Below are 57,433 nucleotides of genomic sequence, written 5' to 3'. Positions count from 1 at the left end.
GCGCTCTACATCGCCGCCCGCCACGGAGCCGCCCCCGCATACCCGCACCCCGACCTCGAACCCGTACTCCGCGACACCTACGGGGTGACGATCTGGCACGAGCAGATCATCGACATCCTCGCGGTCATGACCGGCTGCGACCGCGCACTGGCCGAAGTCGCCCGCCGCACGCTCGGCGACGCCGACCGGATCCCGAAACTCGAAGCATGGTTCCGCGACAAGGCCGGCGCCCGCGGCTACCGCCCCGAGGTCCTCGACGAGGTGTGGGACATCGTCGCCTCGTTCGGGGCCTACGGATTCTGCCGCGCGCACGCCGTCGCGTTCGCCGTCCCCGCCCTGCAGTCCGCATGGCTGAAAGCCCATCACCCCGCAGCGCTGTACGCGGGCCTGCTGGAACACGACCCCGGCATGTGGCCCAGCCGGGTGATCGTCGCCGACGCCCGCCGCCACAACGTCCCCATCCTCCCCGTCGACATCAACTGCTCCCGCCCCCAGTACACGGTGGAGGAAACCGACTCGGGCTGGGGAGTACGGCTCTCCCTGTCCTCGGTGAAAGGCATCTCACAGGAACAGGTGACACGGATCGCGGACGGACAGCCCTACAACTGCCTCCAGGACTTCTGCCAGCGGGCCCGCCCGGCCCTGCCCATCACCGAACGCCTCATCCAGATCGGCGCCCTCAACCCCGTGAAGGGAAACCTGACCCGCCGCGACCTGCTCCTGCAAGCCACCGAACTCCACCGGCACACCCACACCAGGCCCGGCCCAGGACAACTGCCCCTCGACGACACACCCCTGACCACCGGGCCGAGCGGACTCAAGGAGATGACCAGCCGCGACATCCTCGACGCCGAACTCGGCGTCCTGAAGATCGACGTCAGCCAGCACCTGATGGAACACCACCACCGGCTGCTGCGCGAGATCGGCGCCACCGACGCCCAGCACCTGCGCTCCATGCACCCAGGACAGCAGGTCCTCGTCGCGGGCGTCCGCGCCTCCACCCAGACCCCGCCGATCGCCTCGGGGAAACGGATCATCTTCGTCACCCTCGAAGACGGCTTCGGCCTGGTCGACATCGCGTTCTTCGAGGACTCCCACGAGGCATGCGCACACACGGTCTTCCACCACGGCCTCCTCCTCGTCCGGGGAACCGTGGAGGCCCGCGGACCGCGACGCACGGTGGTCGGCCAGATGGCATGGGATCTGGAAGAGCTCGCCGCCGCCCGCCGCGACCACGGCCCACAGGCCGTCCTCGACCTCCTCGGCCACACCACCCCCGCCCCCACCCCGGCCCAACCCGGCCCCGGCCGCACACTCGTCAACGGCACCGCAGGCGCACAACTGCACCCCTACGCCGACCTCCAGCCCGCAGGCACCCGCGCCGCCGACCTCACCCGCCTCGGCCACACCAGCCCCGGGAGCGCCGGATGACCTCACCGACCCGGCACCGCACCATCCTGCGGATCCACTTCCACCCCGCCAACCCCAGCCCGGAACTGTACGACCAGCTCCTCGCCGTACTCGAAGGCATCACCCCGCGCGTCGAAGCACACCCCGCGGACTGGTCGACAGACGCCGACCTCACCGGCGCCCTGCGCTACTGGCAGCAGGACCCCGCCGGACTCGTCGGCGTCATCAGGCTCCGCACTCTCGCCCTCACAGGAGTCCAGTCGAGCGCGGGCGCCGGCCCGAACCGGATGATCGCAGCCATGGCCGCAGCCCTCACACCGCCCGGCGCCGCCACGATCGTCGGCACCAGCCCCTACGACATCGCGGCCTTCCTCAGCCCCCAACACGCAGCCATGCTGCCCGGCATCGGCCCCGCGACCGCCAAGATCCTCGCCCGCTACGGCATCCGCACCGTAAGAGACATCGCCGACACCCCACTCGCCACCCTCCAGCGGATCCTCGGCACCGCCGCCGGCCGCCAGGCCCACGACCGCGCCCACGGAATCGACGACCGGCCCGTCATCCCCGCCGCCGCACCCAAATCGATCAGCGCCTCCCACCCGTTCGACCGCGACGAACTCGACACGGACCAGCACCAGCGGACCGTCCTCGCCCTTGCCGAGCAGCTCGGCGCCCAGCTCCGCGACCAGAACGACATCGCCCAGGCCCTCACACTCACACTCACCTACGCAGACCGGACCACCACCACCAGGACCCGCACACTCACCGAACCCACCGCCCACACACCAGCCCTCGCCGCCACCGCCCGCGACCTCCTCACCCGCCTCGGCCTCCAACGAGCCCGCGTCCGCGCCATCTCCCTGCGCGCCGAACGCCTTCTCCCGGCCTCCCAGACCGCACACCAGCTCACCCTCGACACCCGCGACGACAAAGCCCGCGACCTGGAAGCAGCCCTCGACCGGGCCCGCACCCGCTACGGCACCGGCATCGCCGGCGCCGCGAGCGCCTACCGGAGGGCCAGATGAACCAGGACGAGTCCACGATGAAGACCAAGCACGTCGCCCGGCTGCGGTTCGAGTCCGACGGCCCCGTCGTGGAAGGCGAATGGGCACTGCCCAAGACCGCTGAGGATCAGTACAGGAAATGGGTCGGGCTCTACAGCAAGAACCCGAACGTCGTCGTCTGCCTCATCGAAAAGACCAACGACCGCGAACGGCTACTTCGTACGTGGACGGAGCAGGGGGAGACCACCCAGACCTACAACCCCAGGACAAGAGCGGGGCGCCGTGCTGAGGCCGGCTGAGTGCATCTGCACCGGGCAATACGTGCGGCAGCCGGCAGGCGCTGGCGGAGCACCGGCATTGCGCACACTTCTATGGCCTTCTCGACCTTGACGGACTTGCGCATGCGGCCGATGTCGCAATCACCTGCGATCTCGACGCCCATGGCATCCGGCCAGTGGCCGAACGAGGCGCCGCCAGCCTGGGGGTAAGCGGCCGAAGACCGCGGTGAACGAGCCCTGGACGGATGCGCTGACGAACAGCGTGTCCGTGGCGTGCGGGAGCCTTGGGGCGGACCCCCTCAGTGACCTCGGCAGTTGGCCGACCACCTCGCTGGCCTCACGGTGCGGCCAGTTCACGATGATGTCCTCGCCCGCGGGCGCGGGTACGTCGGAGGCGGGTCTGTCGCGGAAAGCCCGGTGCCGCAGCAACCCGGCACGGCCCTTGCGCAGGGTAAGCCGGACGCCCGTGGGCAGGAACTCAACCTCGGACTCACCGAATGAGGTGACCTCCTCGAGTGTCAGCCCGAGCACCGGCGTCTGTGGGTGATGCCACGGGTCACGGTGCGCCTGATCATGCTCACCCGCCTCGATCGCCACCGCGGTGGGCAGCGGCATCTCGTCGAGCATTTCATCGGTGACCGGGACGATCTAGCGGAGCTTCAACTGCTCACCAGTGACCTCGTCAACAACCGCCCGGACCGTGGTCGCATGAGCGATCCATCCCGGACAGCACCGGACCGGCACCAGCCACAGCGCCTGCCGCTCATCCGTACGAAGACTCACTTGATCAGGTGAATATGTGAAGCTTTTCCACCTTGGACGGCAGGTAAGGAGATGCCGGATTTCCCAGTGGGAGCGCCAAATTTTCCAATGAACAGGCGGGCATCGATGCGGTTTCCTGTCGGGAGCCACCGGATTTCAGGTCTCTCCTGTCGGAAAAGTTGGGCCGAGTTGAAGGAAAACGGGGCCCCGAGATGAGGATCCCTCGCTGCCTGCTACCTGCATCAGCGCTGGTCAGCGCACATCCACCCCTGTTCCTGTGTCGCTGAGTTACGCCGCAGAACGAAGCATGAATAAACCACAGAAAAAAGTTCAGAAAATCGCTGACGAAACCACATGGAAAAATTGAGCCGCGCACCGAACTTTCGGATAGCCGCAGGTGGCAGGGGAATTTGCGCGCTCAGTAGGTACCGGGAGAAGGTGCTGCTCGTGAGGGCACAAGAAATGTTGAGCCACCCCGGACAGGGGGTGGCCCAACCCTGTGCGCCACAGATCAAGGACTTCTTCGACCGGACTCAATAGTCCGCGAGCGCACAGGAGATGATGCTCATGGTTGCACACCTGACGATTACTGCCCGCAGGGCTGCACCTGGTGCCGACGATACAGCGGGGTGCCTGGACTGCGCAGGGCGCGCCACGCAGCACGCGCGGCGACGTCAGCACCTACGCGCCTGCGGCCAGGGCGCTGCAGCAGTGTTTGCGGTCGTCGCTATTGGCGGTGCGCTGGTCATGTTGACTATCGGGCTCCCGCTCTACGCCGGCGCGCTCGCGGCACTTGCTGCTGCTGGTATCTCTGCTGGCGTCGCCATGCGCGGTTCGGAGCGACAGGCCTGAACTTCACGGCCCGTCCGCTATCCCAGTGGACGGGCCGTCCCACGCGTGCTGCCCGCGGGCGGGCGAACTACTTCCTCGGTCTCCCGGCCCAGGGTGAATCACAGGCCGATGGCGACGGTTGCCCTGGTCGTGGCCTGCTCGTACAGCGCGTCCTAGGGAGTGCTGTCGTCGAAGCCGGCCGCCGGGGCATGGCTGATGAGCATGCCCCAGATCCTTCCAGACCGGACGGGCACCGTTCGGTGTCAGTGGTTTCTGATAGACCCGACGACGATGAATGACGGATGTGTCTTCTTTGATACTGACCTTCCCTTTCCGCAGCAGAGGGGCAGCCTGAGCGCAGAAGCCTTTGTCGCTCAACGGCGCGCCGCTGCCGACTGGCTCCACGGCCAGGAACAGGCATTGAGCGAGGTGTTCCTGGCCGAGGGCCGGGACGAGTTACCAGTGGACGACTACCTGCGATGGCGCCAGCAGCAGCAACGCCGGTTGGGACAGGCCCGAAAGGGCTGGACGGACGCCTTGGCCGAGGCTGGCTGGAGCATGGACAGCTCTTGGGCTTACCTGCGTCCTGATCTGCTGACCGAATACGACGCGGGGCACCCGGAGAACCGGCCCGAGCGGCCCTTCGAAGAGAAGGTGACGTCCACGATGAGCGTCTGGTGGCGCTGCATCCGCGACGAGAATCACCAGTGGAGAACCTCAGTCAACAACCGGCATGCCATCGGCACGGGGTGCCCCCGGTGCGCCAAGAGAGGAGTCTCCCGAAGAGAACAGGACGTCTTCACGGCTCTGCGCGAGAGGCGTCCGGAACTGGAGAGCCCGGCCTCGGTCCCGCGCGTCAGAACCGCCAGCGGTGCGCGGCGCATGCGTGCCTGGCGAGTCGACATGCTTCTGCCCGGCACGCCCGCGGTGGTGGTGGAGTACGACGGCGCGTATTGGCACAAGGACCGGCTCCAGAAGGACCGGGACAAGACCGCCGACTTGTCGGCCGCGGGCTGTGTAGTGATCCGGGTGCGTGAGGACCCTCTGCCCGCCGTCACGTCCAACGACATCATGTGCGCACAGGACTTGCCGGCCCATGAGGTGGCGGAACTGGTCCATCGCAGGATCGACGAGCTCGCCCGGGGCGGCCGAACACACGAGAGCGCCTCCACACAGCTGACGGAGCAACCGCCGGAGCAGCTGGACCTGTTCTCCGAGAGCGTCGCCCCGGACAGCAGCTCAACGGCGTCGCGGGGACCTGTTCCGGCCGCACTCGGGGCCCACACGAAAGCCGTCGTCGCGATACTGGTCCACGAAGGATTGCTCGCGGTGCACGAGGCGGAGGTCCGTGGGGATTGCGCGCTCGGTACGCAACAGCCGATTCTCCAGATGATCCCTCAGGCGTTTCATGAACAGAAGTGCGGCCTGGTCAGGTTTGAAGCCCTGGCCAAGGCTGCGGTCCGGGTGATGGCCAGCGAGAAACTGCCGCCGAGGTGATCCCGCACTCCCAGCGATCACCCGGGCCCGCGGCCCTGGAACAGCAGATGACCACCCGGACGCTTCCAGCCGGCGCCGGCGGGTGGGTGAGTGGAGATGTGGGTGCTGCAGATCGGGTGAGAGCGGTTGTGGTGCCGGAGGGCCGGTGACGGCCCCACGCCGAACCCGAGCAGGTGGGCACAGACGCCGTATGGCCACGCAGACTGCCGGACCGAGGGGCACGAGCCGGCTGTGTCTGCCGCTCCCTGCCCCCGCCACCGCCGGTACCGGCACGCCTGGCACAGTCAGCGTTCCCGCTCGGGAAGCGGACCGGTTCGCCGACCAAAGGCACAGATATGCCACTGGCATATCCCTTTTGCGGGGATTCGGTTCCTTGGCTCGTGGGGCGTGCGTAGCATCGGCGGTGTCGTCGTAAGACGCAGGAACGGGGCCGCCCCTGAAGGACGGCCCCGCGGAGCGGTCGCCGGGCTACGACGGGAGCCGACTGAGTAAGTCGAGCAGCAACTCGACTGCACTCAGGTAGAAGCTCCACGCCGCGTAGTCCGGCGCATCGTCCCACTTCATGATCTGCCTCCTCGACAAGGCCGGGAGAGGCACTTCCTCCCTCCGGCCAGCTGGTCCGGGGGGATCCCACGAAGAGGGACACCGCGCGATCGCACTCTAAGCGCCGTGGCACGACCGCCCTCCGGCATGAGCGAAAGTGCACGTTCGGTCCCCCTTTCTGACCGATCACGAAACCGCCGCGAAGGCCGGGCCGGAAAACCGACAGCACGCTGAAGCCGTGACCAGCGCGCCGATCACCGTGCACCAGGCATCCAGCACGGCAGGCCGCCGCGTCACCGCGCGCACCCACAGCCACGATGAAATCCTCGGCACCGCCCACCCCGACCACGACCTACGGGATGTGGGCGCACCTGGCACCAGGAAAGCTCGCGGGGGTACCGGCCTCCCAGAGCGGAAAGGAGAACGTCGTGGCACGCCAGGCCCTGACGGCACTGCAATCCTGCTCCTCCCTCGGCACCGGGTTCCCGAGCCGGCGCGACGTGCCAAGCCCCGACCACCCGCGGCACATGGCGGTTCCCTGGCACACCCGGACCGCCTCGGAACCAGACGAGGCGGCGCGCAACTGTATGCGAACATGCAGCAGTTCTACGCAGTGGCGACGTGACGGAGGTGCCCATGCAACTCGGAGGCCCATACCCGGAGCTGTCCAAGGTGGCCGTGACCGTCTACCAAGTGGTGCGCTGGGTGGGCAAGGAAGGCCGACCGTTCGACGCACACGGCCTGCGCCTTGCCGACGTACTGTCTCTGGGCTTCGAGCTCAGCGACTGGGAGCCAGACAGCCACGCGCCCGGAGTCCGCCGCACGCCGCTCACCGTCAGCGAGATGATCGACATCGCAGTCCACGCCGGACTGCTGCGCCACGAGCCGGAGCGGCTGCTCCCGGTCGACGAGCAGCCTCTTCCCAAGCTCACGACCGAGAAGATCCGACAGATGCTGGTGCCGTACGTCCACGGCGCGGCCTCGGAACTTCTGGTCCCCGTCGCGGAGCTCGAACACCTGGGCGGCGAAGTCGTGAACGCGATGTGGCAAGAACTGGCGCCTGCGCCTGGGCCGACGGCCGTTGAGGACCTCGTGACCCGTCTGTGGTGGAACGAGATCGACCATCACATGAAGCCTGAGCACCTCTACCCGAACCCTCCTATGCGGACACACCCAGACCTTCTGGGGGACTTCCGAAATCGCGTTCTGGCGGTCCTGACGGCCTACGCATGGGTGGGCCTGGCCACCCTCGATGGCGAGTACGCACTGGTCACGCTGACCCCACTTGGCCGTGAGGCGGTGCAGCACCTCCCGCCACACCACATGCCACCGCGCCGATTCCTGGGACGTCTGCACGAACGGCTGCGCCGACGCTCGCACACGGCGCTCCCCAAGTGCGGTGCCAGAACACAGAACTGAGAGCGGATGCTCCTGGCTTTCGGAACCGATCCCAGGGGCAGAGGCGGGCCCGGGCACCCATGGACGTCTACCGCCGCCCCCTCAACCCCGATGAGCCCAGGGCCCTGGAGGAATGGGGCGGCTTCGCCTATGTCCCCGCCGGGCCGCCGAGAACCTTCCCGCCGCGCAGGCGCGGGCGAACGGCACTGGCCCCGGCTTTTTGCCGATGAACAGTAGGATCGACTGGACGGGCCCGGCGGCCGGGTTCTGCGTCCGGCCGATGCTGCCGCCGCCGGGCCCCTCCCCCCTTACTGCGCAACGCGCAGCACGAGTCCGGCCCGAGCACAGTGGCGGAGACGTGCCTGGCCGCCAGTCGGCACCAGCGGGTTCGACGACCCCAGGCTGGTGCTCTACACCGGGATCAGCCGCCTGCCCCACCTGACCGCGGGCTGGGCACTGTTCGGGGTCCACTCGAAACGTCCCCCCGGCCACCCCCTTCCCGCACGCACTCCGGGAGACATGGGCCACCCGGCCCCGACGAGGCCACTGCTCCGCCCGCTCGCCGGAGAGGCTGCACAGCGCGTGCGTGAACACTCAGGCGTCCCGGCGTTCGTGCAGCCCGACCTCGGCGGAAGCGATGCCGGCCATGGTCACAGCTGCTTCGCTCACCGCCCAGACATGGTCCTGGGGCCGACGGCCAGCGGGGTCTGTCGGCCGCCTTCTGCGATACCGCAGAAGGCCGTACCGCTTGGCGACATGCTCGATGACCAACTGCGCCCAGCGGGCCGCGGCCGCCCTCCCGCCGATCTTCGTGACGAGGGCGACGTGATCGATGAGCACGTCACCTGCTCGGATCCGCCCGGCCTTCAAGAGCTCGATCAGCTGCCATGCCAGGGCGTCGCCCAGGGACGAGGGGCTCACCGGGCCGTCCAGCGGGACCAGCTCGGCCGGCGAGAGCTCGGCAGCCCCCGACGAGCGAGGAGACGGGATCAACGCGCGTGGCCGTGTTCCGGGCTGGATGCCGCCCGATCGAGGCTGATGGGTGAGCCGCAGGTCCTCGGGGAGGGTCTCCGTCAGATGCTGCCTCAGGCTTCTGCTGCAGCGGGCCGTCTCGGAGTCGGTGGGGTGCAGGAGTGTCTCGGTCTCCTGTTCACAGAGGTCTTCGCGGTCCCACAGCGGCTCGAAGCCATGCCCGACGTCATTGCCCTCCCATACCTCCCATGGCTTGGAGACCGTCCACTGGCTCCACATCTCGGCGCCGTACTCGTCGGTGTGCAGGACCAGGCACCCGTGCCCGTCCCACCGGCGTAGGACGAAGCGGTCCTCGTCGGCGAAGGCGAGCCGAAGTCCGGCAACCCCCGAGAGCTGGGGCGCACCGTTGGGCGGCACCTCCAGGTACGGCACCATCATGGCGAGGAGAAACGAGAACAGGGTGGGGTCCGGCCTGAGGTCCAGGTGGAGGCAGGCACGGCCCAGACGTATTCCGACCGGACCGGGATCCATGGTCCCGTCGTCCTCGGCGCACTCCAGCGCACCCAGGAGGTGTTCCTCAAGCTCCTGCTGGGCCAGACACCCTCCCAGGACGGGCAAGGTCGGCAACGGCGTTCGCATGAGCCGAGGTTAGTCCGTTGTCATTTCGTGGGCGTGCAGTTGCGGTGCGAGGGTGGCCGGGCATCCGCCTCGTCCGCGCCGGCATCGGCATCCGCGCCCCCCAGGACAACCGCTCTGGCCGATCATGTCCCCCACGTACAGTTCATCCGGATCAACCGGGCACTGAGCAAAGCGCTGAGGACATTGGCCGAAGGGCGGCAGACCAGCAGCGCGGTGCTTTCCAGAAGCGGGGCTGGGCACGGGGGTTGGTCCCGCAGGTCGCAGAAAACCGCTAAGCAGGGGACCGATGAGCGAAAACAATGAACTGGACTGGTGCGTCGCGGAAGTGAATCCAGAAGAGCGATTCCGTGCGGCACTCGATGCTGCCGGCAATCCAGTCGAGCTGCCCAGATGTTTCATCAACTGGCTGCGAACCTACTGGTTGGACAGCAGTGAGTTAGAAGCGTTCTCTCTCTGGGAGGAGACCGTCCGTGAATCCTGGTGGGACGCTGCCGAGTTCGTTCGATGCCTGGATGCGACTCTCCAGAACCCTACCGATGACTTCACCTCCCTCATCCGCGAGCACGGCGGAATGCTGCTGCAGCATGAATTGTCGAATGGGTATTACCAAGAGTTCAACAGGGCGGAGTACCTTGACTGGCTTAGCGGTGTAAGGGACAGATTCGCCGAAATTCTCAATACATCAGATCCGGGGGCAGTGCAATAATCCTCTCCCGGGCTGCCGGTGGGGCCGGGCCAGTCGGGAACCCGGCCCGGGCTCCGGCCCGGTGCCTGCGCGACTGGCTGGGGAGCTCCGCGACCAGGGTGTGATCGATGCGGGTACCGGCTGCCCAGTTCCAGCCGGTGTTGCCGCGCCCGGCCCGCTGCCGCTGTGACGCCGTCTCACCCTGGGCTCTGCGCCCGCTCGCCCTCCTCACGGCCCTGTACCTCGCCCACCAGCGCCCTCGTGCCGGGACCCTTCCGGCGCCGCTGGAGGCGTATGCCGACGCCGGGGTCCTCTGGCCCGCCCACCGTGTACCCCGATGGTGCGCCGCACCGTTGCCACCCTGACTCGACGTCGGGCGCTGCACGCCCGGCTGGTAACGGCGCCTGGCCAGGCCCGCCGGTGCGCCCCGCCCCTGCCTGCTCGGTGAGGAACGGCAAGTATCGGCCGGTGTCTCATTTCAGAGGATTGCAGGCATTCGGCCGCCGAGGCAGGCAGGGTGTGTACGGCACGTGACCCCGGGCTACGTACACCCCAGTCCAGGGGCAGAAGGGGCCGCGCCGGCCATTCCCGAGAGGCAAGGAGACCGCATGGAACTGCCCGTACGGAGCGCATCGGCCGGTGGTAACGGCGCCGCGGACCAGGAGCGGTGGCTCCACCTGGCGCCGCAGGAAGCCGTGTTCGACCAGGCGGAGTTCGTGGACCGCTACGCGGTGCTGCGGTGGGACACCGAGAGGGGCGGCCTCGCCCTGGTGCACTCGATGACCCACGGCAACGCGACCCCCAAGCTGGTCGCCGACACCCTGCGCCAGCACTACGGAGAACGCCTCACCCAGCGGTACGCCTGCGTGGTCGTCGCGCAGACCAGTACCCAGGTGACCCACCCGTACGTGCCCCAGCTCGACGTCTACGACATCGACGGGGCCGGGAAACCGTACGAGACCACGTGGGCCCGGCTCAAGGCGGTCCTGGGACAGCCGGCGCCGTACTGGTACCACTCGCTGCGCGACCGTGACGCGATCGCCGCCTGGCGCCCTGGCGTGGCGCCGGCCCTGGTGCCCGCGCACGACATCGCCACCCCGGTCACGGCGCTGGCCGAACTGGCCGCCGACGAACCGGACGGATCCCCGGCCGCCGCCCTGTGCCTCTAGCTTGCCCGCGAGGTCCGCCACCGCGGATACACCTCGACCACCCGCTACATCACCGAACTCCGCAAGAACGCGGCCGAGGACGGCGACGGCGCCCACCTCACCCTCGGTGCGCTGCCAGCCCCGCTCACCCGCCCCGCCCCCAAAGAACCGGACGAAACAATCCGCCGCGCCGGCTGGCTGGCCATCACCGAGCGCCGCGACGTCCTCGCGCACCGGGTCGCGGACTTCGCCCTGAGCTGGAACGGAGGCCGGGACTGGCACACCGGCGAGACGGCCGAAGCACGGCCGGGCGTCTGCGCCACCGCCCGCGAGTGGGCCGGACGCCTGGTCCCCGCCGAACCGGGCCTGCCGCCCACCGTCCTGGAGAAGACACTGCTGGACAACGGCTCCGGCACCGGCACCGACATCCTCCTGCACGACCCGGTCACCGGCGTCCCCGCACTGCACTGCGCCCCGGGCACCCGCAGCGCGTACCTGCGCACCCACACCCTGCAGCGCCTGCCCGCCCGCACGCCGCTGGCGGCCCTCATCCTCAGCAACGGGGCCTGCTGGATCCGCACCCAGGACGGACACCTGTGGCCGGCACCCGAAATGGAGGACTGGGGCATCGGCTTCGGCTACTCGGGCAACGGCTGCCTCGCACTCGCCCGCCTCGTCGACACCCTCCTCGACGACATCACCGCCCCCGCGGTCCGGGACAGCGACCCCGAGGCACCGCGCACCCTGTTCGAGCTCCTGCGCGACACTCCTTCGGACGGTGCGACCACCTACACCCGCGCCCAGCTCCTGGCCGTCCGCGCCGGCTGAACTCGCCGCGGCCGCGGCCTCGGTACGGCGGACCACGCCGGTCTCGTCCCGGCCGCCTACAGCCCGCAGCGTGGCAGCGGCCGCATGCCGCCCGGCCCGGACGGGGCTGACGCCGGGACTCCGTCCCGCGACGGTCGTGCACGTGAGGGCCGGGGGCAGCGCGGGTGGCACCACAACGCCCAAGGGCCGCACTCCGACCCGGTGCCGGAGTTTCCCTGCCCTGACCGTGTCAGGGCTCGCGACGCTGGTAGGGCCGGGGCGAGGTACGAACTCGCGGGCGGGCGCCGGTGTTGCGGGGTCGGCCGGGGCTTCTGCCGTACCCCGGGCCGGGATCCCGTAGGTGCGTGTGCAAGGCCCCTGGAAGGCCCCGAAGCGTTGCTGTCGGCTCGCCGCAGCACGAGTAGGACCGGCGGGCCGGGTTTCCCCAGGCCGGTGAAGCCGGCCCGGGGATGCTGCTGGTTGGCGCGGTTGGCGGTTGGGCTGGTGCCCGAGGCTGCCCGTTGGCGTTCTGGCCGGGCCTGGCCGTCGGCCGGTCCGATCCGGACACAGCCCTGGACGCGACCGGCCGGCCTGGCAACCGGCCTGCGGTTCGGGAGCGCTGGATGCGCTGCTGCGTCCGGTCTTGGCTGACGCCCGCCATCGGTCTCCTGGTCGACTGTGCGCTGCGCGCCACGTCGCGGCACCGGCGGGTTTGCCCGCGAGACGAGCGCGCCCCCAGGTTTCAGGAAGCAATGAGCCCCAGACTGGCGACCGGAGCACCACCGGTCTCTATCGCCCGTGCTGCATGGCCGCGCTGTTCGCGGCCGCCCCGCGGCTAGCGGCCGTGGGGCCGACGTCGACTTCGGGTGGGGCGGGCCTGGGTGAGAGAGGGGAGCGACAGGTAGTGCTCCCAGCCGGGCGCGTCCTCGGGGTAGTACTGCCCGGGCGGGCCGTCCAGTGGCCGGATGCCGACCAGAGGACTGCCGGATTCCTCGATCTGTGCGTCCTCCTGCGGATGGGTCCAGCGCAGTACCCGCAGGCGGTGCATCCACTTGTCCCCGAAATCGAAGAGGTAGCCCAGCTTGAAGCCCGGTGCGAGCATCGCGGCCAGCGCCGTCTGCTGGGTCGGGATCTCACCGGGGGAGAAGGGCATGGCCGCGGGTTCAGGCCGGGGGCGGTCGATGGTGATCCGTTCGAAGCTGGAGCCGCAGTAGAACCCGCCGTCGCCGGGCGGAAGGTCCCAGGTCAGGGACTGGATGAAGAACGCGGCAAGGTGGTCGTCGTCGCGGGCGAAGACGCGGTCGATGGCCTCCGCCAGGTGGATCCATGTGTGTGACGCGTGACAGGCGAGCGTGAAGGTGATCGGCGAGGGCGACGGCGATTCGCCGCTGACCATGAGGACCAGACCGCGGCCGGGGTCGGGCGATCCGGCGCGGTGGACGGCACGTCCGCGCGTGGACCGGCACAGCTCCTCGTCCCGCTGAAGCAGGACGTCGAGCGAGGGCTCCTTGCGGGCCCGGTCGTAGGAGGCCCGGTACGGCAAGGACGGCGGTACGTAGGGCATCAGCTCCTGGTACGGGTACACCCCCGTCACCTCGGCCAGGGCCAGCTGCAGGAACATCTCACCGGGCCGGTATCCGTGGTGGGCGTGCCACTGCTTCCACAGCCAGTCGCCCACCGGCTGCCCGTCGTGGACGGCCGAGCGGGGGACGGTCTGTCCATGTGCGGATGTCCAGCCACTGAGGCACTCGAACAGGGCCAGCCACTCCATCGCAGGCTGCGCGTCCAGGCCCCGGCGGGCAAGGTTCTCGCGTTCGCCGGAGCTCAGGTTCTGCCAGGACCGTCCCACCGCCATCACAGCCTGTCCCCACCCGATTTCCGGAGCGGGGCCCGGACGTCCGGGTTCGGGCTGCTGCCCCTGGGCGAGGAGCACGGTGAGGATCTCCGCATCGTGCTCCGGCGGGTATCCGGCGCAGAGCGCTGCGGGTTCCTGCCCGTCGTGTTCCGGAAGGATCTGCCCGGCAGGGGCCGGCACTGGGGTGGGGGAGTCCAGGGCGGAGGCGAGGACTTCGACGGCCTTCTGCCGTCCGGCGCGGTCCAACGGCCGGGGAAGCAGGCCTTGTTCGGCAGCGAGCCGGACGCGGCGCAGGGCTTCCTGGTAGCCGCAGGCGGTCTCTGCATGCAGGGCCTTGGCGATCTGCTGCTGATGGGTGGTGTTGCTGTGCTGGGTCACGTGCGCTCTTCCGCGCCTGGCACGACCCGGCCCACCCCGAACCTGCCTGGCGTAGCGGAGCGTCCCGGACCACGGCAGCACCATCGATCACGCGCCGTGTCCTGCGGTCGCCTGGTTCTCCAACTGCCGGCGGTGGGACCGGCCCTGGAACGTGCCACGACGCACGCTCGCGGGCAGCTTATCCGGGTACCGCGGGGCAAGAAGCCCATCCCAGCTATTGCGATAGTCGCAATTGGTTGCGACTATCGCAATATGCATCCGATCGTTGAACTCGCCGCCCTGATCCACCCGATACCCGAACCGGGCACCCCCGACCCGGACGACATCCTCGCTGATGTGCGCGAGGAAGTGGACCGCCTGCGCAAGGAGTACGCCGACAACCTCGAAGCCACCGCCTTCGGTACCGACACCGACCCGCTCATCGTGGCCCTTCAGAAGGCGCACACGGACAAGGAGGCGGCAGACCGGCGCATCCGCACCCTCCTGGCTTACGCCCGGGAGTTCCACCCCGCACGCCGTTACTCCCTCAACGAGCTCGGCGAAGCCTCCGGCTACACCATCTCCGGCGTACGCACCGCCTACGGCGACCCCGAAGTCGCCCTCGTACAGGACCAGATCGGCCGTACCCCGCGGCGCGCCGCCCAGGAGCAGGAGTCGCTGTGACCGTCCAGCCGGCGCCCAGCGCCCCGCCGCAGGCCCCGACAGCGCGTCACCTTGCGCGCCACCCCTCTCTGCCCCCCTATCTGGAGACGGCCGCCGATCTCCGTCAGCAGATCCACTCCGGCCACCTTCCGCCCGGCCACCTGCTGCCTCCCCTCCGCGTCATGGCCGTGCACTACAAGATCGCCATCGTGACCGCCCGGTCCGCCCTGCGGGTCCTCCAAGACGAAGGCCTGGTGTACACCAGGCAGGGCCGCGGATCGTTCGTCGCAGCGCCTCCGTATTCCGTGACGCCTACCGGAATCCCGCCCACCTGCGAATGCGCGCGGTTGGAGCGACGCATCGACGAACTCACCGCCGCTCTGCAAGACCTGCTGCAGCCGCCGCCTCAGAGCCGGCTCGGCCGAATGACAGCAGCTCAGAGCGGGTGACCGACAACCTGCGCAGAACAGCGGCGTGCGCGCGCCTTCTCCGGAAACGACGCGCTGCGCGAGCCGGACAGACTCGGCCTGCCGCACGCACTGCCGGACCACGCGGCACGACTACTACGCTCCGAACCGCAAGGGGGGACACCACCGATGCTCAAGGCGCTCCGCGACGTCACCGTCCGCATGTCCGGCCGAATCCCCGAACAGGACATCGACTTGCGCACCCTGTACAGCCTGCGCATGCCCAACGGCAACTACAACCCCGGCCGGATCCTCGAAACCCACCGCCTCTGGGAACGCCGCTGGAACGACACCACCCCCTATGTCTCCACCGAGACCAAGCCGTCCCGGACCGAACACCGTGTCGTCGGCCTCCTCGCGGTGGCCGACCACACCGAAGGCGCAGGCAGCCCCGACCACCTCGAAGCCCTGCTCCAGGTACCCCTGCTCGTCCTCGTCGATGACCCCGATCAGGCACGCCAGGGCTTGATTTCCTTCCAGGAGGAGATGTCCCGCCTCGGCCCGGAAGAGCGGGTCGGCGGCCTCGTCTTTCAGTCCCGCACCTTCATGCGGAACATCACCGTCGCCGACCCCCACCGCATCCGCCCCCTCGCCGTCTGACGAGCCGGGAGAAGGGAACGCCCTCCATGACCCTTACCGGGGATGACCACCGGGCCGCGATCGAGGCTGCCAAAGAGCAGATCCCGTCGGTGGAGCAGCTGTTCCTGGGGTGGCCGACGACCGGCCCCCAGATGGCCAACGCGGCCCACGCCGAAGCCGAACTGTACGAGACCAGCGGGTTCGACGACCCCAGGCTGGTGCTCTACACCGGGATCAGCCGCCTACCCCACCTGACCGTGGGCTGGGCGCTGTTCGGGTCCACCCGCAACGTCCAACCTGGCCACCCCTGCCTCCCGCACGCACTCCGGGAGGCACTGACGGATCCCGACGCCGCGCGCGCTCTGCAGTTCATGGCTGTGGACCACCAGGAGACCGATGAGGCGGCCGCCGAGACACTCTCGGATCACCGGACCGTCCGGACACTCGTTGGCCTCGCCTCGACCGCACATCTGGGGCACCAGGGGCAGCCACTTCGAGTCGACGTCGGCACGGAGATCTACGCGTACCACCCCGGCCCGTTCAGTCTGGGCTCCACCACCACCGACATCGTGTGCGTCGGCAGCCCGATCTGGATCGCCGGAGCCTGACAGCAAAGAGGGCCGCGCCCCGAACCGGGACACCCGGCCCCGGCGAGGTCACCGCGCAACGGCGACGCCGGGACCGGCCCTGGAACGTGCCACAACACACGCTCGCCAGCGGCCTATCCGGGCGCCGCGGCGCGGGAAGACCATCACCAGGTATTGGGGCAGCGCGGCTGCTCCCGGAGCGAGGGCCCCGAGACCGGCAGCCGGGCGGCAGCCCCAGGCCGTCTCGTCCCGACCAGAGGCTCAGGGCCCACTCGACGTGACGCAGGGCCCGAAAGGGCACGAACGGCGTGGCGGCCCCTTGGAACCGAGACCCGCCGCTACTGTGACGCCCTGCGGCACTGGTCTGCTGCTCCTCACGCGAACCTCGGCCCACTGGTTCAAGGCGGAGGCGAAGAAGCAAGGCTTCGATCCGTTCACCCCACCGACCTCCACACTGCGCCCAGTACCTGTTCCTCACGCTCCGCGGGCCGACGGAGCCGAGCGGAAGGTGCTTGAAGCCAATGTCGGCCAACCAGACCAGCAACCGGGCCCGGACGTACGCGCTGTACACCGGTGCTCCCCGCCAGCTCGCATGCGAGGTCGTCGCCGGCCTCCCCCGGCACGCCCCTCTCATCCCGGCACCCGCCCACCACGCGCAACTCCTTCTTGAGTCCGAGGCGTTCTACTGGATCCTCAGCTCCCAGAGGAACTTCTTCGAATTCCCCTTCGGCATCCGGTACGTGCAGCCCACCGAGAAGAGCATCCGGCTCCACCTGGAGAGCAACGCGAGCCTCGACAGCCTGCTGGCCGGGCTGCTGCCCGGCCGCGTGCCCGCAGGCACCGGCCGCGACGAGATCCACGGCCTCAACGGGCTGCGGATCGCCGCACGAAGCGAGCGCGGCATCGAGCTCCGCCGCCTCGGACAGCCGGCCGGCATCCAGCTCACCGGCCCCTCCCGACGCGCCTTCCACAAGGCCGAAGCCGCCCTCGCCGAGCAAATCCACGCCGACGGGGGTGAGGCCAGCTGGCTTGCCGGTGACACCTGGACCACCCACGAACGGCTGTGGGAAGACGAGCGCCAGCCGCTCGCCTACGAATCCACCTGGCGCGAAGCGGCCTGGCTCCCCAGCGGGCTGCTGCGCCGCCTCGGCCTCCTGCACACCGTCGCCGTCCCCCACCTCGTCACCGGCCACGAGTCCCGGCTGGGGGAGTGGTGGATCCTGGAGCTGGACCACGCCTCCGACACCAGCCTGCGCCAAGCCGAGCTGGTGCAAGCCCTCACCGACCCGGAACACGGTCTGCCGCTGGAACTGCGCGGGCACCGCGACCTGACCCCCGGCGAGAGCCTCGGCCTGGTCCTCCTGAAGTCCCCGGACAACACCGCCACCCTCCAACTGCGCTACGACCGCATCGACTACCTGGTCAAGGAGGAGCGGGCCGAGATGTTCGCAGCGATCCGGCAGCGGATCGGACGCGTGGAGAAGACCGCGGCGCAGGAGGCCCGCCGTCCCTCGGTACGTGCCTGACGGCCGATGCTGCCGCCCGCCGACCGGACTGCCCGGCATCGCCACCTCTCCCGACGCATCGGCAGCCATCCGGACGCTTCACCTGACCCCCATCGTCCATGGGCGAGGGTGCACCCGATGAGCGGGGACGATTCGGAACGGGATCTTCGGGCAACGTCCGGACCACGCACAGAAAACCTGTCGTAGTAACTGTGACAGGTTTTCTTGGAGGGAGATCCCATGCCGGATGTCATCGACGACCGCGCGACCCGCATCACGATCCAACGCCCCCCGCTCGCCCCCCTGCTCTACACCGACCCGGCTACCGCGCAGGCAGATCTGGACCGCTACGAGGACCTGCGTGGGCAGGATGTCGAAGTGGTGGCCGGCCCCACGCTCCTGCATCTCTGGTCGTTCAGCGGGGCGTCGGTCTGGTCGGACGGGCTGCTGAGCTCCGGGGAGGTCCGGACACCGATGTCCGTTCCTGCCGGCGAACCGGACCGCCAATGGCGCAAGGGTTTTTGCCGGTTCGAGGCCGCCGAAAGCCCCCTGGACATGATTCGCCGCGCGCGGAACGGGCGGGATATCGGGCCGGATGTGTGGATGCCATGGCTCGACGCGGTGGCCGCAGCCGAGGAGACCACGCACACGGAGAGGACCGAACGCGCCACCGCCCCCGATGCGACGGCGCGACGGACCCTGACTCTGATCCGCCACCGGGTGAGCTGTGCGGACGGAGTCGCCCGTGACCTGTGGCAGATCCTCGAACTGGTCGAGGCATCCAGCATCCGGACCCCGTCGGGCTGGGAAGAAGTGACCAGGCAGTCCATCGTCTACCCCGACGAGAGCGCGGCTCGCGCCGCCCTGACGGGCCTGGCCGACGGCCTGCCGCCCATGGTCACCGTGGCGGAACTGGCCCCCATCCTGGGTGGCTCCACGGATGCCGTACGTCAGGCGGTATCCCGGGCGACACGCAACCGGTTCGAGCACCGTGGCCGGCCCCTGCTGCCGCGCCCGACCGTGTTCCGCGGAAGCCGGGCGCACTGGTACGACCCCCGGGCAGTGAAGCGTTGGTGGGACGGGCGTCCCGGCCACGGTCCGGGACGCGGTCATACAAGCCAGTGACATTGCCACCCCGTGGCCGAGGGCTGGACCACTCGGTGTGCCACGCAGGGATGGAAGTTGCTTGACCGGCCCGGCGGTGTCAGTACCGCCCGGCACCATGAGTTGAAAAGACCGGGGAGGGTCTCTGCAGTGAACGAACAGACGACGGTACGGGTGGGCGTTCCGGCCGTCCCGGACGGTGCGGACGTGCATCGGTCGTGGAGGCAGGTTCTTACCGGCCTGGACGAGAGCGCCGAGGGCGCGAAGGCAGTGCAGGGGCCGGAGGTGGGGCACGGAGCGGTCGTCGAGACGGCACCCGGGGCGCTGCTCCTGGTCGTGGACGAGCACATCACCGGATGGGGGGAGGCGTACCGCACGGGGAAGGCGTACCCGCTGCTGGATGCTGCGGTGATGCTGTACCTGGTGCAGGCCGATGGTGCGCTCAAGGCGTTGTGGGCGCGGCACTTCCAGACGGCGAAGGGGGCGTTCGGCGCTGCGGGCCGCGGGCAGCTTCGCAAGCACCTGGCCGCGCGGCCGCCGGCGCCCGGCCTGCAGGTGAGCGTCGTTGACGCGGGCCCGGGGCGTCCGAACGTCAAGCCGGGGCCGTGCCGGTGGTGCGAGACGGTCCTGCGGAAGGACCAGGGCGTTCTCGTCGGGCGTGGCCAGGACGCCCAGGTAGAGCACCGCGGGGAGTGCCCGACGGAGCTGGCGAAGCCGGGGACGTATTGCGCGGTGTGCGGCGGGTCCGTCGCGCCCGGCACGGCGCGGATCGTCGTCGTCCGGGAGGGGGAGGGCCGCCGGGAGGTCCGGCATACCGGTTCGTGCGCAGAGCACCTCTCGTTCGAGGAGCACGAGGAGCGGGCCGCGCGCAGACGTGCCGACGAGGAGGAGCTGCGCGCCGCGGAGAAGGCCGCGGAGGCGAAGAAGGCACAGAGGCGTGCCGCAGCCGCCGAGAAGCGGCGGGCGGCCCGTGAGGCGAAGGAGAAAGCGGAGCGGGAAGAGGCCGAAGCGATGCGGGCCCGGGTCGAGTCGCTGTCCGTGGTCGAGGAGACGGGCCGGCAGGAACTGTTCAACAAGAAGTTGAATCCGTACGGGGAACGAATGCGGCTCGTCGAGGTGTCCGCGATCTTGACGGACGGCGAGCCGGCCCGCTGGTGGGATGTCGACGCGTACGGCGTGGACGCCGAGGACGACGACCGGGGCGGCCGGTACTTCCTGCCCGCCGACGCCCGGAGCGAGTACCAGCGGTACAGCTACGAGGAAGAGCGATACCGGCCGGCTCGAAGGCCGCGGACCGGGCCGGTTCCGTGCCCGCCCGGTGGAGCGAAGCACTGCGACAACTGCGGCACGACCGTGGCAGTAGGCGGCTGGATGGTCGCATCGCTCGGCCGGGCGTGTGGGGCCGACTGCTACGACGCCATGGCCGACGGCTACGGAGCGCATGCCACCCGATATCACGGCTGACACAGCCAACTGCGCCCCAGCACGCGGGCGGTTCGGTAAGGTGTGTCGTGTTCCCCGTATCAGCGGGGCTGGACCTGTTGCTGAAGTTCTCCGGCCGAAGGTCAAGAACGTTGTCCCCGCTGACGCGGGGTTGTTTCCGCCCGAGCCCATGCGGCCCATACGCGGTTCCTGCTCCCCGCTCACTGCGGGGATAGCCCCAATCCCTCCTTGAGGTCGGGCCGAACATGTCCATGCTCCCCACACATTCGTGGGCAGATCGGAAGGGGGCGCGGTGCCTCGCACGCTTCCCGCTCAACCTCACCCGCTGGCCGAGTATGCGGGGCGGATCGACCCGGCCAAGGTCTACACGCTCCGCCAGCTTGCCGAGCTGATGGAGCTCGCCCCCTCCGCTCTTGCAGGGATGGCTCGCCACGGCTGGTTTCCTGGGAGCCGTATGCAGCCGCACCGCCGTGGCGGACGCACCTACACCTGGACCGGTAAGCAGTTGGTACGCCTCGCCGCCCGCACGATCAGGGTGGAGTACGACCACGAGCGGTACTCGGCCGCAACCTTGTATCGCGTCGGCTGCCGGTGCCCGGCCTGCAAGAAGGCCCACAGTGCTGCCACCACGGAGCGGAAACGGGCACTGTCCGAAGCGGCGTTCACCGAGGAGCAACGAAACCGGGTGGTCGAACTCGTCAGCGGGCAGATGCCTGTGGCCGAGGCGGCGGCTGAAGTCGGGGTGACGCTGGGACAGGTCTATGGCCGGGCGGTCTGGGATGCCGACTTCGCGGACAGGCTGGACGAGGCCGCATGGTCCTTGTGTGTGCTGGGCGAGGACGACCCCTCGTGCAGCCTGCCCTCCGCATACCGCGGCAATCCGAGAGGGCCGTCTCCGCGGCCGGCCTGTCGGGGTACAGGATGCCGGGAATGGCGACGGGCCCAGGCTCGGCAAGAACGCGCCGCAGCCTGAAAACGGCCCATCTGGACCTGTACACGCGATCAAGGAGATGAGCACGTATGGAGACGCCCAGGCCGCAGGCGGTGCTCACCATAGTGCGATTGCCGGAGCGGTCACGTTCGCCGAGGTCGCGGCCGTGGGTGTCCCACACGCTGCACGGGATGCGGAAGTCGGTTGAGGACGGCCGGCGCCTGCGCGGAACGTGCGGACGCGGACTTGCTGCGCCGTACCGGCCGGCCAGGGCGCTGCGCCTGCTGGAAGAGGCACGTGCCCGGCTGGCGGCCGGCCCGGCCCGCCGCCCGGAAGAGCTGCCCGTTGTGTGTACCAGAGTTGGCGATGCCCGGTCCGCCGACGCCGTCGGCCATGGGCCCGCCCCTGCGGGAACCTGCCACCTGCGTCAGCGGTGTACGGCACAGTGGCGTACCGGAGTCGTCTTCGGTTCCGCCCCGCCACGAGCACGAGGTCAGTGATGGATCGCGACACCTATGCCAAGAGCTTCGCCAAGCGCCGAGAGGGCGAGCTCGCCGAGCAGTTCCGATGGCTGCCCAGGATGTACAGGGCCGCCGCGTCACGGCTGGAGAAGCTGGAACGGCAGGCCGAGCGGCAGTTCCCCGGCGCTTTCGACCGGCTGGACCAGGCGCGCGAAACCGCCGGCGGCAGCATCCCGACTTGGTGTTGGCTGCCTGTGGCCCACGTTCAGCAGGTACTCGCCGACCACTACCCCCACCGCACCACCCGGGCTCCCGGCGCGACCGGCCCGGGACTTGCCGTCATGGCCGCCGGCGACGCAGCCAGGCTGCAGGCGATCGGAGCGTGGCGAGCCGCTGGACGGCACATGGTCAACATCCACGACGACACGGTCCTTGAGCTGCAGGAGGCGGGCGACCGGATGCCCGCAGACCTGCCCCAGCGCTGGCCCCTCCACGGCCTCTACGTCGTCTCCGAGGCACCCAACGGGGCCCTGGGCGCCTTCCTCCACCTGGAGTGGAACGAACAAGAGCGGCGCGCCGAACTGCGTATCGCCCCGGATATCGCCCCCACTGCCGCACTCGACCGCATTCCCGTCCAGCCCCTGCATCTGGAAGGCGGCACCGTGACGGAGGCCGCCCGCCGAACCGTGCTGTCATTCCACGCGGGAGTCGACACGGTCCTCGGCACGGAAACGCTGCCGGACATCTCGCCGGGCAGCGCCGTCGATGAGGCGGCCCGGATGGTCGGCGCGAAGAACGCCTTCTGGGTGGCGGCGGCCGACTGGCTGGCCTCCGCTCGCACGACACCGTTCGACGCGGCTGTCGTGACCGGGGCCGAGCCCGCGGACCAGTGGCCACCGGCCAAGGTCCGCGGCACCGTGCGTGCCCCCATGCTGTGGCTGGCTGGTCCGGCTGGGTGACGCGACAACGGACGGACCCGCCACCAGGCCCTCACTGGACCGTCGTAGAGCACCCGCGTGCTGCCGTTCGCCAGCCCGGCTGTCTGTCGGCGTCCGTCCGTCGGATGACGTTGTCAGGCACGGCCGTTGTCCGTCACGGCGCCGCGCATCGCCGCTGGTAGAGGAGGGGTGCAGTTGGTATGTGGCTCAGACACTGCCCGCGCTGATCGATGCCCTCGTCCGGCTGCGCCTCGTTGAGCCCGCGGCCGCCAGCCGACGCCCGGCGAGCCCCGCCGCTCGCCCGCGCGCTGGAAGGAGGGTGTGACGGCCCGCCGCAGCACGAGTAGGACCGGCGGGCCGGGTTTCCCCAGGCCGGTGAAGCCGGCCCGGGGATGCTGCCGGTTGGCGCGGTTGGCGCGGTTGGCGGTTGGGCTGGTGCCCGAGGCTGCCCGTTGGCGTTCCGGCCGGGCCTAGCCGTCGGCCGGTCCGATCCGGACACAGCCCTGGACGCGACCGGCCGGCCTGGCAATCGGCCTGCGGTTCGGGAGCGCTGGCCCGAGACGTCGGTGGTGAGGTCAACGCGGACGCCGGGCCGGTCGCCGGCCGGTTCACAGTCGTCCAGGCACGGGCAGAAGGAGGGCGAGGCTGATCGCTGGCACACACAACTCCGTATTGCTCTGCGACCCACTGGCCGACGGCCTCGTACGGGCCCAGCGCCCGACGTGGCCCCGAGTGGCAGCGTCTCTTCCTTCCTGCGCAGGGTGGGGATCACGCGTTCTTCCCGCTCCTCTGGGCGGGCATTTCCACGTGTCCGCGGGCCTGAACTTGGCCAGGCACACCCCGCACAGCAGCGGACCCTGCCCGTAGAAGATACGGGGTGACCTACTGGCGACGGGGCGGGGTGCACTCCGGCTTCAGTGGCGCAGGACGCTGACGACCCGTTCCCTGCCCAGGATCGGGGCGTCCGCACATCCTTCGGGAGTGACGAGGTAGGGGCCGACCCACTTTCGGGAGTAGCCCGTCGGGTCGTCCTGATCGGGATAGGTGCGGCGGTGCGGCCGTACGAACCACTGGTGCCGGTAGATGCGACCGGCGGTGTCCCGGGCACCGCGGTCGTCGTCGGGCGCGGGGCGGATGGACTGGCGGAGCGTGATGTAGCGGACCGGGGCGTCGGGATGCTCGGCCCCGGCCCGACGCAGACGTTTGCGGGCCGCGGCGTCGGGCCGTACCTGTTCCGCCTGCCACAGTGCGCGGCGCGCGTCGGCGGGCTGGCGGATCAGCAGCAGGGTGCCCAGCAGGGTCCGGATGACCCGCAGTTGGTCCTCGTTGATGTCGTTGACCCGGTCGCTGCCCACGCCGTACAGGTCCTTCGCCGGGCGACCGTACTTGTCGACGGTCCAGGCGTGCTTCACCTCGTCCCACTCGGTCTCGGTGTTCAGCGGGATCGTCGCGCCGAAGCCGATGGCCAGATCACCGGCGAGCGAGCCTTGGATCTGACGGGCCCAGGTCGCATCGGCCCGGCTGCCGAGTTCCTCCAGGGTGCGCCGGTACGGACCGGCGTCGTCCAGGACCAGGACCCTCAGCGTCATCCCGGCCCGGCACCACAGCACGGCCCGTGGCCGCCCGAGGGTCTGGGTGTGAGCGCTCGGGTCGTCGGACCAGATCAGGAACCCGATCGGGTCCGGCAGGTCGTCCGCGTCAAACGCGCACACCGGCAGCTCCTCGCCTGTCGTACGCGCCAGCCACGTCATACGGTCGTTCACGAAGAACTGCTCCGCGCCCCGCACGGCCGACTGCATGAGGAAGGGATCGGTGAAGCCGTTGACCTGTACCGCGCCCGGGCCGCGCAGGCCGCGTACGACGTTGTCGTCGGCCCACTGAAGCAGGCCCTGGCGGACCTCGGGAACGTCGCAGGCCCGCAGATGAGTTGTCGCCATGCCCAGTTCAACGACGAAGGACGTCCTCGGTTCCGCCGAACGGGTCGGGCATCGATGTTTCATAGGTGGTCGCTCGTGAAAGGACCGGCAAGGGCAAGGTGGCCATCCAGTACCACACCGCCCGCTTCCGCCTCGTGCCTCAACTCGCCAAGGCCCTCCGCGTACCGCGGCAATCCGAGAGGGCTGTCTCCGCGGCAGGCCTGTCGGGGTACAGGGTGCCGGGAGTGGCGACGGGCCCAGGCTCGGCAGGAACGTGCCGCAGCCTGAGAGCGGGCCCATCTGGGCTTGTACACGAGATGAAGAAGACGAGCACGTATGGAGACGCCCGCCCCGCAGTCGCGTCGTGCTGCGCCGGGCCCCTGCTGCTGCAGCGGCAGGAAGGAAGAGCTGAAAGTGAGCATCGCGCTGAGGTGCGGCCGACACACACCGCAGTGTGAGCAGTCCCGATCAGCCATGCTCTCTGCCCGCAGGGACGTGCCGAAGCATTGGGTATGCGTGACAGCACCTGAATCATACCGAGGGCATCCACCAGGTTGAAGAAGTTCAGAGCATGCGCGAGAACATCTGCTCATCGGGCAGTGGTGCGGCGCCGACTTCGGTGTACGTGGAGCCGCCGGTGAGGATGACCGGCTCGCCCGGGGCGTGGATGGTGAACCCCCGGCGCCGGTAGAACCGGGCCAGGGCGGCGTCCCCGGCGAGGAACTGCCCGTACGCGAAGAACGCGCGGTGATCACGGTGGACGGCCAAGGTCCTGGCAAGGAGGGCGGAGGCGATGCCCTGCCCGCGGTGGTCCTCTGCCACGGCCAGGGCCCGCAGCTTGACGTAGGCCATGGCGGTGGCGCCGAGTGCGGTGGGGTCGGCTCCGTCGCGCTCCATGCCGGCGAGGACGGACAGGGGCGGGGTGCTGGACGAGATGCCGACGATGCGCCCGGTGGGCGTGTGTTCGGCGACCAGGAAAACGAACTGCCCGGCCTTGTACTGGCTGATGAACGGGCCGCCTTCGTCAATGGTCTCGCACATGGCCTCGCGGTCGTCGAAGTCGCCGTGGCCTTCCATGGCGAGTGCGGCGAGATCAGTGAACGCCTTGCCCTCTCCGGGACGGGTCTGTCTGATCTGGACGTGGTCCGGCAGTTCGTCGGGGCGTCGGCGTCGAACCTTGCCGGGCTTGTGTCGTCCCACGGGCGTCCTTACGGGTCGGGGCAGAACATGCGCCGCGCGGCCACTGAGGGCCATTCGGCAGCCGACGCGGAGGCATGGTTACCAGTAGGTCAAAAGGCCGTACCTGTTTGAGAGCAAAGGTGGTTATTGCGTCGCCGGAGGCGCGAAGGATGGCGCATTCCTTTCGCACCGAAGGGGCTCGGCAGACTCGTTCGAATCCCACAGGCGGGGACGGGCCCGGCCCTGCGGACGCAGCGGCCGCACTCGTCCACGTGCGTCCTGCCGCCGCTGAGCTGCCCGCGCTTCGCGTCGCCCAGGGGTGCGGGCGCGAGTGGTCCGTGCTCGTGTCCGGCGCTCGTCGTTCCGGGGCCGCGGTGGTCCGCAGTCCGGTGTTCCGGCCGGTTACGGGGCCACGGGGTCGGACGCGTAGTCCAGCAGCAGTTCGTCCTCTGCCCGGTCGGCGGCCAGTGCCGCCACCAGGGCGCCGGTCCGCCATCCGACATGCTGCCGAACGGCACTGTCCGGGGCCCGGCCGCCGAACTTCATCGCCTGCCCACCGTCCAGCAGGGTCACGTCCCGCACGGTCAGGCGGGCCAGCGCTTCGGCCTCCCACCCGGTGGTCCGCAGCAAGGCCTCCCTCGTCCGCGTCGCCAGCGCGATGGTGCGGTCCGACGCACGGACCGCTTCTGCGGAGCCGGCACGGTCCAGCACTCCGCGCTGCACCGCGTGCGCGTGCACGGCCCGGCTCGGCTCCTCCTTTCTGAGCACCTGGTTGCACATGTCGGCGCCGTCCATCAGGGCGTGTACGGACCGCAGTGCGGCGCGTGCCGCGGCCTCCTGGTCCGGCCGCAGCCGCTTCATGTCCCGCCGCAGGCGCTGCGCCCAGTCGGTGACGGCCAGCGGCGGCCAGGAGAATCCCGGGGCCAGGGACATGTCGACCATTTTGCGAGTGGTTCCGCCTTTGACGCAGTCGTCCACCCAGGCGGAGATACCGGCGAAGCGGCCCAGCAGGCAGCCCGGGGTGGTCCGGTCGAGGATCGGGTGGTCGCCCTGCGCGAGTGCCTCACGGACCGCGGCGACAGGCACCTGGTGTTCTTGGGCGAGCAGGTCCAGGCTCCACAACCCGGGGTCCTCCCGCCGTTGACGGCGGATCACCGCCTCCCGCAAGAGGTCGGACAGACCGTCGTAGTTGCGGGCGTCGAGGACGAGGGCGAGGAAGGCCATGGGTACTCCCGATACGTGGCGTGCGTGGACCGCCGTCGCACCCGCCCGGAGACAGGCAGGCGCGACGGCACACATGCGTCGTTGCGATCCTCAGACGCCGATCTCGGCACCTGCCACGCCCCGTCGGCAGTTCCGCCGCCGTGAAAGGGACAGCCCGAGCATAGGGCAAGACGCCCGGGCCGCAGGCGGTGCTCAACGCCGGACCCCGGGCGGTCACGGATCGTGGGCCGGCCGGACCCACGCGGCGAGCTCGGTACCCAGGGCGCTGAGCCCGGATCCGGCACCCGGGCTGTGTCCCGTGCTGGTGCTGGTGCTGGTGCCGGTGCCGGTGCCGGTGCCGGGGTTGCCGTGGGTGTGTTCCTGGCTGGCTTCCCACTCGGCAATGAAGGCTTCCTCGGCGTCGATGAGGCGCTGGAGTTCGGCCTCCTCGGCGTCGCGTAACTGCTGGTCGTACCAGTCGAGTTCCGGCTCGGCGAGCCAGGGCCGGGCGGCCTCGTCCCGCTGGCGCCGTTCCTCGGCCCACTCGGCGTACGCGCACGGGTAGGAGGGAGGCAGCTGCGGGCCGGTGAGTATCCGCTGGTGTCCGGCAAGGAGTGCGGCGGTGGCCTCGGCGCCGGCGTCGCAGGCGGCGGCAAACCTCTCCAGTTGCGCGGCGGTGGGCATCTGCCGGCCGGTGAGGAAGCGGTGCAGGGTGCTGAGAGCGAGTCCGGGCCCGGCCTTGCCGGCGAGGGCACGCAGGCTGGTGTGCGGCGCGGTGGCGCGTACACGGTTCATGGCGCGGACGAGTCCGGCCGGGGTGGTGAACAGGCCGGGGACGTGTGGGGCGGGCCTTTTCCGCGGCGGGTTGACGGCGCGTTCGGCGGCCTCCCACAGCAGCCGGGCTTTCTCCAGGTCTTTCTCATCGCCGCCGGCGCCATGGGTGAAGGCGAGGGTGGTGCGCAGGGTGGGGAGGCGGCCGTCGAGGGCCTGGCGCAGGGTGCAGGCGGACACCACGTACTGGGAGCCGCCGGCGCATGCCCGGTCGGCGAGGTACTGGAAGGTGGCCCGCTTCCCTTCGGCCCCCGCCTGTGTTGCCGCGGCGGCCTTCTTCCCGCGCAGCCAGCCGCGCAGGGCGGCGAGTTCGGCCGGCTCTGCGGCCGGGCGGCCACGGGCGGGGACGCGGTTCATGGGCGGCCGCCGGTGAGCACGGCGAGCAGACGCAGGGCCCGGCCGGGCAGGAGCAGGAGGACGGTCGCCGCGGCGAGGGTGGTCAGGAGGGCGGGGACCGGGCGCTCGAGGACGGCGAGGACGGTCACCGCGGCGATGGCGGAGATGACGATGGCGGCCTCGGCCGCGCCAAGGCGCCCGTACGCCGCCGGGCCCGGCGCACCGGCGGCGGGCCCGACGGTGGGCGGGGTGGTGGGCTCGGGGCCGGTCGGGGGAGTGGACATGGCGGCGCCTCCGTAGGGGAGTTGGGGTGCTGGGCAGCCGGGGCCCGGCGCGTGAGCTGATGGTGGCAGTGCGCGGGCCGTGGACGCGAGCCGACAACTGTGGCCGACGTGACCGACGTGTCCTTCCTACTTTCCACATTTCCGCAGGTCGAGGGGGGAAAACGAGAAGATGCTGTTCCATCGCGCATGGCGGTCTGCCGGGCTGCTGCGCACCGGTGCGAGAACGCGCTTCTCGGTCCCGGACAACCATCGCCAGGCCCCTCTGGGTCACAACGGCCAGCCCACCCTCACGGGTGTGCCAGCCGCGAACGTCACCGCACGAACCGGCTGCAGGCACAGCCTGATTGTCTACGGGGCGTACGCGGAGTCCGTCACCAGGGGCCGACAGCCCGAGCGAACACGATGGCTGGAAAGCCGAGATATGAGCGGCAAGGGCAGACCGACGGTGGCTCGCACCGCACGCAATGGTCAGTCATGACGCCATCGCTGCGCCTACGCGGCTGCGCTCCGAAGCCACGGGCGGCAGTTGCGGCGGGCAGCGCGACCCCGGAGCATTGCCCGCCCAGGTACCGTCAGGTGGCCGGGCTGGGATTTCGGCCCAGTCGGTGCAAGGTACGGCAGTGCAGGTCGCTTTCGACACCGATGCCCAGGCTGCCGAAGAGCGGCATGTCTTGCTTCTGCAGCGCGACCGCGGCGCGCGCAGCATCCTCCTTGTCGGGGTAGATCCAGAGGCTGACCGGCCCGGTGTCCGCGTGCTCGGCCACCCCACGAAGAACTGCCGCTCCCTGGCGGTCTCGAGCGCGAAGCTGACCGCCAGCTCGCAGGGCCTGGGAGCCCTGCCATGAAGCAGGAGCAGGGTATGACTGTGATCAGGCGCGACCTTCCACCGTGCGTCGATGGTGGTGCCGGTGCTCTGGATGCCTGTGGTGAGGTCGAGGCAGGCCTCCGTGTACGCCTCGTCCAGCCCTTCGACAGCGTCCCGGGCCACCGGCTGCATCAGCCCGCGCATATATGGGTAGTCACCAACCTCCGCCCGGAGTTCTCTCGGGCCAGCAGCCCATCCTGGTCACCGACGTCGAAGAGGCCGACGGCGTCGTACGGGCCCAACGCCCGGCGTGGCGCCGAGCGGCAGGGTAGCTACGGATTGGGGTGCAGACCGGGGCGGGGCCGTCACGGCGCCTTGTGCCTCCCGCCCCGGAGATCATTGGTGGCTGCTGAGGCGGTCGAGGACCGCGCCGACCGGACGAGCGGCGCGGTGGGGTTCGAGTTCGGTGGCTAGGTCGGCGAGCAGGGTGGTGCAGCGGCCGGACTCGACCATGGTGGCGATGTCCATCGCGGTGGTTGCGGTCGCGGCGGCCGCGTCGAGGTCGTGGCGGCGGGCTTGTGCGGTGGCGATCCAAGTGAGGTAGAGGACGCGGTCGCGCATCACGCCCGGCTCCAGCGCGTCCAGGCCGTCGGTCAGCAGGCTCTCGGCCGTCGTGGAGTCCCCGAGGTCGAGGAAGGCTCTGCCGGTCTCAGCCATGTGGCTGGGGCGGCACATCCAGTACGCCCAGTCTGGGTTGTCGTCCCCTGTACGGGCGCGCTCGTACTCGGTCTCCGCCTGGACCAGGAGGTGGGCGGCCTGCTTGGCGTCGCCGGTGGCCGCGGTTGCCCTGACCCGCCAGGTGTCGATCATTGCGGCGACCAGCGGTGTCGTACGGGTGCCGGCGATGTTCCGGGCGGTGGCGAGTAAGTCGCTGCCCATGCCGGGCTGGTCGTCGTACACGCAGGCCAGGGCGAGGTTGGCGAGCAGATACGCACTGTGGGCGGGGTCGGCCGCTTCGGCGGAGGCGCGCAGGGCGGCGTGCCAGGCACGCTGGGCGCCGGGGGTGTTGCCGGCGTCGAACTCGGCCCAGCCGAGGAAGCGGGCGTACTCGGCGGCGAGGAAGTGGAGGTCGGTGGTGAGCTGTCCGGTGTGGCGGGCGTGCCGCAGCAGCTTGGTGACCATCTTCAGGTCGGTGCGGGCGCTGGTGGTGCAGGCGGTGCCGCCGAGGGAGTCGTCCAGGTGCCACAGCGCGGTGAGGCGGGTGTGGATCGCGGTGGAGACCTCCACGCCGATGTAGCCGCCGCTGGTGCCGTGGGCGATGGTGTCCATCACGTGCTCGGTCCACTGTGTGGTGAGGGCCTTCAGCACGGAGGGCGGCAGGAGAGGGTTGCCGGCGTCGTCGGCGCGGGCTGGGTCGGCGGCCAGGTCGTCGAGGGCGGACAGCGTGACCTCCGGGGTGAACGGGGCCAGGACGTCGGGTCCGGGCAGGGCGAGCAACAGCCAACCTGGCCATCCTCGCGCTCTCACCTGGTCCGGGTCGACCCCGTGCAGGTCGGCCATTGCCAACTGGGCGGGCATCTCCGGTTCGACGCCCGCTTCCCACCGGCAGACCTTCTCGCGGCGGAAGGCCATGTGACCGTGGCCGAGCGCGGCGGCCCGTTCGGCGACCGCCTTGGCGTAGGTGGCGAGGCTGTGGCCGGTGGAGGTCCTTACGGAGGCGAGCAGATGCCGGGAGCGGCTGGTAGTGATGGTCATATGGCGTTGCACCCCCGGGTGGGATGGAACCGTGCGCGATCGTTGAACTGAACCTAGCCGACAGGACCGGGAGTTGGGGCCCTGCTGACCTGCCAGGCGGCAGGGAGGCAACACCGAGGCAGCACCTGTTCCCCTTTCCTCGCAGGTGCATTCGGCCGTCTCCTTGAGTCAGAGCCCGACCGGGACCGCGGACCGGCGGCTTGCACCACCTCCCCGTGAAGAGGCCGTACGGGAGCCGCACAGCCCCGTACGGCCGACGGGGAACCATCCGACCGAGGTCAGGGTGGTGGGATGGGTCGTGGGAATCTGACGATTGCGGAGTGGGATCGACTGGAGTCTTTCCTGCCTCGTGGTGGTGGGCGTGGGGGTCGGTGGAGTGACCACCGTCGTGTGATCAACGGGGTTCTCTACCGAGTGCCGACTGGTGTGCAGTGGCGGGACCTGCCGGAGCGGTTCGGGCCGTGGGAGACCGTCTGGAAACGGCATCGTCGCTGGTCAGCTGATGGAACCTGGAAGATGCTGCTTTCTCGCATCCGGGCCGCCGAGGATGCCGCGGGCCGGATCGACTGGGATGTGTCCGTGGACTCGACCGCGGTGCGAGCCCACCAGCCACGGCGGGCCGACTCAGGTTCGACTGACCTTCACCTGAAGAAGTAATCGTATGAGCGCGATCCGGAGGAGATATGGAAACCGACTACGAGCGCCGACTCCGAGAGATGGTGGAGCAGGTCCAGGCGTGTGGGTCCCTGCGTGTCGACACCTACGACCGGGGTCCGCTGGCCACCTACATGGAGCGCGCCGAGGACGCTTTCCACATCGTGCGAGCCGTGGAGAAGACCCCGCTGCCCGCAGCGCTGACCCTGAACTTTCACCGACATTCCAGTCTCGTCTTCGCCTGGCGAGCCCTGGAACCCTTCCAGACGATCGCCGGGGAATTCCACCTGAGGCACATTGGTGAGGCGCTGCTCCTCGGAGCCGGGAAGAAGCCGGTCGCCGTGACGGCATCTGAACAGGAGCGGCTGATCCATGGGTTCAGGATCTTCGAGACCCATCCTGTGGGTGGAACCGGGACTTACACCGCGATGCGACTTGCCCCCGACCAGGCTTCGCTGGAGCTCTGGTACTTCGACCTCAGGCAGGGACCCACCCGTCTCGACCTCAGCTATGGCGACTACCTCGACACGCTGGTGCGTACCAAGGGCCTCTACGACTGGCCGTACTTGTTCGCTGATCCAGATCCGGACAACTACGGCATGAGCGCCTCCCTGTCCTACCTGAGCGAGGGGCTCGACTTAATCGCCCGGAAGTTCCCCGATGACGACCTGTCGGACCTCCGGGCCCGGCTGGAGGAACGAATGAGCGTGCTGGGCAAGGACGCGTGAATCCAGATCGGCGGCTCCGTGGCATCGGCTTCATGGACTTCCCATACCCGCGAGGCGTAGCGCTCGGCTCCGTTGGTCAGACTCCTGCCCTCGGCGGGGGTCTGGGTGGCCACCGCTACCGTCCGGTGTCCGGCAGCGGTGAACAGTTGCAGCCGGAAGGTGTAGGGCTCTCGTCGGCCACGAGCATGTGATCGTCAACCGACCGCTGACGAGGCGCCGCATGGACACGGAGGAGCTCCTCGACACTGGGCCTGCTGCTTGGACGTGACGACTTCGGCTGCTGATCGGACAAGGGCACCTCCACATGCTGCTGGCGGCCCATCAGACGGCGAGGAATGACGGCAACGACTTTGCCGAGAATAGTGGCGCCGTCGCCGGGACGCGGTCCAGTTGGTTGTCTCCCCGCGACGGCTCCCAGGCACGCTGCTCCTGCTCCTGCTTGACCTGAAGCTCCTTCCTGAGCTCGGGCTCAGGGCGAAGCGGGGTGGATACGGTCCCGCTGCGCGAGTCAGGTCTGCTGCTGGGCCGGCGCCTCGGACCGGGTGCCGCGGATCTTTATGACGTCCAGCTGATCGGCCGCCGAAAGCTGGTGGAGGAACTGGGCATCTCCGTAAGCGGCCTGCTTGGCGGTCAGGGCCTCCTCGGCGGAGGTCGCGGCAAACGCCACCCACGCCGCACCGCACCAGGGCTCCTTACCGCCCTTGAACGTGTGGGCGCGCCCGTGATCGAAGCACCACGCGTGGGTGTCTGGCGTGCCCATGTCCTCAGCTCTCCTTCAGGTAGGTGAACGGGCGCCGCCGACGGCACGAACCGGCTGCAGGCACGGCCTGATCGCCGACGGGGCGTACGCAGAGTCTGTCACCAGGGACCGACAGCCCGGGCGAACACCATGACTGGGAAGCCGGAACGCGAACTGCAAGGGCAGACCGACGGCGGCCTGCGCCTCCCGGGTAGGAGCCGATGGTCAGCAGGCGTCTGCTGGTGGTGGACCGAGCGAACGGGTACTTGGTGCTGGCATATCGTGGCGGGGGCCGAACTTCTGCTTCGCAGCCAGGTATAGGAGAGGATGTCGCATGTGATCAACGAAGATCTCTCATTGCGCCTGGCCGGAGCACGAGGCCGCGTCATCATCAAGCTCAGCGGCGCCGCGGCTCGGTGGGGCGGTGCAGTGCCGGACGATCCAGGCGTCGCCGAGCTGGCCGACCTCTTGGAAGAGGCTGCTGGAACCTTTCACGAGGAGACCGACTCCCGCGCCAAGGCCGAATTGATGTCCGGCGTTGCTCACTTGAGGGCCGCCGACCGGCTCGGCGGGCTCCTTCCTGCCGTGACGCTGTGGCACCTGCACCAAACTCTCCAGCGGGCGGACGCCGCCCGCGGGGCCTGATTCCCGCGGACGGCCTGCCCGACGAGGGCCTGTCGCTACGGCGCCCATGAGTGCGTGCTCCTGATCCGGCCTGTTGATCCGAGCTACGGCCTGGTCTTCGAAGCACCGGGCGGTGTTGGTGCGGGCGTTCGCGGTCGCGTGCGGTGATGCTGAAAGCGTGAGCATCAGCAGCGAGTACCCGGTGAGCGCGGACCAGATCTATCGAGCTCTGGTGGCTTTGGGAGCCGAGCCGCTCTTCGATCCGGAGATGCGGCCCGAAGGCCCGCAGGATGAGGACCGCTGGCGGCTGCTCGGCGCCCTTCTGGCCAAAGTGGAGCTGGAGATCACCGCCGCGACCCGGCTGGGCAGCGACGAGGACGAAGGCGAAGTGCTGCTGGGATGGATCGAGGAGGCGGGTCCGGACTCTGGCACGACGAACAATGTGCTGATCAACCGGCTGCATCGCACTGGGGTGCAGCTCCTGGGGCTCGACGAGGACGAGACTTTCCCAGGGCAGTCGGCCGCGTCCATGGCCATCGTGGTCTCGGCGGACACGTTCGGCGCTCACCTTCGCTTCCAGGACGGCGATGTGGAAGGCGTCCGGCGTGCCCTCGGCCGGGCCGAGGTGTCCGTGATCGAGGTCCAGCAGAGCATGCACGACCTCCGCGTCGCCATCGGCGACGCGGAGGAAGAGGAGGAATAGGCTTGTCGTTTAAGGTCTGACCTCAACTCGGCGAGTCTGGGAGCATACGAGTGTGCTGCTGTCCTGCTTTTTCAACGGAGGTCTGTCTTGAACTCGTCTTTCCCTACCGAGTCTGATGAGTCCCTGGCCAAGCTGCTTCACCGCTCCGTTGAGTCGCTTCGACAGGGCAATGACCGTGTTGATATCGCGCTGCGTGGTCCGCTCGCAGAGTGGCTGGAGGACGCCGCGGATGGAGATGACGAGGGCGTCATCAGCCCTTATGCCGAGGCAATGGCCCGAGCGGTGCTGGGCGACAAGCCTGGTGCTTGATCGGTGCGCCGCGGTTTGGTGCCCACCCTGTGATGGGCAGGGCGGCTGAACGCCTCGCCGATTGTGAGGACCCAGGAGAGGCGGGGACACCGGACAGCGTCCGGTCCCGCCGTTGCGGCGCCGGAAGGTCAATCGGCCGGGGCGGCCGTCCACCCGAGGCGCTCGCACAGCCCGAGGACCGTCCGGCGCGCGTCCGGGGCGAGATGCGAGGGGATACCGACGGCCGCGTCAAGGACAGCCGACTCCGTCAGACTCTGGCGGAAGACTCCGACCGCTGCGAACGGGTACCCGGCCCCGAAGTCCTCGTACGCAGCGAGGCGGCCAGCCCACACCTGGGCCGGCCGCATCCAGGCGGCGCCGTAACGGGAGATGTCAACGGTCAGGATTACCGGTGCCCCGTCCAGGGACCGCCCCTGCTCCGCCTTTGCCTCTCCTCGGCCGGCCTGGAAGACCGCGTACTCCGCCGACGCCATCGGCCCCTCCAGCTCTCCGCCGGTCACCTGCCACATCAGCGGCCCCCGGCCGGGGCGGACCCGGACCGTGACCGTCACCGGGACGACGTTCTTCTTGTCCTCGACCGTGACCACCGCATCGCCCGCCTGGCCGCCGTCGGCCAGTACCGCGGCCTGGACGCGGACCGCGTCCAGGATCTGCCCGGCCGCGTCGTCCTGCAGCCGCGAGGGGTAGGCGGTGAACTCCAGCTCCACCCGCACATCGCCGAGCCCGCCCTCACTCTCGACGAGCTCGCACAGCTCGGCGATCCCCTTCGGGCTGACAGCCGTCACCTCCACCCCGGCCACCGACCCGCCCCCGCCGTCGGCGAGCAGGAAGTCTGGATTCGAGACCCGGAGATCCCCCAGCCCGTACGGGACACCGGCCTCGGCCAGCGCACGGGCGACGACGAACTCGCCCCGCATCTCCAGCAACTGGCCGAGGCTGCGCAGGCCGGCGAACTCGGCCCGCTTGGCCCGCCAGCGCGGCTCGTCACCGGCGACCCGGTCCAGGACACCGAGCACGTCCTCCATGGCGTCAAGAGCGGCGCCGACAGCCGCCGGCTCCGCCCCGCGCGACCAGCCGGCCACCGGATGCTCCTCGCCCGCGTCCGCGAGCCACCGATCCAGCACCGGCCGCTCCCCCTCCACACGGCCGGTCCCGCTCGGATGAGGAAAGACGCCGAACGGACCGCGCTCCCCGGGCACCCGTGCGCCGACCTCACAAGCACCGCCCTTGCGGCGGTGGTAGTCGCTGAACATGAAACCTGCCTCGCTGACGAACTATCTGGGGCGACGATTCTTCCAGCCCGACCCCACCTCCGGCGGTGCCGTGCCCTCGGCACCGGGCCACTGCCAACGAGGCAGGCACGGCTCTTCCTCCATCCCGTAGCAGGCAGCAACGCCGCCTGGAAGGGACAACGTCGTCTCCCCGGCGAGCAGATCCTGCCGCAGCACCCCGCTGCCAGAGCTCACCGCGATCGCCTCGCGACGTCCACTGTCCACTCCACGCCGCGCCCCATCCGAGCCGGCAGCCTCGTACCCACCGTCCGAGGTCCTCTCCCTGGACCACTGCCGCGCCGGTCTCCAGGGGCATGCTGCCGCTGTCGGCAAGCTGGTTCTGGACCAGGCGCAGGCACCGCTGCCATCCGGCGTCCCAGACCGGCCACCCGGTGCCGATCTCGTCCAGGGCAGCACGGGGCCGACGCTGAACGGTCGGGCACCGGCCGCTCGGCGTGATGTCGTGCGGGGCCGTGATCCAGGGCCGTGCGGGCTGCGAGAGTGTCGACCTGGCTCGTCTATGCCGAGGGCGTCCGCGAACACATCCAAGCGGCCATCCAGCGGCAGGAACAGGCGCCCGTCACCGCTGCAGCCCAAGGCCGACGAGCAAGGCCCGCCAGCCTCCAATCCGACCTGGCGATGGCCCGCGAGGAGATCAAAGAACTCCGCACGGAACGCGATCAGCTTCGAGCCGCTATGCGGCAGCACCTCGGACATCAGCTTGATCAGATCAGCAACCAGAAGCTGACCGAGCGGATCACCGAACTCACCGAAGCCAACAGGAAGCTCGAACACGAGGTGGCCCAGCTCCGGCCACTCGCCGACTACGTCAGAGAACTGGAACGGGACCTGACCGCGGCCCGCACCGGCCTGCGGCAGATGATCCGGGACGAGAACCGGTAGCAGTTGGTTCAGACGGACCGGTAGATGCGGTCCGGATCGGCGAAGGCTGCCTCGGCGAACTCCGCAAAGTCCATGTTGGCGATCGCCAAATTGCCATGCACGTCGTGAACGCCGGCCGGGACGGTCCGGAACTCTCGAGGCGGTGGGGAGTCGATGAGCTCCTGGTAGTACATCGGGTCGAGGTCTTCGTCCTCGGTGATGTCGAGGGCGAGCAGCGCGCGATGGACAGACTGCATCGTGACCCGATCGGCGACGAACACAACGCTCAGGTTCTCGTCCCGCCTCGCCTCGTTGAGGACCTCATCGGGCGTGAGATCGGCCCAAGCAGCGTCGTCGACGAGGTGAACAGAGGAGGGTTGAAACTTGCCGTCGTCTCCCCATGGCTGAGCCAGGTCCGCGACCACCGCCTGCCATGCAGCCTCGTCCCCGTAGTCGGTCCGGATGATCAGGGCATCGAATTCGTCACGTCCTGCAATCTCAGGCAGAGCCTTCATGCATCCCCTCCCACAGTGCCCGGCTTGGGTCCGACTGTCCCATGAGCCGCCGACAGCACCTTCGCGCGCTGGCTTGACCTTCATGGTTGACGCCACTGACCTTACGTCCCTACTCAAAGGGAAGGCTCCTGACCTGTGCAAATGGTTGCCAGGTATAGATAAGGATCGCCACCATGCCGAAGGAGATCACCCCCTTCCAGACCGACCGTGCAGGCACCTTGCCATCCATACCCCCAGCCTCTACCGACCGGCACAGGCACGCACAGCGGACTACTCCACGCCAGACGCGAGCAGCACTTGGCGGTAACCATTCCGACCGCGGTCATCTCTGCGCGTGTGATGTCCCTGATGGGCGGGTCTGCCCGAGACGTGGGTGGGCCAAGCCGTCCAGGGCGGCCTGATCGTCGCCCCGCTGCCCATCGCGCTGCCCCATGTCGGCCACTCAGAACAGCAGCCGGGCCTGGAGATACACCCTCTGCAACAGCGCTCCGCGCCAAGTCTCGAGCGACATCGTCGCCACCCTGCCACCAGATGCCGCCGGCTTGGACAGCCGACCAGCGTCCGGCTCACCGGACCTTCCCACGAAGCCTTCCACAAGGCCGAGGCAGCCCTTGCCCAGTCGCTTCCGTGCCCCGTACTCGCAGACCTGGCCCTGGGCTGCTGTTCGGCGAATCGGTGAGGCTCTCGTAGAGACGGTGCTTCCATGCCGTGTCGACTACCCCTGGGTTCCAATGCCCTGCACGACGAGCGGCCGCCCCTTAGCCATGCCGCCCCCGGACCCGGCGATCGGCGACTGCCGACACCTGCCGTACACCGAGCGCCGCGCCTTCCTCCTGGAGCTCCTCGCCGATGTCCAGCCCCCGGTCAGGTCACCCTGGCGACCGACGACCGGGACGTCGCCGCGCTCTGGTACGACGCCCATGGGGCGCGGCGACGGAGCGCCGCGCGTCCGACTCCCAGCCCTTGCCGGTGATCGCCTCAACGAGACTCCGTACGGCCCTTGCCGTGCTCGTCGTAAGCGGGCTGGCGCGGGCGTCGTACGGCAGGTTCGGACTCGGGTGCATCAGGCGGAGCGACTGGTTGTTGGACCGCGCAGGCGCGATTCTCCTGCGACGTTGGCTCTCAGCAGCCGATGGAGCCGAATTGCTTAATGACCAGCGCAAACGCCTCTTCGGTACGAGGTAGATTCCCGCCCCCGCCGCGACAACGCACCGTATAGCCGTCGGGCTTGGACCAGACGCTCACAACTCCGCCGTGGTAGCTGCACGCGCCTCGCTGGCCTATCGCCGATGAGGATGACCCGTCGGCGCAGCTGTTACCCAGGAACGTCCATGAGATCGGCGTCGTCGTTGCGGACGGTGCGGGCCGGGGAGGCGGTTCGTCGTCTCCGAAGCCTGGAAGGCTGAACTCGAACATGACAGAGAGCACCCAAAGCCCGATGCCCACAGGCAGGATCAGGCGGGTCAGGACGACCCAGGCTCCCTCAAGGACATCGTCCATCTTGCTCCGCGGCTTCACGCCACCCCCATCCTTCCGCAACGGTGAGGAGTATCGGCTTGGACACGACGGGCGCAGGGCAGCCGGGACCGCGGTGCGGTCGTGTCGGGGCTCCACTCTTCACTCCTGCGTTTCCGGGGAACCCGGAACCTTAGTTCGAACACCTCCAATGGCCGATGGCCTGCCGCTTTACTCATGGTCGAGGAGGCCCTGAACTTCTATCCGCATGACATCGAGGAGCCGACCAGCTTCATCCAAGAGGTTTGGGAGCTGGCCAGGCATCGAGATCGGATTGCCGTCGGTGACCTGCCCTGTGGCGGTAATCAACCGAGCAGCTGCAGCGAGTGCCACGAAGCCCTGATCAGCAGCAGTGGACACGCTTTCGGGCCCTTCAAGGTTGACGATCACCAGCGCCTCGCGGAGCTCCCGCAAGTGCCCCTCAAGGTCTGCCCGTTGCTGGTCGATGCCGGGCCCCAACCAGCCTTCCTCTGTGACTGCGTTCCGGACGGCGTGGAGAGTTTCAAAAGCTGGGAGTGTAACGGTGATGAATCGGGCATAGGCATCCCGCCGCATCTGTCTGCGCCACTGGTCATGCGTTGCTCGGGCTTGCCGGTCTCCAGTAATGCGGGCGGACAGGATGGCACCGCCGGCGCCAAGGCCTGCACCGATCAGAGTCCCTGCGATACCTGCTATGGCTATCCAGCCGTTGGTGTCCACGGGACGGGATTCTGCCCGGTATTTTGGCGCCCGGCGTGCGATAGACCCGACCGCTCGGGTGCAGGCGGGGAGGTCAGATGTGCCAGGTGGTTCCGGGGTGGTTCCACGATGGGCGGGTGTGGGGTCACAGTGGTCCCCATTTTGGCGGGGTCCCGTCTGCAGCGCGCCTTGGTCTTCGGGTCCATTTCCCAGCAGACGTGATCGTCGTTGTCTTCTCGGGCCTGCTGGTCAAGGCCCCTACGGGGCCCGCACCGCCCGACCGCGCTGCATCCCTTCCACACTCCCCGGCTGCCGGACGCAGTCCGCAAGCCGTGGAACGTGAAGAGGACGCGCTGCGCGCGGCGACCACAAGAGACCCCTGCCCCCGCAGCCGTCGGACACGCAGCGCAGGACGACGCCCCGGACCGGACATCACGGTGCGAGGAAGACAACCCCGCTGCGGTCTTCCTGCATCCCGGCCACCCGGACAGCAGTGCCGAAGGCGATGCCACGGAAGTACTCCGCCTTCACCTGCTCGACCGGAATGATGTCCTCCTCCGCCGCAGCACTCAAGTGCGCCTTGACGCCCTTCTCCCACACGACGGCCGACACACAGGGACGGGAGATCCATGCGTCGAAAAGGACCGCCTGGGCGATCTTGGCCTCGCCCTCATGCGCCATGATCCGCTTCCGGACCTGCGCTTTGTCCTCCTTCTTCGTCCGGCCGACCTTGACGTACGACAGCCTCGAGCACATGGAACGGAAGAACAGGACGTACAACCGGTCACCGACGACGTCGAGCGAACCCCCCTTGTCCTCCAGGTCCCTCCACGACTGGTGCCGTACCGCCGCGACGACCTCCGCGGGCGGCAGACGCCCGGTGTCGAAGTAGTCGCCCAGCAGTACCTTCGCCGTCATGGAGTCCAGGTACGGGTTCCTGTACTGCACGTTCAGCCTCGTCGTCGGCAACGCCTGCTGCTCCCACTGCGGCGCATCGGCGACGGATTGCTGCTCGTCGCCGAAGTACTGCTCGGTGTAGAGGTCCTCTTCTCGCATGTCCGAGATTGTGGTGCGGCAACGCCGCCGGCAGAAGAGCACCTCGGCCAAGGGGCACCTGCCGGATACCCCGTCCCGGAAAAGGCGATGCTCCCTACAGTGCTCCCCTGGCCTATGACGAAGAGACCGGGACCATCCGAGACGTGTTCGTGGTGGAACGCCCGGCTGGGACGCGGAACCAAGAGGCTCACAACGACCGCGACTGGAAGGCCTGTCCGACTACGCTGTCCCCATGTCCTTCATACCGGCCCGCTTCCGCGAAGCCGAGACCGACCACCCGGCCATCGCACAATGGTGCTCCACCATCCTGTCCGGAGACACCGCCCGCCTCCTGCTCCTGGGCCCGCACTGGTCCGGCAAATCACACACCGCCTACGCCGCGCTGCGCCGCCTGACGGCCGCCGGATACCGCGAAACGGACATCACCGTCCATCAAGCCCACGACCTCAAAAGCACCTACCAGCCCGGCCTGATCGAGAACACCACCGCGGTCACAGTCATCGACGACCTGACGCTCTCCGTCGACCTCGTACGTGAGGCGACGCTGCCGCTGGAAACGGACTCTGCAGATGTCCAGGCAACGATGGCGTTGGAGGCCGGGGCCCTGGCGGACGCCGTCGCTCGCCTGAGCGTGCTGCCACGGTGCTCCTGGTTCTTGATCGCCTCAAGCACCGAACGGCTCGTCGAAGCAGTCGGCCAGGAGACCACCGACCGCCTTCTCGCTGTAGCCGAGCTGGCCGAACTGCAGCAGCGGCCCCGGCCTGCCCGGCGCTGGTAGCAGTCGGGCGGAGACAGGAAGCACGGCCCCGACCATGGCATCGTGCGGGGCATCGCTGCCGTCCCTGCCCTCGATCGCCCACGCGGCTAGGTACCGACGCTGAGCGGCCGGGCTCCAGCCGCTCGGCGTGATGCCGTGCGGGGCCGTGATTCAGGGCCGTGCGGCGGTGAACCGCGAGACCCTCCCCGCCTCAGAGCTGGTGACGCACACAGATGAGGCTGCGCAGGCCGCTGAGGCGCGGCCGTGCCAGCACGGTGGCCAGCCGGCCTGTCCCGGTCAGGACCGTCGGAGTACGAGCCCCGCCTGCGGTCTTCCAGATCCCGCCGACAGTTTCCAGGGCCTCGGTGCGCCACTGGTGGGTGTGGTGGAGGACGAGTACGGGCCGGGTACGGCGGGCGAGTACTCCGTCGACGTGGCGGAGAGCCTCTTCGGTATGCCGGGGCCGGGCCCACCGTTCCTGGTGGAGCCCGGTCCACAACGCGTCCACGAGGGTCTTGGTGGAGTAGGGCGCGACCGCGACGACGTCGACGATGTCGTGCTCGCCGAGGTCGACGAGCACGGTGCGAACGGCCCGTGCGACGTCGGCCGCGTCGTCGCCGGTCACCGTCATGAGCGCCCTGGCCTCGATCGCGGAGACCATCTGGTCCCGCAACTCCGGCCTGGCGGGGCTCTCTGCCGAGCGCGTGTCCATGGGGGCTTCCTTCCTCACGGCATCGGTGCGGCTCCAGCTCACCAAGGCCACCACACCAGCAGGATCAACTACCCCAAAAGCAGACCAAGATATTCGCACGTGTGGTATCAGTCCGTGCAGGGCCTGCGGACCTGCAACTCGGCGTGGTGGCCGACGGCGCGTACGGAGGTGGCCAGCTCCAGCTTGAGCGGGGTGGTGCACGAGGCGCTGGGGGAGGCCGCACAGGAGCTCTTCACCGACCTGATTGAATCTGTTCGGCCTCGACCCCCAGCTGTAGACGGCCCTCGGCCAACGCCGGTCGGGCCACCAGCCGACGCGGCAGCGCACCGCTGTCGCGGACTCCCGTTCGCTGTCCCGCACCAGAAAGCAGACCTCGCCCGTGTTCCAGGAGACCCCGATCTACACCCGCCTTGTCGTCGAGCAAGGCGATGTCCCCGCCCAGGTCCGCGGCGAGGCTCAGCGGGTACTGCGCGACCTGGAGCGGGTCATGCCGCCCGGGCGCCGCTCTGCCCCCGCTGTGCAGTCGCAGGCCGGCCCTTCCTTCCGGCCAGGCGACTTGAGTTCATGAGCGCGCAGACGGGCGTTCCTACCTCGCACGGACGGTCCAGGCGGAGAACGCGTATGCGCTGCCCGCCGACTGGCTAGTCAGCCTCACCTGCTCGGGAGGTGCGCGCGGCTCGCACGCTCTCTTCCAAGGCCGTAAGCAGGTCGGCGGCCGGCTGGGGTACCGGCAGCGTCTCAACTTCGCCGCCCGTGACCTTGGCGTCCACCAGCTGCTCCAGCGCGCGACCGTATTCGTCGTGCAGTTCCCGCATCTCAGTCCCGGTCAACTCAGACAGCAGCGTTTCGGCGAGCTGAAGCTCTTGGTCCGTCACCGGTGTCGATGGAGCCAGGTCGCCGGGATCGCGCAGCTCGTCCTGCCACAGCAGGGTCTGGCACACCAGGACTCCGTGCCTGGGCCGCAGCACCGCCAGCCGCTCGCGGCGGCCAATGGCGATCTTGCAGAGGCCCACGTACCCGGTGCGTGCCAGGACCTCCGTCAACAGCACGTACGGGCGGTCCGCAGCCGGCCCGTCCGGTGCGGCGAAGTAGGCCCGCCCGTAGCTGATCGGGTCGATGTCCGTCCCCGGAACGAAACCAAGGACCTCGGCGACGTGCCGAGTCGGCAACGGAAGATGATCCAGGTCCTCGTCCGTCAGCGGCACCAGCCGCCCATCCGGCAGCTCGAATGCCCGGCCCACGTTCTCGTGAGGGACCTCCTCGCCCCCGCCTTCCAGCTCGCACACGCGTTTGTGACGGATCCGGCCGGAATCGACGGAGTGAACCTCCCTGAGCCTGGCCTTGTGCTCCTCGGTGGCCGAGTACAGACGTGCAGGCAGCACCACCATCCCGAAGGAGAACACCCCCTTCCAGACCGACCGCGCGGGCACCCTGCCATCCATACCCCCAGCCTCTACCGACCGGCACAGGCGCGCACAGCGGACTACTCCACGCCAGACACGAGCAGCCCACCCCAGCGGTGACCTGACACCTACCAGGCGTTTTCGTAGCGTGACTGTCTTGACTGCGGTTGTCTCTGCGCCTGTGGTTGCAACTGATGGACCGGGTGGGCGGCCGGTCTCGGGGAACATGCCAGATGCTGCACGGTGAAGTGCCAATGCGGCGCCACTACCGAGCCACCTTCGGGTCGCTGATACAGGTGCGGTCCTCCACCCGCCACTACCTGCGGTCCCCAGCGCAGTTACGCTCACTGCCTGACCTGCACTGAGCCCGGATCCACCGGCTTGATACCTGTGGATAGGTCTTCCGGAAACGAAGAAGTGCCTTGTGACCTGCGATGATGGGGTTTCTCTAGGACCACATCAAGCACGATCGGCAAGACACTTCCGAGATGCAATCCTCCCACGCCTCGGCGGCGGTATCTTCCACGTTCGGCGACCCGAACTTGATCGCGTCCGGCGGGCTGGAGCCGATGGTGCGGCTGGCCGAGCGGTGCGGTCTGCCCGCGCTGGCCGGGGGCACATCCGGCTGCCTGCCTCGAAGGACGGGACGGGCGCCTTCCCCGCCGCGAAGCTGATGTCGCTGGTGGGCGGCATGGCCGCAGGCGCCGACAGCATCGAGGACATGGACCGGCTGCGACATGGCGTGATGGGCCGCCTGTTCTCCGGAGTGCGGGCCCCATCCACGCTGGGGTCGTTCCTGCGCTCCTTCACCCACGGGCATGTCAAGCAACTGCACGCCGTGGCCCGCCGATTCCTGCCCGAACTGGCCCGTCACACCCCGCTGCTGCCCGGCGCGGACCAGGCCGCCTACGTGGACATCGACGACACCATCCGCCGCACCTACGGCTACGCCAAACAAGGCGCCGGCTACGGATACAGCAAGGTCAAGGGCCTGAACGCGTTGCTCGGCATCGTCTCCACACCCCTGTCCGCCCCCCGTAATCGCCGCCACCAGGCTGCGCAAGGGACCCTCGAACTCCGCGCGCGGGGCGGCAGCGTTCGTGGCCGAGACCATCCGCACCGCCCGCGCCTGCGGCGGGAGCGGACTGCTGGTGCTGCGGGCGGACTCAGCGTTTTACGGCGCCGACATCATCAACGCCTGCCGGGCCCTGGGTGACCGCTTCTCGATCACCGTGCGGATGAACACCTCTGTCAAAGCCGTCATCGCCCACATCGACGAGACCGACTGGACGCCCCCAGGACTTCGCCCAGCTGTTCAGCACGGTGCATGCACCACCAGGTCTCTGACGCACCCTGACCGACCTGCCCGAAGGGGCCCGAGACTGGACAAAGTGGAAGAGCTGGGCAGACCAGCGGCCACCCCATGCCCAAATCCCCAACCCAGCCCCGACGCGGCCTGCACGATCCCGAAACGATCAAGCGGGAATCAAACCGGTGGATCCCGGCTGAACGCTGGGGTACCCATCGCCGAAGTTGCGCGCCGCGTGGGCAACTCGCCCGATTCACCGCCGCTACCACGGGTGTATCGACGACCACGAAGAAGCCGCCAACGCGAAGATCACAAAGGTACTTGAGGCGGAGGGGGATAGTGCCTAGCATCCGCCTGCCACGTAATTAACTACACATCTCCTAAAGCGAGTTAGACACTCGGTGTCCTCAGAGCTGACCGAGTTGCTCGCCACGAGTCTTAGGCGCATCCTGGAGGAGATGAGGGAGCCTTAGGCCCTTCCAGGGAAGCCGTTGCATTGTGACCAACCCGGCTCTCCCCAACCGTGATCTCCTGAATCCTTGCGACTCCACCGACAAGGGAAACCGGGATGATGTTGCGGGAATTTCTATCTATTCCGCAAGAGAGAGAGTTGCCATGCCGACTTACAACGAAGACCCCGTCGTCAGTTCTGATGACGGTACGGCCGTCTGGGGTAAAAGCAGTACCTGGGTGGGAGTATTTGGCGAGAGTCAAAGCACGACTGGCGGCCAAGGAGTGCTGGGGCAAGCCCTCGGTACCGGGGTTGCCGGAGTCAGCAAGACCTGGGTAGGCGTTTATGGAGAGTCCAGTGGTAATACAAATGGCCCTGCGGCGATCTGGGGAGACGGCAAGGACGGAGCCTTTGGAGTAAAGGGGCACGCGCGAGCCCAGGGAGCCGCCGGGGTGGCGGGGTATAGCCTCACCAACAAAGGTCCTGGAATCTACGGTCAAGGAAATCCGGCTGGCCAATTTGACGGAGACGTAATCGTCACCGGCGACTTGGTCCTGACCGGCGGGGACGTAGCCGAAGAGTTCGACATCGCCCAGCAAGTAGCTGACCCGAGTGACGTGTGTCCGGGCACAGTCGTCGTACTCGACAGCAACGGTGCGCTGGCGCCGTGCAGTCGCGCCTACGACGCCGGCGTTGCGGGCGCTGTCGCAGGTGCGGGTGACCGCACCCCAGCGCTGGTTCTCGATCGTCACCAACACGCGGGGCAGGACCCTCTCCTCCGACCGGCTGTCGCCATCACGGGCAAGGTCTGGTGCCGAGCAGATGCGTCCTTCAAGGTCATCCGCGTCGGAGACATGCTTACTACGTCTTCGACTCAGGGACATGCGATGGTCGCGAACGACCGTGACGCTGCATTTGGTGCAGTGCTGGGCAAGGCTTTGACCCCGCTGGACGTTGGCACTGGCCTAGTCCTTACCCTCGTCGGCCTCGCGTGATCCAGAAAGAACTTCAGCTGGGGCCGCACCCGATTCAGACTGAGCGAATAGTGTGGCCCCACTAAACCTGGTCGCGAAAGGCGAGATCATCATGCCTAAACTTCGAACTGCCATCCACAGCGCGCGCGACAGGGGTGTTCTGCCGCAGTACCGCCCAGATGGAAACGTGCGCATGCTGGCACGTAGGCTCGACCGTGCAGCGCCTATCTCCATGCGCTCGTTCATTCAACTGCTCGACAGCCTGCACGTCGTAATTCCCCCTCCTCCCGGAGGGACGCCTCCGCCGCAACCCCTGCCGCATATTACGGTGGGGACTGACGGTTCAGGCGCCTCAGCCGTCTTTAAGATCGACGGTACTCAATTCAAGCCGAACGTCACAGTGACGGTCAGGGTTGTTGACGACGCCTTTGCGCAGCGGACCTTCACGAAGAGCTCTGAAGCTAACGGAGATTTCCATATGCGACAGAGCACTCCCTGCATATCGGGACTGGGGTTGCATATTTCGGCCACGGACGGTCGACGAGATCCACACGATTTGACGGGGGTTGCGTGGAGTAACACGGTCGATGTGTCTTGCCCCTGAGCCCGGATCCACCGGCCTGATGCTTGTGGATGGCCTTTCGAGAGACGAGGAAGTGCCTTGCGACCTGCGATGATGGGAGTTCTCTAGGCTTCCAGCACGCACGATCGGCAAGGCACTTCTGAGATGCAATCCTCCCATGCCGCCGCGGCGGTCTCGTCCGCGTCCGATGACCCGAATCTGATCGCGTACGGCGGGCTGGGGCCGGTGGTGCGGCTGGCCGAGCGGTGCGGTCTGCCCGCGAGCAACTGCACGCCGTGGCACGCCGGTTGCTGCCCCGTCTCGCGGCGCACACCCCGCTGCTGCCCGGCGCGGACCAGGTCGCCTACGTGGACATCGACGACACCATTCGCCGCACCCACGGCTACGCCAAGCAGGGCACCGGATACGGATACGGCAAGGGCAAAGGGCTCAACGCGCTGCTCGGCGTCGTCTCCACACCGCTGGCCGTCCCGGTGATCGCCGCCACCAGGCTGCGCAAAGGACCCTCGAACTCTGCACGCGGGGCGGCAGCGTTCGTGGCCGAGACCATCCGTACCGCCCGCGCCTGCGGTGCGAGCGGCCTGCTGGTGGTGCGGGCCGACTCCGCGTTCTACGGCGCCGACGTCATCAACGCATGCCGGTCCTTGAACGCCCGCTTCTCCATCACGGTGCGGATGAACGCCTCCGTCAGGGCCGCGATCGCAGGCATCGACGACGATGCCTGGACTGCGATCAAGTACCCCCAAGCGGTCTGGGACGAGGAGGGCCGGTGCTGGATCTCGGACGCCGAGATAGCCGAGACCACCTACACCGCCTTCACCTCCAAACCGAAGAACCAGCAGGTCACCGCCCGTCTGATGGTGCGTCGCGTCAAACGTTTGGGCACTGGTGCCCAGCCCGCCGGGCAGGGCACGCTCTTCGACACCTGGCGCTACCACGCCGCGTTCACCGACTCTCCGCTCTCCCTGAGGGACGCCGAACGTGATCACCGGCGGCACGCTGTGGTGGAACAAGTGATCGCGGACATCAAGAGCAGCGCCTTCGCGCACGCGCCGTCCGGACACTTCCAGGCGAATGCCGCCTGGCTCACCCTCGCCGCCCTGGCCCACAACCTCACCCGCGCCGCCGGCGCACTGGCCTCCGCGTTCCACGCCAGAGCGATCACCGCAACGATCCGCGACCACCTCATCAACGTGCCCGCCCGCCTCGCCCGCTCCGCCCGCCGACTCACCGTCCACCTGCCCGAACGCTGGCCCTGGAGCGAGGACTTCGCCCAGCTATTCCGCGCAGTGCACGCGCCACCACCGACCGCCTGACGCGCCCTGCCCAACCCGCCCGAAGGGGCCCGAGACCTGTGGACATGTGGAAGAGCTGGGCAGACCAGCGGATACTCCCTGCCCGAAACCGCAGATCAGCCGCCAGACCACTCGAACGCCCCCGGAATGATCACTCCTGAATCAAGCCGGTGGATCCGGGCTGAGATGCATGGAGGCATCTGCGGTGTCAATCCCCTCGAACTGTGGAGATCTTCTAAGCGATCAGCTCCCAAGTTCCGCCTGCACCGCCGTGAGGATTGCCATGCTGCTGCGGACCTGGCCCACCACCACCTGACGCTCGAAGGGCACGGAGCGCGGCGCGCAGCGCCTCGGCGGCGTCTGGCCGGCCCGGGCGGCGGCGATATCGGCATCGGGACTCGTCGCCGTTATCGCCTGCGATAGCGGTCGTGAATGACGTTGACGGTGTCAGCCCAGGCGCTGTGGGGCTGCTTAGGCAGGTGGTGACCGGCGAGGTCTGCCAGGCGCCGGTAGAGCGGGTGCATCGTCCCCTCCTCGTTGGTGATCAGAGCGGTGAGAAGTGCTGGCCGCTGGGGCCTGGGACCGCGGGACGCGGCGGTCGGCGTGACTCGGCGCAGCACGTACACCTGCTGGGGCTCTGGTAGTTCGGCCAGGCCTTTGACCTGGGCGCACAGGCTGCTGAAGGTCACCGTCTTTCCCAGGCGCGCTGCGTGCTCGAGAACGTCACGGACGGCGTCGGCGAGGCCTGCGGGGTCGAAGTTACCGGCATCCGCAGGGCCAGGGGCCGGCTTGCGTGACGTCGGTACGGGCGCGGACTTCCGTGGCGGATTCTGCGGATTCTGCGGTACTGCGACGGGGCCGGACCGCGCCTGCTGCACGGAGGCGATCTTCGAGCGCTGTTGATCGGTCAGCCACGCTCCGGCCTGCTCCGAGGCCTGTTCGAGCTGGCGTCGCTGGCGAGGGGTAATGGTCTGGATTCCGCGATCCTTCTGCAGGTCCAGCTCACGCAGCAGCCGCTCCACGGTCTTCAACGCCTTGCGCTCCAGTAGGTTCGGCTCGCGGGGCGTGGGAGCCCCGACTCCCCGCTCCAGCCGCAGCAGCAAGTCACCGGCCCTGCGCATCAGGTCGTTCTCCTGCGCGGTCGCACCGCCGTGGAGCGCCACTTCTGCGCGGTTCAGCCAGCGACGGATCTCGGTCACACTGTGCCCGGCGGCCACCGCATCGTCCAGGGCCGCCATGACCGCCGTCCGGTCCTGCGACGTCTGCATGTCATGTGCCACGACATCGACGGCAGCGGTGAGAGGTCTGGCCGTCGTCGAAGCGGTCCTGGGCGGCCGCACACCGATGGGGCGCCGTGAGGTACGAAGGTGCCGGATCTCCTCGACCGCGGGAGTCGACAACCCAGTCGGGGTGAGCGCGCATTCACTCAGATCGAACCACCGGGTTCCGTCACGGCGCTGCGTACCTACCTGGACCCGCCGACCGGTGCCGTCGGGCACACACTGGATGCGGTTGACGTACCCCTGCTCCACCAGCACGTGCGGGTCATGCGTCATTCCCGGACCGAGCACCAGCTGCGAGGCGTCCGCACCGGCCAGCACCGAACCGGAAGCGCTGGCAAGCACGACCGTCAGATCCTCGTGCCCCTGCGGCGTGAACAGCACTTCGCCGCTGATCGAGCCGTCGGCGTCACGCGCGACCGTCGCGGTGGCAGCGATGTCCTGCTCGGCCAGCCACTCCAGGACACCGTGCTTGATGTAGAGGTGGTCCGCGCTGGCGACCCCGGCGGCCTGCCTGCCGCAGGCAGAGGTGTCCTCGGGATCCGGCACGTGAGCAAAGTGGCAGGCGCGGTCGGTGTAGAGCTTGGTGGTCAGCTGGTGTCCGCACCCGCCCAGCCACACCCCGCACCAGTAGCTCTGGCCGGTATGGCGCTCCCGGAAGTTGTCGAGCTCTATCGCTTCCATCGGCAGAACGACGGGGTCCTCAGACTCGGCGTGGCCGATCACGGCTGTCTGTACGCGGCGTCTGTCCAGGGCCATGCAACCTCCAGCTGCACCGGAAGCGGCAGGTACTCCGCCTCCATGCCGGCAACTGGCCTTGCTGCCAGCCGCCTAACTCACCGACGGTACCCCCAGGTTCTGACAACGACGGGGGCTTCACGTAGCAGCGGACAGGCCCCCTGTGGCGGTTCTTCGTCTGTGTGCATGTCGGGCGTTCTGGGCGTTGCGCGCCGCGGCATTTGGGAGGATGCGTCAGGCAGCGGGACGAAGGCCGCCGCTGTGACGCGATGGTCGCGCAGCCCAGCGGACGGCCCCGCCAGGATTACGCCGTCGGGGACGTAGTCGGCCACGGCCCCGCGCCGGCCACCCCCCGCCCCTTCTGCTCGACGCCGACAAACAGGCCGTCGAAGTCCTTGACCAGGCAGCCGATCCGCCCCTGGGAGCATTGGATCCTGAAGTGGTCAGGACCCAGGCCACCCGGGGACGGTGTTGGTTCAGCGTCGGGTGACAGCGAAGCCGCTGTCGTGCAGGGCTGCCGTCCACACGTCGCGGTCGTACCACTTGTCCACATCGGGCATCAGCCGGCGGATCTCGTTCATCCTGGCCGCCCAGTCATGACCGGCTGCGGTACGGCTGCCCTCGCAGCCGGTGCACCCGTCCTCGCCGTGGATGTGGCCCGCCATCCACGCGTTCACGGCGACGTTGAGGACTACCGCGTAGAGATCGCCACCGTTCTCGGCCAGGGAGTCGGGAACCCCTGCAAGGATCACAGCGAGTTCGGGGTTGCCGAGCGGAGGCAGGGGCGCCTGCCCGACCCCTTCCTGACTGCTCTCGTTCTGCGCCCGCTGAGCGGCGATGGACCTGGCAAGCCCGGCCGCACTGAAGTACCGCCAGGCCGACCGCACCTGGATGTCCATCTGAGTTGCCACTGCGGTGACGTTGCGCTCAATGGTGTCGGCCACGGTCCCCGGACGGGCGGTGACGCCCAGCTGTGCCAGTTCAGCAAGGGTGTCGGCCACGGCGTTCTGGAATTGCTCGGTGTTCCTCACCGTCCGGATCCTAGGGGCCGCGCCACGCGGATGTGCTGGCGATGGCCGACATTCCTTCGCACGTGGGGCAGACCCCTGGCGGTGACAGAGATCGCTTGGAGCGCCCCGCAACAGCCACCGGCCCCAGCACACAGACCCCGCCTGGGAAATTCGGCAATGCGAGATCACCACGAGGCCCGGTAGGCCGCCAATTGCCCTTGGTAGTAGGCACATTGGTCCGGGCTCAAGCGGCGCACCGCGTAGCCGCCGCAGGAATAGCACCAGCGGTCGGCGGACCGGTCCGCGTACATCATTTCTTTGAAGATGTCGGCGAGGCTGTCGTACCCGTCGGGGGAATGCCGCACGGGCTCGGGCAGCAAGGGGACGAAGTCGGCGAGGGTGAGGATCTCGTGCTGCTCGCCGACGGACTCGGCGTAGCGGCAGCCCACACCGTGGGAGCGGCCCTTGTAGCGGCCGTGCGGATTGGTGGCGTAGACCTGCACGTCCCCGAGTGGCCCGAGCTCCATGGACCCGTCCCGGAACAGGGACAGATCCAGGATGTGACCGTCCCAGCTGTGGGAGCGGTGGCGGGCGAACAAGGCGTCCCGGTCGCGCGAGCGCTGCTCGGCCGGAAGGGTCCGCAGGTCGGTGAGGGGTGTGAGCGAGTACCAGTCCGAGATCTGCCACCTCTCCTGTGCGGCCCGGGTCAGGCCGGCGCTCAGGCAGGGCTCGTTGCCGCAGTCGCACTCTTGGCCGGGACCAGCGGCCTCATTGAGGGTGAACGCGGGCCATCGCGGATCCGGCTCCTGTGCGGTGCGCTGCTGAGGCAGGGCACCGCGGTTGCCGATCACGACCATTTGTTCCGCAGCGTTGTCGGCTCGGCAGGTGGCGTAGGTGTGGACCTTGATGCCGGCCTTCCGGGCCGCGGCCCGCGCAGCGGATCGCACCGCGGCTGCTCCGCCGAACTGGGCTACCTCCGGCTGGATGACCGGTACCGACCAAGGCGCATCCCGGGGCATGCCTTTCCCTTCGGCTGCCTCCCTCGCGCGCTCCAGACGATCTTGAAGGACGGTGACGACTTTGCCTCGCGGGCGACTGGGCTGGATGGGCATGATCGCAGGATAGGCATTCGGGGCGCACGGTGCAGTTTCATGCGCGATGCAGGGCAGGGGTCTGCACCGCGGGGAGGCCGGAAGACGGGAAGGACGGGCACAGTGCCGCCGGAGCACCCTGAATGCCGGACCGGGGCCTCCCGGGATATGGCACCTCTAGCTCTTCAGGTACCTACTAGGTACCATCAGGGTATGCCAGCCTTGAACATCACTTTCACCGACGACGAATTCGAAGCGGTCCGCGCCGCCGCGACCGCCGAGGGTAAATCCCTCAAGCAGTTCGTCCACGACCTCCCGCTGCGCGAACAGCAGCGCCTCCAGTTCGTCCGCTACGCCATCTCCTGGGGCGATCAGCACCGGGACGAGTTCGACGACGCCTTCCCCGACGAGATGCCGCCGGCCGACCGCCGACAGGGAGCCGAAGCCGCCTGATGGTCCTCTACATCGACGTCCCCTGGCTCCTGGACGTCCAGGAGCAGGCCGTCTCCGAAGACGTCACTGTCGCCGACTACTCCGCTCTCGTCGCGGCCGTCGCCCGCCACAAGACCCGCATCCCCCGCCCCACCACCGCCGCCCCCGACGCAGCCTGGGGCGCCGCCGCTCTCCTGCACACCCTGGTCCGGCTCCAGCCACTGCCGTACCGCAACTCCCTCTACGCCTGCCAGGTTGCTGCGGCCTACATGCACGCCTCGGGCGAGGGCATCGACCCCCCATACGGCGCGCTGGTGGAACTGGTCCGCGACGTCCAGTCCGGCAAGGCAAGCGTCTACCAGGCAGGCGACCGCATCCGCTCCTGGCGCATCTGACGGCGGCGCGGAGGTCTTCGCGCTGCGCGGATTGCCCACCGGGAGTTCGCGGGCCTGGATTGCGGGCAGGACGGTGTCACAGGGAGCGGGTCAGTGCGTGTTCCAGCGTCTCCCACGTGAGGTGCTCGGTACTGCCGACGGCGTCTGCGGCTGCGGCGCCCAGGGCGGGGCCGACGGCGCCCGCCAGCCCGCCAGTGGCCTCGTGCAGATGTCCAGCGAGGGCACTCAGGCTGCCGTGTGCGTGGTCGAGCAGTCGCAGTTGCTCATCGGGCGCTACCAGACGCTCCCATTCGGGTCCGTAAGGCATGGGCAAGGCTGCGCACGGTCGGTAGGGCCGGGGACGTGTTCGAGGACAGCCGCGGCATGCTGCACGGCATGGGCCGGGATCCGTGTGACGTAGGTGAAGGTCGTTGCGCGCCGCGGCCCGAGCCACGCTCAACGCGCTCAGCGACCCGCATGCACCCCGCACCCCCTTCCCCCGTAGGCCGGGCCGTACACAGACGGCACCCGAACGCGACCGGCCCCACCACCGAACCCCCGGCACGCCACACCGCCAACGGCTCCCCGCCCTCCCCGGCGGGGAACTTGGCGCCCTCCCGACCTCAGGCCGGCAATGCCCGCCCCAGCACTTCCTGCCCCAGCCCGCACAACCGGGCCAGGACCTCCCGCCCAGCCGCGTTCAGCACCACCTCGCCATCCGCCCGCACATCCCCGCTCTCTTGCCGGGGCCGGGAACCACGCCACTGCCAGTACGACCGCAGCGCTTTCGCCTGCATCCCCTAGGAGGCCGCGACACGGCCGATCAGCGACGACGTCATCCCCCGGCAAGAGGGGCGACACGAAAGGCCCCAGGCACCACACCGCCGACACGGACAACCTCGCCACCAACAGACACCCGCACCCCTCCAGCTGCTACCGGGCACCCAGACTGGCCCGAGCAGCATCAGGGCGTCCGGCAAAACAGCGAAGAACAGCCCGTCCGGTCAAAGGACGGTTCCTACACACCCACCCCTACCAGCGCATCCCGAGTGCATCCAGATCGGCGCGGCGCTGTTTGGTGAGCCTGTCGGCACGCTTCCGTACGTTGTCGAGCCATGTGCCCAGCCGTACGGTCACAGGCTCCTCAGCGCCGTTCTGGCGTCCCACCGCGACACCTCCTTCCAGGCGCTCGACGTGCTTCCTCGGCACCCTCAGATGCCCCTCCCGGGCATGGAACTGCCGTGCGGCGCGGAGGTTCACCGCCCACATATCGTCTTGCGTCCGTTTCACTGGCCGCTCTGTCTCATCGGCGGGTTCGATTCCGAGGACGTTGTCCAGGAGCCATTGCTGTGCGGGCAGGAGCTGTTCCCATCCGTGCCGCTGCGCCGTGACCCAGCGTCCGAGGTCTTCGCCCTGCACGATCACTTTGCCGACCACCACCGGCAGGACCCCGCCGTTCTGGAGCAGGTTCTGGGTGAGCCGGAAGCATCGCTGCCACCCCGTATCCCATACCGGGCACCAGCCCGGATCGATCTCCTCCAACGCCGCCCGCCGAGCTTCGGTCAAGGCACCCGCACTGCTCTCGACAGCCAGGCCGGCCTCACTGCGTTCCGCGTTCTGGTCTGCTGCACGGGCTGCGTATCGTTGGTTTTTGGCCCAGGTCCCGACGGGGTATCCGTCCCATACCGCGGTCGTGGGAGGCAGCAGGTGTCCGTGCACGGTGGCCCAGGCGCGGGCGGCTGTGAGGCCTTCCTCGAACGCGACGTCCTGATGGGACCAGACCATGCCCAACCCGTCGAGCTGTTCCACCCGCCCCGCATCCAGACGCCCCGCCTTGTGGGTTTTGCGCTGGTCGGCGAGCCAGGTCCCGAGCGGGAACCCCGCCGGCACCCAGGTATCGGGGGTGATGTAGTCGTACGGCACCCGCAACTGATCCGTCCCGGTCTCTTTCACGTACCGCACGCATGCCTGGATCCCGCGCCGCCAGAACGTGTTCTCCGGCTCGATGACCCGCAGCTTCACGAACCGTGCCAGCAGTGCCGGGTCACGGGGTGTGCTGAACTTCAGCAGCTCCCGCGCGGGCGCACCCGGCCCGGGTCCACTCACCGATCCCTCCCGCTCGCCTTCCCGCTCACCCACGGCTTCGCCTTCCTCGCCCTCCTCAAGCACCCAACGGCCGCTGCGGACGCGGGGGTCGGCGAGGTGTTCGATCGTTTCGGTGTCGTGTGCCCGCAACGCTGAGAGAACCTTCACGAGGGTTCCGTAAGCGTCCGAGGTCAGCATTTCGTCCGGCTTTTCACCCGGAGCGAGGAATACGGGAACAATCAGAGAAGCGACCTTCCCCTGACCGGGCTTGATTCTCAAGGCGCGTCCGACCATTTGCACGATATCGATCATCGACCCCCACGCATCACAGAACGCGACGGAATCACAATTCGCCGTATCGACACCCTCACCCAGCACCTTCACCGAACTCAACACCCGCAACGCCGCCGGCACCAACCCCTTCCCCAACCGCCGCCCACCCCCGCTGCGCCCCCCGACACCACTCTCGATCAGCTGCGCCTGGTCCTGGTCCTCGATGACGTCGGAGGCGAACTTCTCCAGGACGGCGCGTCGGTGGGCGGGCGGGTGTTCGCCACAGAGCCAGTCGGCCCGTACCCGCTCCGGCTCCGGGTAGCGCCTGGGGTTGTCTTCCCATAGCTTCCGGGCTGCGTCGACGACTCCTGTGGCCATGGCTTCGGCTTCGCTGACCCGGCTGTGGAACGTCAGGACCTTGCGCAGGTTCTCTTCGGCGGCCGCGGTCACGAGCCCGGTCTGCAGTGCGGCGAGCCGTGCTCCGCGTACGGCGTCCGATCCGTACCCGGCCTCCTGGCGCAGCTGATGGAACTCCGGATCGCTGATGTCGACGCACACCACCTGATACGGCGCCACCAGCCCCCGACTCACCGCCTGTGAGAGCGTCAGTTTGTATGCCACCGGCCCGAATACCCGCGACCCCGGATCCATGCTCGCGATCAGCCTCGGCTCCCTGCCCTCACTACCCTGGGCGTGCTCGGGCGCCTCCCAGATCCGCGCCGTCGCCGTCATGTACAAACGACGGGTCGCCGGCATCCGCACCTGGTCGTGCACCACCGCCCACGGCTTGCCCGCATACCCACTGGTGCGGTGCGCCTCGTCGACGACCATCAGGTCCCACGCACCAAGCCCGGCACCATGGGCGCGCTGGAGAATGCCGAGGCCGACGGCGGCGTACGTGGCGAACACCGTCACCCGCTCCAGACCCCCTACCCAGGCGACGAGTTCACCAGGATCGGTCGTGCACGGCACACCATCGGAGTCGTCGGCCCGGAGCGAGCAGACCCCGACCATCGCCCCCGTACGGCCTCCTTCCCGCCATGCGGCCGCGGTCTGGGTCAGAAGATCCAGCGTTGGGACCAGGACCAGGACATGCCGCGCGCCGAGTTTCTCGGCGGCCGCGACGGCGATCAGGGTCTTCCCGGAGCCGGTTGCGGCGATGACCTGGGTCCGCAACCCCTCGGCCGGCAGGTGTCCGCTCGCAGGCGTCTGCAAGACCCTCAGAACCGCGTCGACCGCCTCCACCTGATGCGGAAACAACTCCTTCAGCGTCACCAAAACTTTCCTCTCCTCGACCGCTTCAGACATTTTTCCAAGCCAGAAAAGACCCGGATCCCTGCGCAGCAACATGAACTTTTCAGCGATAGCCAAGAAACAGACAACTGACCCAGAGACAGCGGCAGGGGGCGGCTCACACTCCTTAATCTAGCTTGGAATCAAGAGTGACGCACACCGACTGCAGAAGGGTTTCCGAACCGCCAGTCCGTAATCTGCGCAGGGCCGTCCCTGTTACCCCGAACACTCCTGACAGGGACTCAAGGGACCAGAGAACGGGCAGGAAGCCCCGATCCTCACGACCCGTCACCGCACTCCCCAGTCCAAAGACCACCCCCAACCCGTAGCCAGCCCAAGGGCTGTGCGGAGCATGGCCCGCCGCCCGGATCGCGGAGCGATCCGGGCCGCAGTCAACGAAGTTGACTGCCTGGGCCACGGAGTGGACCGGCAACCCCGGACGAAGTCCGGGAACAACGCACGGAGTGCGTTGTCTTCTTCCGCCGCGTAGCGGCGGCGCGTCGTGTCTGCGGAGCAGACCGCGCGC

The 57,433-nt window shown here is 68.7% G+C and carries 52 protein-coding genes and 1 pseudogene (1 of these 53 cut by a window edge); 29 read left to right on the top strand and 24 right to left on the bottom strand.

Annotated features, from left to right (window positions below; all coding sequences use genetic code 11):
* The 3 genes in view from ACFYY1_RS35470 to ACFYY1_RS35460 are tightly spaced (each overlapping or abutting the next) and all read left to right on the top strand, a layout consistent with a single transcriptional unit that may run on beyond the window.
* Nucleotides 1-1,431, top strand: the end of a protein-coding gene (locus ACFYY1_RS35470) for a DNA polymerase III subunit alpha (RefSeq protein WP_388592976.1). Its footprint begins 2,004 nt before the window's first position; only the last 1,431 of its 3,435 coding nucleotides appear in the window; its start codon lies off the left edge, out of view; it ends in the stop codon at nt 1,429-1,431.
* A complete protein-coding gene (locus tag ACFYY1_RS35465; protein ID WP_388592974.1) occupies nt 1,428-2,435 on the top strand; it encodes a helix-hairpin-helix domain-containing protein in 1,008 nt (335 codons plus the stop codon). Before ACFYY1_RS35470 ends, ACFYY1_RS35465 begins: the two co-directional genes overlap by 4 nt.
* Nucleotides 2,432-2,713 (top strand): hypothetical protein, encoded by a 282-nt coding sequence (locus ACFYY1_RS35460; RefSeq protein WP_388592973.1) that lies wholly within the window; start codon nt 2,432-2,434, stop codon nt 2,711-2,713. Before ACFYY1_RS35465 ends, ACFYY1_RS35460 begins: the two co-directional genes overlap by 4 nt.
* A 120-nt stretch (nt 2,714-2,833) precedes the next feature.
* On the opposite strand, the gene ACFYY1_RS35455 is transcribed toward ACFYY1_RS35460, so the two are convergent.
* A complete protein-coding gene (locus tag ACFYY1_RS35455) occupies nt 2,834-3,319 on the bottom strand; it encodes a hypothetical protein (RefSeq protein ID WP_388592971.1) in 486 nt (161 codons plus the stop codon).
* 1,146 nt (nt 3,320-4,465) lie between these two features.
* On the opposite strand from ACFYY1_RS35455, the gene ACFYY1_RS35450 reads away from it, so the two are divergent.
* Together ACFYY1_RS35450 and ACFYY1_RS35445 are read left to right on the top strand one after the other, a co-directional pair.
* The gene (locus tag ACFYY1_RS35450; protein ID WP_388592969.1) at nt 4,466-5,782 is read left to right on the top strand and encodes a zinc-ribbon domain-containing protein; all 1,317 of its coding nucleotides are present in this window, start codon (nt 4,466-4,468) and stop codon (nt 5,780-5,782) included.
* A gap of 1,221 nt (nt 5,783-7,003) precedes the next feature.
* A complete protein-coding gene (locus tag ACFYY1_RS35445; protein ID WP_388592966.1) occupies nt 7,004-7,744 on the top strand; it encodes a hypothetical protein in 741 nt (246 codons plus the stop codon).
* 573 nt (nt 7,745-8,317) lie between these two features.
* On the opposite strand, the gene ACFYY1_RS35440 is transcribed toward ACFYY1_RS35445, so the two are convergent.
* Nucleotides 8,318-9,334, bottom strand: coding sequence for a hypothetical protein (locus tag ACFYY1_RS35440; protein WP_388592965.1), 1,017 nt, complete (start codon nt 9,332-9,334; stop codon nt 8,318-8,320).
* A 286-nt stretch (nt 9,335-9,620) separates the two neighbouring features.
* Between ACFYY1_RS35440 and ACFYY1_RS35435 the strand changes: the two genes are divergently transcribed.
* From ACFYY1_RS35435 to ACFYY1_RS35425, 3 genes are all read left to right on the top strand, one after another.
* Complete coding sequence (locus tag ACFYY1_RS35435) at nt 9,621-10,040, top strand: hypothetical protein (RefSeq protein WP_388592962.1); 420 nt, start codon at nt 9,621-9,623, stop codon at nt 10,038-10,040.
* Between the two features lie 587 nt (nt 10,041-10,627).
* Entirely contained in the window at nt 10,628-11,188 is a 561-nt protein-coding gene (locus tag ACFYY1_RS35430) for a hypothetical protein (protein WP_388592960.1), read from the top strand.
* A 591-nt stretch (nt 11,189-11,779) separates the two neighbouring features.
* Nucleotides 11,780-11,995 carry a hypothetical protein gene (locus ACFYY1_RS35425; protein WP_388592958.1) on the top strand — a complete coding sequence of 72 codons (216 nt, stop codon included), beginning with the start codon at nt 11,780-11,782 and terminating at the stop codon, nt 11,993-11,995.
* Between the two features lie 814 nt (nt 11,996-12,809).
* Here the strand turns inward: ACFYY1_RS35425 and ACFYY1_RS35420 are convergent.
* Complete coding sequence (locus ACFYY1_RS35420) at nt 12,810-14,207, bottom strand: hypothetical protein (protein WP_388592956.1); 1,398 nt, start codon at nt 14,205-14,207, stop codon at nt 12,810-12,812.
* A gap of 252 nt (nt 14,208-14,459) precedes the next feature.
* Here ACFYY1_RS35420 and ACFYY1_RS35415 point away from each other — a divergent pair, with 252 nt between their 5' ends.
* The 9 genes from ACFYY1_RS35415 (at nt 14,460) to ACFYY1_RS35375 (ending at nt 22,885) form a co-directional block, all read left to right on the top strand.
* Complete coding sequence (locus ACFYY1_RS35415) at nt 14,460-14,870, top strand: hypothetical protein (RefSeq protein WP_388592955.1); 411 nt, start codon at nt 14,460-14,462, stop codon at nt 14,868-14,870.
* Entirely contained in the window at nt 14,867-15,298 is a 432-nt protein-coding gene (locus ACFYY1_RS35410; protein ID WP_388592952.1) for a GntR family transcriptional regulator, read from the top strand. The genes ACFYY1_RS35415 and ACFYY1_RS35410 overlap by 4 nt, the downstream gene beginning before the upstream one ends.
* 147 nt (nt 15,299-15,445) lie before the next feature.
* Nucleotides 15,446-15,916, top strand: coding sequence for a hypothetical protein (locus tag ACFYY1_RS35405; RefSeq protein ID WP_351260369.1), 471 nt, complete (start codon nt 15,446-15,448; stop codon nt 15,914-15,916).
* Nucleotides 15,917-15,942: 26 nt separating this feature from the next.
* Nucleotides 15,943-16,503: a hypothetical protein gene (locus ACFYY1_RS35400; protein WP_388592950.1), complete on the top strand. Its 561-nt coding sequence runs from the start codon at nt 15,943-15,945 to the stop codon at nt 16,501-16,503.
* Nucleotides 16,504-17,003: 500 nt separating this feature from the next.
* On the top strand, nt 17,004-18,008 hold the full coding sequence (locus ACFYY1_RS35395) for a hypothetical protein (protein WP_388592948.1): 1,005 nt from the start codon (nt 17,004-17,006) through the stop codon (nt 18,006-18,008).
* A 219-nt stretch (nt 18,009-18,227) separates the two neighbouring features.
* Complete coding sequence (locus tag ACFYY1_RS35390) at nt 18,228-19,112, top strand: hypothetical protein (RefSeq protein WP_388592945.1); 885 nt, start codon at nt 18,228-18,230, stop codon at nt 19,110-19,112.
* 129 nt (nt 19,113-19,241) lie between these two features.
* Complete coding sequence (locus tag ACFYY1_RS35385; RefSeq protein WP_388592944.1) at nt 19,242-20,555, top strand: hypothetical protein; 1,314 nt, start codon at nt 19,242-19,244, stop codon at nt 20,553-20,555.
* A 271-nt stretch (nt 20,556-20,826) separates the two neighbouring features.
* On the top strand, nt 20,827-21,507 hold the full coding sequence (locus ACFYY1_RS35380; RefSeq protein WP_388592941.1) for a hypothetical protein: 681 nt from the start codon (nt 20,827-20,829) through the stop codon (nt 21,505-21,507).
* 457 nt (nt 21,508-21,964) lie between these two features.
* Nucleotides 21,965-22,885, top strand: a complete 921-nt coding sequence (locus ACFYY1_RS35375; protein ID WP_388592939.1) for a hypothetical protein — start codon at nt 21,965-21,967, stop codon at nt 22,883-22,885.
* A gap of 893 nt (nt 22,886-23,778) precedes the next feature.
* Here ACFYY1_RS35375 and ACFYY1_RS35370 read toward each other — a convergent pair.
* From ACFYY1_RS35370 to ACFYY1_RS35340, 7 genes are all read right to left on the bottom strand, one after another.
* Nucleotides 23,779-24,801 carry a hypothetical protein gene (locus tag ACFYY1_RS35370; RefSeq protein WP_388592938.1) on the bottom strand — a complete coding sequence of 341 codons (1,023 nt, stop codon included), beginning with the start codon at nt 24,799-24,801 and terminating at the stop codon, nt 23,779-23,781.
* Nucleotides 24,802-25,344: 543 nt separating this feature from the next.
* The gene (locus ACFYY1_RS35365) at nt 25,345-25,980 is read right to left on the bottom strand and encodes a GNAT family N-acetyltransferase (protein ID WP_388592935.1); all 636 of its coding nucleotides are present in this window, start codon (nt 25,978-25,980) and stop codon (nt 25,345-25,347) included.
* A 381-nt stretch (nt 25,981-26,361) separates the two neighbouring features.
* On the bottom strand, nt 26,362-27,183 hold the full coding sequence (locus ACFYY1_RS35360) for a hypothetical protein (RefSeq protein ID WP_388592934.1): 822 nt from the start codon (nt 27,181-27,183) through the stop codon (nt 26,362-26,364).
* Nucleotides 27,184-27,396: 213 nt separating this feature from the next.
* Nucleotides 27,397-28,350, bottom strand: coding sequence for a hypothetical protein (locus tag ACFYY1_RS35355; protein WP_388592932.1), 954 nt, complete (start codon nt 28,348-28,350; stop codon nt 27,397-27,399).
* Nucleotides 28,347-28,613, bottom strand: a complete 267-nt coding sequence (locus tag ACFYY1_RS35350; protein ID WP_388592931.1) for a hypothetical protein — start codon at nt 28,611-28,613, stop codon at nt 28,347-28,349. Before ACFYY1_RS35350 ends, ACFYY1_RS35355 begins: the two co-directional genes overlap by 4 nt.
* Before the next feature lie 572 nt (nt 28,614-29,185).
* Complete coding sequence (locus ACFYY1_RS35345; protein WP_388592928.1) at nt 29,186-29,377, bottom strand: hypothetical protein; 192 nt, start codon at nt 29,375-29,377, stop codon at nt 29,186-29,188.
* A 437-nt stretch (nt 29,378-29,814) separates the two neighbouring features.
* Nucleotides 29,815-31,173, bottom strand: a complete 1,359-nt coding sequence (locus tag ACFYY1_RS35340) for a transcriptional regulator (protein WP_388592925.1) — start codon at nt 31,171-31,173, stop codon at nt 29,815-29,817.
* 291 nt (nt 31,174-31,464) lie between these two features.
* On the opposite strand from ACFYY1_RS35340, the pseudogene ACFYY1_RS35335 reads away from it, so the two are divergent.
* Nucleotides 31,465-31,782 (top strand): annotated as a pseudogene (locus ACFYY1_RS35335) (transposase); the annotation flags it as partial.
* A 74-nt stretch (nt 31,783-31,856) separates the two neighbouring features.
* Entirely contained in the window at nt 31,857-32,555 is a 699-nt protein-coding gene (locus ACFYY1_RS35330; protein ID WP_388592923.1) for a hypothetical protein, read from the top strand.
* A 508-nt stretch (nt 32,556-33,063) separates the two neighbouring features.
* Here ACFYY1_RS35330 and ACFYY1_RS35325 read toward each other — a convergent pair.
* A complete protein-coding gene (locus ACFYY1_RS35325; RefSeq protein WP_388592921.1) occupies nt 33,064-33,315 on the bottom strand; it encodes a hypothetical protein in 252 nt (83 codons plus the stop codon).
* A gap of 315 nt (nt 33,316-33,630) precedes the next feature.
* Between ACFYY1_RS35325 and ACFYY1_RS35320 the strand changes: the two genes are divergently transcribed.
* From ACFYY1_RS35320 to ACFYY1_RS35310, 3 genes are all read left to right on the top strand, one after another.
* The gene (locus tag ACFYY1_RS35320) at nt 33,631-33,939 is read left to right on the top strand and encodes a hypothetical protein (RefSeq protein WP_388592918.1); all 309 of its coding nucleotides are present in this window, start codon (nt 33,631-33,633) and stop codon (nt 33,937-33,939) included.
* A gap of 157 nt (nt 33,940-34,096) precedes the next feature.
* Nucleotides 34,097-34,621, top strand: a complete 525-nt coding sequence (locus ACFYY1_RS35315; protein ID WP_388592915.1) for a hypothetical protein — start codon at nt 34,097-34,099, stop codon at nt 34,619-34,621.
* Between the two features lie 87 nt (nt 34,622-34,708).
* Nucleotides 34,709-34,930, top strand: coding sequence for a hypothetical protein (locus tag ACFYY1_RS35310; RefSeq protein ID WP_388592913.1), 222 nt, complete (start codon nt 34,709-34,711; stop codon nt 34,928-34,930).
* Nucleotides 34,931-35,058: 128 nt separating this feature from the next.
* On the opposite strand, the gene ACFYY1_RS35305 is transcribed toward ACFYY1_RS35310, so the two are convergent.
* A complete protein-coding gene (locus ACFYY1_RS35305; RefSeq protein WP_388592910.1) occupies nt 35,059-36,054 on the bottom strand; it encodes a hypothetical protein in 996 nt (331 codons plus the stop codon).
* Nucleotides 36,055-36,702: 648 nt separating this feature from the next.
* Here ACFYY1_RS35305 and ACFYY1_RS35300 point away from each other — a divergent pair.
* The gene (locus ACFYY1_RS35300) at nt 36,703-37,104 is read left to right on the top strand and encodes a hypothetical protein (RefSeq protein WP_388592908.1); all 402 of its coding nucleotides are present in this window, start codon (nt 36,703-36,705) and stop codon (nt 37,102-37,104) included.
* Between the two features lie 8 nt (nt 37,105-37,112).
* Here the strand turns inward: ACFYY1_RS35300 and ACFYY1_RS35295 are convergent, their stop codons facing one another.
* The 4 genes from ACFYY1_RS35295 to ACFYY1_RS35280 all read right to left on the bottom strand — a co-directional run bounded on the left by ACFYY1_RS35295 (nt 37,113) and on the right by ACFYY1_RS35280 (nt 40,847).
* Nucleotides 37,113-37,598: a DUF6924 domain-containing protein gene (locus ACFYY1_RS35295; RefSeq protein ID WP_388592907.1), complete on the bottom strand. Its 486-nt coding sequence runs from the start codon at nt 37,596-37,598 to the stop codon at nt 37,113-37,115.
* 1,122 nt (nt 37,599-38,720) lie between these two features.
* Nucleotides 38,721-39,116 (bottom strand): hypothetical protein, encoded by a 396-nt coding sequence (locus tag ACFYY1_RS35290; protein ID WP_388592904.1) that lies wholly within the window; start codon nt 39,114-39,116, stop codon nt 38,721-38,723.
* Nucleotides 39,117-39,284: 168 nt separating this feature from the next.
* Nucleotides 39,285-39,812 (bottom strand): hypothetical protein, encoded by a 528-nt coding sequence (locus ACFYY1_RS35285; RefSeq protein WP_388592903.1) that lies wholly within the window; start codon nt 39,810-39,812, stop codon nt 39,285-39,287.
* Between the two features lie 411 nt (nt 39,813-40,223).
* Nucleotides 40,224-40,847, bottom strand: a complete 624-nt coding sequence (locus tag ACFYY1_RS35280) for a hypothetical protein (RefSeq protein ID WP_388592902.1) — start codon at nt 40,845-40,847, stop codon at nt 40,224-40,226.
* Between the two features lie 232 nt (nt 40,848-41,079).
* On the opposite strand from ACFYY1_RS35280, the gene ACFYY1_RS35275 reads away from it, so the two are divergent.
* Nucleotides 41,080-41,625: a hypothetical protein gene (locus tag ACFYY1_RS35275; RefSeq protein ID WP_388592899.1), complete on the top strand. Its 546-nt coding sequence runs from the start codon at nt 41,080-41,082 to the stop codon at nt 41,623-41,625.
* 190 nt (nt 41,626-41,815) lie between these two features.
* On the opposite strand, the gene ACFYY1_RS35270 is transcribed toward ACFYY1_RS35275, so the two are convergent.
* The 3 genes from ACFYY1_RS35270 to ACFYY1_RS35260 all read right to left on the bottom strand — a co-directional run bounded on the left by ACFYY1_RS35270 (nt 41,816) and on the right by ACFYY1_RS35260 (nt 43,758).
* Nucleotides 41,816-42,316, bottom strand: a complete 501-nt coding sequence (locus tag ACFYY1_RS35270; protein WP_388592897.1) for a hypothetical protein — start codon at nt 42,314-42,316, stop codon at nt 41,816-41,818.
* 107 nt (nt 42,317-42,423) lie between these two features.
* A complete protein-coding gene (locus tag ACFYY1_RS35265; RefSeq protein ID WP_388592894.1) occupies nt 42,424-42,552 on the bottom strand; it encodes a hypothetical protein in 129 nt (42 codons plus the stop codon).
* Nucleotides 42,553-42,957: 405 nt separating this feature from the next.
* On the bottom strand, nt 42,958-43,758 hold the full coding sequence (locus ACFYY1_RS35260; protein ID WP_388592891.1) for a Ku protein: 801 nt from the start codon (nt 43,756-43,758) through the stop codon (nt 42,958-42,960).
* 550 nt (nt 43,759-44,308) lie between these two features.
* On the opposite strand from ACFYY1_RS35260, the gene ACFYY1_RS35255 reads away from it, so the two are divergent.
* The 3 genes from ACFYY1_RS35255 (at nt 44,309) to ACFYY1_RS35245 (ending at nt 48,352) form a co-directional block, all read left to right on the top strand.
* A complete protein-coding gene (locus ACFYY1_RS35255; RefSeq protein WP_388592888.1) occupies nt 44,309-44,935 on the top strand; it encodes a hypothetical protein in 627 nt (208 codons plus the stop codon).
* Between the two features lie 591 nt (nt 44,936-45,526).
* Complete coding sequence (locus ACFYY1_RS35250; RefSeq protein ID WP_388592885.1) at nt 45,527-46,474, top strand: hypothetical protein; 948 nt, start codon at nt 45,527-45,529, stop codon at nt 46,472-46,474.
* Between the two features lie 837 nt (nt 46,475-47,311).
* Complete coding sequence (locus tag ACFYY1_RS35245) at nt 47,312-48,352, top strand: IS1380 family transposase (RefSeq protein ID WP_388592882.1); 1,041 nt, start codon at nt 47,312-47,314, stop codon at nt 48,350-48,352.
* Nucleotides 48,353-48,738: 386 nt separating this feature from the next.
* Here the strand turns inward: ACFYY1_RS35245 and ACFYY1_RS35240 are convergent, their stop codons facing one another.
* The 3 genes from ACFYY1_RS35240 to ACFYY1_RS35230 all read right to left on the bottom strand — a co-directional run bounded on the left by ACFYY1_RS35240 (nt 48,739) and on the right by ACFYY1_RS35230 (nt 52,306).
* Nucleotides 48,739-50,370, bottom strand: coding sequence for a hypothetical protein (locus tag ACFYY1_RS35240; protein ID WP_388592879.1), 1,632 nt, complete (start codon nt 50,368-50,370; stop codon nt 48,739-48,741).
* Between the two features lie 455 nt (nt 50,371-50,825).
* The gene (locus tag ACFYY1_RS35235; RefSeq protein WP_388592877.1) at nt 50,826-51,380 is read right to left on the bottom strand and encodes a hypothetical protein; all 555 of its coding nucleotides are present in this window, start codon (nt 51,378-51,380) and stop codon (nt 50,826-50,828) included.
* A 164-nt stretch (nt 51,381-51,544) separates the two neighbouring features.
* Nucleotides 51,545-52,306 carry a hypothetical protein gene (locus tag ACFYY1_RS35230; RefSeq protein WP_388592875.1) on the bottom strand — a complete coding sequence of 254 codons (762 nt, stop codon included), beginning with the start codon at nt 52,304-52,306 and terminating at the stop codon, nt 51,545-51,547.
* Between the two features lie 357 nt (nt 52,307-52,663).
* Here ACFYY1_RS35230 and ACFYY1_RS35225 point away from each other — a divergent pair, with 357 nt between their 5' ends.
* Nucleotides 52,664-52,903 (top strand): hypothetical protein, encoded by a 240-nt coding sequence (locus ACFYY1_RS35225; protein WP_388592872.1) that lies wholly within the window; start codon nt 52,664-52,666, stop codon nt 52,901-52,903.
* Entirely contained in the window at nt 52,903-53,277 is a 375-nt protein-coding gene (locus tag ACFYY1_RS35220; RefSeq protein WP_388592870.1) for a toxin Doc, read from the top strand. The genes ACFYY1_RS35225 and ACFYY1_RS35220 overlap by 1 nt, the downstream gene beginning before the upstream one ends.
* 76 nt (nt 53,278-53,353) lie before the next feature.
* Here ACFYY1_RS35220 and ACFYY1_RS35215 read toward each other — a convergent pair whose 3' ends face one another.
* Together ACFYY1_RS35215 and ACFYY1_RS35210 are read right to left on the bottom strand one after the other, a co-directional pair.
* Nucleotides 53,354-53,584, bottom strand: a complete 231-nt coding sequence (locus ACFYY1_RS35215) for a hypothetical protein (RefSeq protein ID WP_388592868.1) — start codon at nt 53,582-53,584, stop codon at nt 53,354-53,356.
* 704 nt (nt 53,585-54,288) lie between these two features.
* Nucleotides 54,289-56,985 (bottom strand): Helicase associated domain protein, encoded by a 2,697-nt coding sequence (locus tag ACFYY1_RS35210; RefSeq protein ID WP_388592866.1) that lies wholly within the window; start codon nt 56,983-56,985, stop codon nt 54,289-54,291.
* Between the last annotated feature and the right edge of the window lie 448 nt (nt 56,986-57,433).

Source organism: Streptomyces sp. NPDC001890 (assembly GCF_042891445.1).
Taxonomy (GTDB): domain Bacteria; phylum Actinomycetota; class Actinomycetes; order Streptomycetales; family Streptomycetaceae; genus Streptomyces.
The sequence above is the reverse complement of the archived record's forward strand: the minus strand, read 5'-3'. Positions and strand labels throughout refer to the sequence as shown.

What these genes read in the sequence shown, in the direction of transcription:
- ACFYY1_RS35405 (WP_351260369.1), top strand. Translation starts at nt 15,446, where the DNA reads ATGCTCAAGGCGCTCCGCGACGTCACCGTCCGCATGTCCGGCCGAATC.
- ACFYY1_RS35275 (WP_388592899.1), top strand. Translation starts at nt 41,080, where the DNA reads ATGTCCTTCATACCGGCCCGCTTCCGCGAAGCCGAGACCGACCACCCG.
- ACFYY1_RS35370 (WP_388592938.1), bottom strand. Translation starts at nt 24,801, where the DNA reads ATGGCGACAACTCATCTGCGGGCCTGCGACGTTCCCGAGGTCCGCCAG.
- ACFYY1_RS35340 (WP_388592925.1), bottom strand. Translation starts at nt 31,173, where the DNA reads ATGACCATCACTACCAGCCGCTCCCGGCATCTGCTCGCCTCCGTAAGG.
- ACFYY1_RS35240 (WP_388592879.1), bottom strand. Translation starts at nt 50,370, where the DNA reads ATGGCCCTGGACAGACGCCGCGTACAGACAGCCGTGATCGGCCACGCC.
- ACFYY1_RS35460 (WP_388592973.1), top strand. Translation starts at nt 2,432, where the DNA reads ATGAACCAGGACGAGTCCACGATGAAGACCAAGCACGTCGCCCGGCTG.
- ACFYY1_RS35415 (WP_388592955.1), top strand. Translation starts at nt 14,460, where the DNA reads ATGCATCCGATCGTTGAACTCGCCGCCCTGATCCACCCGATACCCGAA.
- ACFYY1_RS35400 (WP_388592950.1), top strand. Translation starts at nt 15,943, where the DNA reads ATGACCCTTACCGGGGATGACCACCGGGCCGCGATCGAGGCTGCCAAA.
- ACFYY1_RS35350 (WP_388592931.1), bottom strand. Translation starts at nt 28,613, where the DNA reads ATGTCCACTCCCCCGACCGGCCCCGAGCCCACCACCCCGCCCACCGTC.
- ACFYY1_RS35225 (WP_388592872.1), top strand. Translation starts at nt 52,664, where the DNA reads ATGCCAGCCTTGAACATCACTTTCACCGACGACGAATTCGAAGCGGTC.
- ACFYY1_RS35355 (WP_388592932.1), bottom strand. Translation starts at nt 28,350, where the DNA reads ATGAACCGCGTCCCCGCCCGTGGCCGCCCGGCCGCAGAGCCGGCCGAA.
- ACFYY1_RS35270 (WP_388592897.1), bottom strand. Translation starts at nt 42,316, where the DNA reads ATGGACACGCGCTCGGCAGAGAGCCCCGCCAGGCCGGAGTTGCGGGAC.
- ACFYY1_RS35425 (WP_388592958.1), top strand. Translation starts at nt 11,780, where the DNA reads ATGGAGGACTGGGGCATCGGCTTCGGCTACTCGGGCAACGGCTGCCTC.
- ACFYY1_RS35430 (WP_388592960.1), top strand. Translation starts at nt 10,628, where the DNA reads ATGGAACTGCCCGTACGGAGCGCATCGGCCGGTGGTAACGGCGCCGCG.
- ACFYY1_RS35260 (WP_388592891.1), bottom strand. Translation starts at nt 43,758, where the DNA reads ATGGATGGCAGGGTGCCCGCGCGGTCGGTCTGGAAGGGGGTGTTCTCC.
- ACFYY1_RS35360 (WP_388592934.1), bottom strand. Translation starts at nt 27,183, where the DNA reads ATGGCCTTCCTCGCCCTCGTCCTCGACGCCCGCAACTACGACGGTCTG.
- ACFYY1_RS35390 (WP_388592945.1), top strand. Translation starts at nt 18,228, where the DNA reads ATGCCGGATGTCATCGACGACCGCGCGACCCGCATCACGATCCAACGC.
- ACFYY1_RS35455 (WP_388592971.1), bottom strand. Translation starts at nt 3,319, where the DNA reads ATGCTCGACGAGATGCCGCTGCCCACCGCGGTGGCGATCGAGGCGGGT.
- ACFYY1_RS35215 (WP_388592868.1), bottom strand. Translation starts at nt 53,584, where the DNA reads ATGCCTTACGGACCCGAATGGGAGCGTCTGGTAGCGCCCGATGAGCAA.
- ACFYY1_RS35465 (WP_388592974.1), top strand. Translation starts at nt 1,428, where the DNA reads ATGACCTCACCGACCCGGCACCGCACCATCCTGCGGATCCACTTCCAC.
- ACFYY1_RS35435 (WP_388592962.1), top strand. Translation starts at nt 9,621, where the DNA reads ATGAGCGAAAACAATGAACTGGACTGGTGCGTCGCGGAAGTGAATCCA.
- ACFYY1_RS35375 (WP_388592939.1), top strand. Translation starts at nt 21,965, where the DNA reads ATGGATCGCGACACCTATGCCAAGAGCTTCGCCAAGCGCCGAGAGGGC.
- ACFYY1_RS35440 (WP_388592965.1), bottom strand. Translation starts at nt 9,334, where the DNA reads ATGCGAACGCCGTTGCCGACCTTGCCCGTCCTGGGAGGGTGTCTGGCC.
- ACFYY1_RS35220 (WP_388592870.1), top strand. Translation starts at nt 52,903, where the DNA reads ATGGTCCTCTACATCGACGTCCCCTGGCTCCTGGACGTCCAGGAGCAG.
- ACFYY1_RS35395 (WP_388592948.1), top strand. Translation starts at nt 17,004, where the DNA reads ATGTCGGCCAACCAGACCAGCAACCGGGCCCGGACGTACGCGCTGTAC.
- ACFYY1_RS35280 (WP_388592902.1), bottom strand. Translation starts at nt 40,847, where the DNA reads ATGCGAGAAGAGGACCTCTACACCGAGCAGTACTTCGGCGACGAGCAG.
- ACFYY1_RS35295 (WP_388592907.1), bottom strand. Translation starts at nt 37,598, where the DNA reads ATGAAGGCTCTGCCTGAGATTGCAGGACGTGACGAATTCGATGCCCTG.
- ACFYY1_RS35330 (WP_388592923.1), top strand. Translation starts at nt 31,857, where the DNA reads ATGGAAACCGACTACGAGCGCCGACTCCGAGAGATGGTGGAGCAGGTC.
- ACFYY1_RS35325 (WP_388592921.1), bottom strand. Translation starts at nt 33,315, where the DNA reads ATGGGCACGCCAGACACCCACGCGTGGTGCTTCGATCACGGGCGCGCC.